The organism is Brasilonema sp. UFV-L1 (genome assembly GCF_012912105.1).
GTDB lineage: Bacteria > Cyanobacteriota > Cyanobacteriia > Cyanobacteriales > Nostocaceae > Brasilonema.
Window position 1 is genome coordinate 1 of record NZ_QMEA01000063.1, and the last position, 57,671, is coordinate 57,671.

The following is a 57,671-nucleotide window of genomic DNA, read 5'->3' on the forward strand; positions in this document are numbered from 1 at the left end:
GTATCCCTGACCAACCTACAAACACAAACCGGTCTCGCTTTAACCAGTCGTCGAGAACGTCAAACCACCCTCTTCTCGCGGGCGCGCGTCCAACTGCGATGGTCATTACAACAGATCTCCAAATTTTTATTATTACGGGTTTCCACTCACCATTTTAAAACCGACATTTGACTGCCTGCTTAAATGAGAGAGTGAACTGAGTTGTCAATTGTAGTTTACAATTTTTTACCAACTCTAATCAAATTCTATACAAAGTTCTCAGATTTTTCCAGTGTATTTTTTCTTTTCTTAACCGAATTTTAATTTTTTCTCGTCACCCACCTCCCCAGACTCCCCTCCACCACAAGCTAACGTTAGAATGAGTCGTGCAGTTCAATCTCATTCATGAAATGTTTACTATCGATTTAACCGTAAAGAACACAGCTTTCCCCATATCCATAGAACGTAAGACATCTGAGGATGCTGAGGCAGTTTATCAACTGATTGTGGCGGCGATGGAAACTGGCAGCCCTAACATTGTGGAACTCAAAAGCGAGGGGAAGACAGAAAAAAAAGTTGCTGTCCGCGCTAGTGAGATATCTGGAGTTCAACTGACTCAGAAAGAGGGCGCAGCGGCTGCGGGTGGTAGACCACCTGGTTTCTTCGCTGTAGCAGCTGAGTAATCAGCTGGTAAGATACACATGGCGGAACTGGGCATAGAAGTTAAAGATTTAAACTTTAGCTGGTCATCCGGAGAGAATGTGATTAAGTCTTGCTCTCTGGACATACCCAAGGGTGAATTTTGGATGCTCTTGGGTACAAATGGCAGTGGCAAATCCACCTTACTCAGACTTTTAGCAGGGCTATTAACCCCTCAGTCTGGGGACATTCAACTTTTACACCCTGTGGGCTTTGTCTTTCAAAATCCTGATCATCAACTCGTCATGCCAACAGTAGGTGCTGATGTGGCTTTTGGGCTGGTGGAAGAAAAACTTCCACCTGTTGCTGTGAAATCTCGCGTTCAGGAGGCGCTGGAGGCAGTCAATTTACTATCACTGCAAAAACGCCCGATTTATGCTTTGAGTGGTGGACAAAAACAACGGGTGGCGATCGCCGGCGCTTTAGCCCGTCGCTGTGAAGTCTTACTATTAGATGAACCTACTGCCTTACTTGATGCAGATAGCCAATTGGAACTAGTTGCTAGTGTCCGCCGCCTAGTCAAAAATCGTGGTATGACAGCTTTGTGGGTTACTCATCGCTTAGAGGAGTTAAATTACTGTGACGGCGCTTTGCTATTAGAAAAGGGTTCTTTATTAGATCAGGGTGAACCGCAGCGCCTCAAACAACGGCTGATGGAATTGCACGAAAAAACTCCTGAAACATAACAATCCAAGGGTGTAGGGGAAATTTTGCGAACGACAGGGGAGTTTTAAACTCCACTTAGGGTGCCATTCGGGCATATTTTCAACAATCAGTTATCAGTGAACAACTGATCACTGTTCACTGTGTACTGTTCCACTGTTTACCTGATTCGGAGAGAAGGCTCCCGCCATACTGTACTCAGTTGGCGGCAGTTGCGGACGACGGTCAAAACCGAGACGCACCTCAACCAATTTTCTGTGTAACAGAAACAGGGCGGGGTGCAGTCAAGGTTTTGACAATCTCTGTCTTCGCGGGAACAAGCAAGTTATTATCGCTGTCTTACCATACATAGATCGTGGTAAGATTGTCTGATGATAGTATACGAAGCCAAGTTGGAAGGAACAGATGACCAGTATCGCAAGCTCGATGAAGCTTTGCGGACTGGTTTGTTTGTTCGTAACGCTTGTCTTCGCTACTGGATGGACGGTCATGCCAAAACCAGAAATGACCTCTCGGCTTATTGCAAAGTTCTCTCTGACAATCCCGATTTCCCTTGGGTTAGGAAACTGAACTCGATGGCTCGTCAGGCTATGTCGGAAAGAACTTGGGCTGCGATATCTCGCTTTTTTGATAACTGTAAAGCGAAAAAACCAGGCAAAAAAGGCTACCCAAGATTTAAGCGTTTTCAGACCAACGTATCTGTGGAATATAAAACGACGGGATGGAAGGTCTCTGAAGATAGACGCTTTATCACTTTCACCGATGGCTTTGAAGCTGGTCAGTTTAAGTTGTGGGGAACCCGTGACCTGCACTTTTATCAAATTTCGCAGATCAAGCGAGTCAGAGTTGTGCGTCGTGCAGATGGATATTATGCTCAATTTTGTATTGACCATGACCGCAGAGAAAAACGGGAGCCTACTTTTAAGACTGTTGGCGTAGATGTTGGACTAAACCATTTCTACACCGACTCTGAAGGGCTAACAGTTGCGAACCCGCGTCATCTCCGTAAAAGTGAGAAGTCGTTGAAACGGTTGCAACGTCGTTTGTCTAAGACTCAAAAAGGTTCTAAAAATAGAGCTAGGTTTAGAAACAAACTGGCTCGTAAACACCTCAAGGTAAGTCGCCAGCGTAAAGACTTTGCTGTCAAGACGGCAAGGTGCGTAGTGATGTCTAACGACCTCGTGGCGTATGTTAGCGAAGCGGCGCGTCAGCGCGGACTTGAAGGTGCGGAATATGGTGAGGAACAGACATCTCGCCAAATCCATCTCTGATGCAGCGTGGACTCAGTTCCGTACATGGGTTGAGTACTTTGGTAAGGTATTTGGTGTAGTCACGGTTGCCGTTGCACCTCACTATACGAGCCAAAATTGCTCCAACTGCGGGAAGTTTGTCAAGAAGTCTTTGAGTACTAGGACGCATACTTGTCACCATTGCGGACATATCCAAGATAGAGACTGGAACGCTGCACGAAACATACTAGAAAAAGCATTAAGTACGGTGGGTCACATCGGAACTAACGCCTCTGGAGAGACTGACCAATACTTGGGTGATGCAAATCCTCCAAGCAAGTCAACTCGTGGAAAGAGGAAATCCAAAGAGCAATCCTTGGAATCCCCCGCTATACTCGGTACTCCGAGTTAGCGGTGGGAGGATGTCAATGATTTCATCAATTTCTCGCTACGCCCTTATATGTACTTTTCTTTTTGTAACATAGTGTTACAACCAATGCTTCATTTACTATAAATCATATGAATGAATTTTGTTAACTCTAGAAAATTGTGATTCAAAACCATGCCCCCTTCCTTACCCCGAGCCGTCTTGCTTGTGGACGGCTACAATATCATAGGCGCTTGGTCCTGCTTAAAAAGAACCCGTGATACTGCTGGATTAGAGGCAGCACGTTGCGAGTTGATTGAAGCTTTAACGAGCTACACTGCGTTTCAAGGTTATGAGACTCAAATTGTATTTGACGCTCAATATCAAAACACCTGTAGCAACAGAGAAATTATCACAGAGCTTCTATCGGTTCATTATACAGAGTTCGGGCAGACCGCAGACACTTACATTGAAAAAGTTTGTGCGTCTTTACGCTCCTCACTAGCCCAATCTCTTATTTCTCGCATGATTGTTGCCACATCAGACAGGGCACAGCAGTTGATGGTACTGGGGTATGGGGCTGAATGGATGTCAGCACAGCAACTGTGTTACGAGGTACAAGCCAGTGTTTGTCGGGTGCGGCAAAAGTATAAACAACGAAAACAGTCTAACACAAGGTTTTTAGCGAATTCTATCGACGCCAAGGCACGTCAGCGTTTAGCCCAATTGCGGATGGGATTATAGTATTAAGTTTTGAGCGTCTTGAGGCAGCCCTGCGTCGCTGAGCCATTAGCACTGCAATTATTCGTAAAATTCTTTTTCTCCTACTTTTTCTCTCCCAGCTTCTGTGCGCGGGCGAGTGTTTAAGACTCATCGTCGAGTGTTTAAGACTCATCGTCGAGTGTTTAAGACTCGCGTGAGAGTGTTTAAGACTCATCGTCGAGTGTTTAAGACTCGCGTGAGAGTGTTTAAGACTCATCGTCGAGTGTTTAAGACTCGCGTGAGAGTCCCAAGACTTGCAAATACTACTGTTTCGCGTCTCCCCAAAAATTTTTCCAAAAATTTTTCCAAAAGTACTTGCCAAATCCTTACTCTTAAGACTACTATAAGTAATCGCAGCGTTCCTCAGTAGCTCAGTGGTAGAGCGGTCGGCTGTTAACCGATTGGTCGCAGGTTCGAATCCTGCCTGGGGAGTTAAATAAAGGATAAAAAACAAACTATCCAAAAAACAACACAAATCTCACTGTAGACAATTTTGTGTTGGACTTTTGCCATTCCTAACGAGTTCAAACAAGTTAAGTTGTTTTTCAATTCTGTTAAGATAGGTTAAGTAAGAGGAGTCGGAACTCTGGTTGAGAGCTAAGATTCACGGATAGATATTTTATGATAAACAATAAATCCATCCTACCTGTACCGCCCTATACAGCGTTAATTTTCGATTGTGACGGTACCTTGGCAGATACCATACTTCTTCATTTTCAAACATGGGCGTCAGCTATGCGTCCTTTTGGGTTCGAGTTGACAAAAGAATGGTTCTATGAGCAAACTGGTTTATCTGCAACGGAACTCATCAAGACGATCAACGATACATTCAGCTATAAACTTGACCCAATATTAGTTACTAACAGTAAGGAAAAACTGTACAGAGAATTAATACATACAGTTAAAGAAATCCAAGCAGTAACGGATATTGTGCGAACACACCACAGAAAAATTCCAATGGCAGTTGCTTCAGGTAGCAACCGTTCTATAGTTGAAGCAACACTGAATGTCATTGGTTTGCTTACTTTCTTCGAGACAGTCGTAACCATAGATGATGTGGGACGAGGAAAACCATCTCCTGATATTTTTCTACTGGCTGCTGAGCGTTTGAAAGTTTCACCAGAAGATTGTATTATTTACGAGGATAGTAATGGGGGGTTAGAAGCTGCTCGTCGTGCCCGAATGCGTGCAATTGACATACGTGTTCTTTGGAATTCTTCTACTCTTGCCAGTTCGTAGCCCAATGCTTAGCGCGTTCAACAGCCTTTTGCCAAGTCGCGAAGTTTTCCAAAGCTTGATTTCTTCCAACACCGGGGACAAACACGCGGTCAATCTGTCGTTGCTGCACTAGCACCTCATCATTATCCCAAAATCCAGCAACAAGACCTGCCGCAAACGCGACACCTTGCGCTGTCATTTCGCGGATTGTAGGACGTTCAACTGGTATCCCTAACACATCTGCTTGGAATTGCATGAGAAAGTTGTTCTCACAAGCACCACCGTCCACGCTGAGTCGTTCTATAGAAATAGTATTGGATGCTTGAATTGCCTGCACAACTTCCTGAACCTGGTAAGCTAATGCCTCCAGTACAGCACGTATCAAATGCTCGCGTTGTACCATTGCGGTAATACCAAAAAATGCTCCTCTAGCACTCATATCCCAATGAGGCGCACCCAGCCCACTAAATGCAGGTACAAAGTAAACTCCAGCATTATCTGTGACTCGATTTGCTAGGACTTCAGTTTCAGCAGCAGTTGTGATGATTTCAAGGCGATCGCGCAACCATTTAATACAAGCTCCACTAGTGAATATACTACCTTCTAAGGCATAGCTCACATCTAAAGTTCCGCTTGCGTTTGCTTGAGTCCATGCTAAAGTACTCAAAAGTTGATGCTGGGAGCGCACGATTTGAGAACCAGTGTGAGCAACTAAAAAGCTTCCAGTGCCATAGGTACATTTCATCAATCCGGGAGAATGACAGCCATGTCCAAACAAAGCTGCTTGTTGGTCTCCTAAAATGGCAGTGATGGGAATTTCAACACCTAACAAGCTAGCATTGGTGACTCCAAATATTCCCAAGCTAGGCTGAATTTGGGGCAGGATATGAGCAGGTATCTTAAACAGACTCAGCAGTGTCTCATCCCACTCACAACTTCCCAGATTCATCAGCATTGTGCGGCTGGCGTTGCTGTGATCAGTGGCGTACACTTTTCCACCCGTTAAGTTCCACAGTACCCAGGTATCAATTGTCCCAGCTAAGATATTTTTGATATCAACGCCTGCAAGATGTTCTAAGAGCCATGACAGCTTTGTCGCTGAAAAATAAGCATCAACAATCAGTCCTGTGCGATCATAGATTTGATGAGCATATCCTTGCTCTTGTAATTGATGGCATAGAGGAGCAGTGCGTCGGTCTTGCCAGACAATCGCTTTATGGAGAGGTTGTCCTGTTATTTTATCCCAAATTAAGCAAGTTTCTCGCTGCACCGTCAGCCCAATAGCGACAATTTCATGAGGAGCAATCTGGGCATTTTGAATTGCAGTTTGCAAACTGCTGCAGGTTGCTTGCCAAATTTCCACAGGGTCATGTTCCAACCATCCAGGCTGAGGATAGTACTGTGTCAATTCTTGATATGCCTGACCAACAATCTTACCATCTGCGTTAAACACAAAGGCACGGTTACCTGTTGTACCCAAATCCAATGCTAGGATGTAGCCCGATTTTTGCATATAATCTTAAGATAATATTCCTGTGATAATAACTTAAACTCACGAGTGATACCGATTCTCTATAAACTTGCACTAAATAATTAAATCTCTCTTGTTGCTCTTTTCTTGGCGTTCTTGGCGTTCTTGGCTGTACCCTGCGGGAAGCCGCTGCGCGTCTACGTTTTAAAAATAAAGTGCATCTTCATGGAGAATTGGTATAACAACAAAGCTCCAGGGCGTAATGCACAAGGAGCTTCTGTATCAGTCTTGAAGGATGATTTTGCTTATCTTTCCCGACTGTTCCTATATTTAGGTTTATTTACCTTTCACCTTATGGTGTTTTTGTGGGTGTAGGTGTAGGTGAACCTAAAGGTGTAGGCGAGTTTGTGGGTTTTGGTGCCCCTGTGGTGGGAGATTTTTTAGTTGTTCCTCTGGTGCCAGATTTTGGTGTGTTTGTGGGGGCAGGTTTTGTGGTAGCAGGTTTAGCTGTACCTGTTGGTGTGGGAGTAGCTGTACCCGTTGGTTTGGGTGTTTGTGCTTCAACTATTGATGGAAAGGTGGCAACAGGTGTGGCGATCGCCACACCAAAAACAAGGGAGATTGCTATGGACTTAACAAGCTTACTCATCTTTACTAATCACTCCTCTTAACACTCTTGGTAAGTACTTATTACCAATTTTATCTCCCATGTCGTCATAAGAAACTAGTGTTACGATACCTTTTCAAGGTAACGTAAGGTAATCTCATAAATCCTTTTCTACTGATAACTAACTGAATAAGTAAGTCGCTCAAAATCAATACTGGCCGTTAAGACAGCAAAAATAAAGAAATTTCAAAATCTTAATTTTTCTGAAGATGCTTGTGTTTATTCATGCTTTTCTACTTATTACTATTTCCTTTTCATTATTTAATAAGTAGCTGTTTCAAACATGGTGTATATTTCCAAAAACTTAACAGTAGAAAAACAAGTCAGATTTGCCCTAACTATGCTAGTGATACGGGTAAAGTCTGTCCTCCGGACTTACGCCACAGGCATAAGGGTTAACAAGAATCCCACGGCTTTAAATGAAAACGTTAGGGCAAGAAGCCGTGCCGTAGGCAGCTAACGCCGTGTTTTCACGCGCCGTGGGAGTGTCAAAAGGGTACCTTTTTGCAATTAAGGACCACCAACACTAATACCAGAATAGCCATAAGATCTCGAATAGTTATAAGATCTAGAATAGTCTGAATAGTATGGTCTTGTGCTCATATTACTTACCCCCAAAAACTGGAGAGTTTCTGCTCCAGCGACTCCATCTGGACGAAAGCCAAGACTTGCCTGGAAGTTTCTAACTGCTCTCTCAGTTGAGGAATCATAATATCCAGTGACAGGAAGATTACCCAACGCTCTCTGAAGTTCTGCCACAGCTTCACCTCTGGAGCCTCTTCTCAAAGTAATACTACGCCTATAGCTGTCATTAGGATACGCATTAGGATACGGACGGTAAACTGTACTGCTAAAACTATCATTACGATACAGAGGATAATCTGTGGATGGTCTTCTGATGGTAATGCTTCCCAATCCAAGATAACTCAGAGTCTCTGCTCCAGCGACTCCATCTGGACGCAAGCCATTGTTTGCTTGGAAGTCCCTAACTGCTCTTTGAGTGACTGAACCATAGTATCCTGTGACTGAGACATTGCCCAAAGCTCTTTGAAGTTCTGCCACAGCCTCACCTCGGGAGCCTCTTTTAAGAGTAATATTACCACCAATGCCATAGTCAGGAGTATATTCTCTGGGAATGCGGCGAGAAGCATATTCCCTGTTGGCGTTCTTATTGATCCAATTCGCAGAAACGTAATTACCTGTAGACAACCGAGCAAATCCTTTCCTATATCCTACGACTCGTGGCAAGCGTGAGCCATTGGAGTTACATTTTACAGAGCGATGACAAGTACTAGGACCTGTGCGAACATTAAGACAGCTGCCGTTAGTCGTAACAACGTACCTACCCGGACCATTGTATGTTGCTTCAGCAACTCCTGCTTGAGTGAGAATTGCCAACAAGGTACTGATGCTCGTGAAAGTTAACCATGCAGATTTGAAATATTTTTGCCAACTGAATGTGAGTTTAAACTCAGGAAGATGGTATTCAGTATCTGCAGTGACCTTTGCATATGCACTATCCATAAGAGAATAAGCAAGATATTCCATAACATTCTCCTTTGTACTAAAAGTCGTTTGATTCTAATATTTGACTAGTATAAAAGTTTTCTGGCGTTGCTGAATCAGCGTATGAATTGTCATTCTGAGCGTAACGAAGTGAAGCGTTAGCGCAGCGTGTCCGCAGGACATAGAATCTCTGCAGATGCTTCATTTCGCTTCGCTACATTCAGCATGACAAAACTAGATTCATACTTCAAATCAGCAACGCCAGTTTTCTTTTAAAGATTGAGCTTTTTAATCTCTCCGTAAGCGCGATAGAAACCGCCATGCGATGATTCTCGAATTTCTTGCACCAAATACCGCACTCCTTTTTCCCGAATATTTTTAGGAAACTGCACCATCCAATCAGGATGATAACCCGGAGAAACTACCCGTACCCGCAGCTTGCTACCGTCCTGGAAGCACTCTACTATCACTCCCTGGCTGGTATCAGAGGTCGTTTCTAATTCTAAGCTGGAAACAGGAGTTCCACTGATTTGAGGTGCTTTGATATTTACAGTTTGAGGCAATTCACCTAAGTGGGCTGCCTTAATTGCTGCCTCACTGGCGTCAATACAAGCTAGTGCTCCTTGAGTGGTTACAATATAAAGGCGTTCACCAAACAACTGCATAGATAAGGCAGAACCATACCCTGTGCTCAGTTTCCAAAGCCTATCTCCTGTTTGGGTGAAGCAATAAATCGATGAGGAACTATCTCCCGCAAAGACATACTTGCCTTTTTCTGCTGTGGCACAGGAATACACAAAGTCATCACAACGATACACAGCTAACGCCTCACCTTGTTTGCTAAAGCAATGGACTTTTTTAGCACTAGTACCAGCATAAACTTTATCAGCCTCTTGCCAGCCAAACAATACCGTTCCATCAGTAGGTTGATGCCAGACTTGTTTGCCAAACTCTAAATCATACATCGTTACCCCAGCACCATGACCGTGGTAAAATCCTGCTACATCAGCACGAATCATCCACCCTGATCTACCTTGACTTAATCGCGTCCATTGAGATTCGCCTTCTGGGTCAATCTTAACAACAGCCCCTTGTGCATCGGAAACCCCCAAAATACCGTCATAGATGTCTAACCAGAAAATATCAATGTTCTCATCAATTTCATAAGCTAATCTAGGTAATTTCCCACTCAAATCGTAAACGTTGCCGTCATCACAACCGACATAAATCCAGACATCATCAGCCACAATACACTTGACACCATCAGGTAGTTGAAACTGATTCAATACCTCACCTTGATGATTCAACTTAAAGACCTGTCCGTTTTGATTACCTACCCAACAGTGGTTTATATCTATAAAAATACCAAAAGCAGCCGAACCAGAGTCAAATTTCCATAAAATAGGAGAACGCTGAGCGGTAGAAGGTGAACTGGTTACCTGACGACGCGTGAGAGGTCGTTTTTTTCGCACCCCCATGACTGCTTGTTCATATCCCTTGCGTAACTTTTCGTTAATTTTCTTATCAGCTTCTGCTTTTGCTTTTTCAGGTGTAGGATAGCTCTTAGTCTGAGTTTGTCCTGGATCGCCAATACGACCATAACGGATTTTTACTTCCACACCATCAACGATGACTTCATAAAACTTATGAGAACCGCCTTCTACCTCGGAAAGTTCCAGATAAGTTGTTTGGGCAGCCATTATTAAACTCCTTTCATATTAACCTTATTTTTATCAGTGTTTATGTAGTTCTCCTTTAGACTTTCACCGATATGAATAAAAAATTGCTATGAAAAAAATAATAGCGATCAGCCTCTGGCTTAACGATTTGCGTATCGCAAACCAGCTTCAAAAGAGAATCGCCGATGATTGAAGTGCAGAAGTCCCTGAATTTTATTCATGAGGGTGAAGCCCGTAGTTAACAACAATTGCTACAACGGGTAGACTCCCATTGTAGCAACTGACTTTAGGTTTTCCAAATTCAAGCAACTGCCGCGTGGAAACGGAGTTATGAAAGACCACTGATAAATGCTAAACGTTTGAGGATAATGAAGACCTGTGGGACTCGTTAAATCAGGCTCAATTTTTGGTTCAATTTAACGGCTTGTTGGTCTTTTGCACTGTTGCAAGCAGAGATTTGTTTTAAGTTACGCCAATATAGCCAACAATCCTACGACTTCAAGCCGTGAGTGTGTCAACTGTTAATATACTCCCAAAGCAGAGAGTGTTTGTGGTCCAGCAACTCCATCCACAAGTAAACCATTATTTGCTTGATAGTTGCGGACTGCATTTGCTGTCACTGAACCGTAGTATGCAGTCGGTGTGATTCCCAGAGTTCTTTGCAGTTTAGCAACAGCAGAACCTTGAGAGCCTACACTCAAAGTGTAAGGACCACCAACACCAGGACCAGGATTGTACCCTTTACCAGGTTTGTTGCTAATCCAATTTGCACCAACGTAATAACCATTGGATAGCTTAGCAAATCCATTGCTGTATCCTACGACTCGTGGAAGTCGTGAGCCATTACGGTAAGATGCAACAGAAGCATAAGATGAGCCAGGACCTTTGCGGACTAAGAGGTCACTGCCTTTTGTCTGAACATAATAGTTGTTTCCGGGACCGTAGTAAGCGGCTGTTGCTGTTTGAGCTGGAGCTAAAATCGCTAACAACGCACCGATGCTCGCGAAAATTAACCACGCAGATTTGAAATTTCTGTTCCAGTTGAATTTCACTTGAAATTCTGGCACTTGAAATTCTGGCACTTGAAATTCTGGAACGCTGAATTCTGTATCTTTCGTCGCCTCTGCGTAGGCGCTATCCATGAGAGAATAAGCAAGATATTCCACAGTCAGCTCCTTAATACTGAAAAATTCACAAATGCAGGTTTGACTTCGCTTTCTGGTGAATTTTGTCTAATGTAACCTAGACTACGCTTTATCGTAAAGGATTTTTACCTAGAACATAATTAAGAAAACATAATTTTTATAAAAAATATCCGGAAGAATGCGTTCACTGCTTGTTACATAAGCTCTGCCAATTGTTCTTGAAAATACGATGCGATTATGTGGAGCGCACAACGCCAAGCGTCGCACCAATCGCAATTTATAAGTAGGTCAAGATTGAAAAACGTAAAATACAATTTTGGCGATTACTACCCTGCGGGAAGCCCCCTCCGGGGTCTACGCTTCACTCCGTTTCACTCGTAATGACATTTTACGCTTAATTAGGTTGACCTACTTAGTATTTGCAACAGTAAAGCAGCCAACTTATTTTGTAAACTGCTTTGAAGTGGAAAAAGTATCCGAGCGTACTTGTTGACCATTTCGCCAAACTTCTACCTTGTCAGAACTAACAACATAGGAAAAACTACCATTGTCTGCTTGATACTGAGAACTGCCAACACTCCTAGCAGGAAGGCGTACAGGATGGCTTGGGTCTTGCTTTAATTGCCCAATATAAAACAACTGACCATTCTCCTGACAGACTTTCACAAAAATATTTGCTGTTTCGCCTTCAATCACTGTAGTACCATTGCATTTAGTATCAGCCATCACAGACCCAACAGCCACTGGAATTGGTTGCACAGGTGAGACTTGGTTGATTTCGTGATTTGCTTGAGAAGCGACAGTTGTAGGACTTGTCATGTTTTGTTGTGGGATTTTTCCTGCAATCAAAGATGGTAATGTCGTCATGGGGTCAACAGCAAAACGCTGATTTCTACGCACTTCAAAGTGTAGGTGAGGTGCTGTACTATTACCTGTCGATCCCATTTCTGCAATGACTTGTCCTTGGCTCACCTGTTGACTTTGTTTTACTAAAAGGCGGCTATTGTGACCGTAAACTGTAATACTTTCATCAGGATGCTTAAGAACTACAGCATTTCCTAATCCCCATTCGTTCCAACCTGCTTTAACTACTGTACCAGATGCGGCAGCAACAATAGGAGTTCCAGATGCTCCTGCGATGTCAATTCCTTCATGTTGATATTTGCGAAAACCCTGAGAAACTATTCCCTGAGTGGGCCAAACTAAGTTAGAAAGAAGAGATTTTTGTGGAGTGTTAGAACTTTTTGCTGTCTGAGTTAAAACCTGTGTATTTGTATTTAGGACAGTAAGGAAAGACGTTAATCCGATCAAGTTATACGTACAGATTTGAGCGATGGTAACTTTTTTCATCAGTTAGAGCTTGTAAAAAATGGTTCAGGATGTCTTGAGTTATTTGCTGTTACAGTCTTAAGTCAACTACATCAGGAGTGTCAGCATAGAAAAACCCTCATTCCGGCTGACGATACCCTTCTCGTAGTTAGGAGAGGGGTTAAGGGGAGGATGAATATTGTGATGGTGTCAAAATTAGCCGGACAGTTTGTAACTATGGGGAAATATGACCGACGCGGTGAGGAGACAAAGCGCAAGGTGATGGAGAAATTGGATATTGCTTACACCAAGCATCATGAATGATATTGTTATTTATACAAGTTCCAAGTATTTTGAATTTCCAAAGCCATTTCTTGCCGCAAGTCCCAAGGTAGTAGAACTTCCACTTTGGAACCCAAAGCTCGTAACCATCTAACAACGTAGTAGTCTGTAACTCGGTAATAGACTTGGTAGTAGGCGTCGGTATGTGGACGGGATTGGAGAATTTCTAAAATAGCCTGTCGTTGTTCTGGGTTAGGTGTGTATTGTTTGATTAATGTTGCTGCTGTTTCGCAATTAATAGCGGTAAATTTATCGTGAATACTGATTCCTTTTATGTAAGAGTAATGAAAATCTTGTTCAAACCGCAATACCATTAGTGCTTTATCTTTATAAAAATCACAACCCCAAGCTTCTTGTAATTTAGCATTAACTGTTTTTTGAGTTGGAAGTCGATTATATTCATATTTTTCTCTTAATAATTGCGGTACGCGAGTGTCTTTCCAATTTAATCTTTCTAGACGTTGACAAATAATCCTGTCTAAGCGATATTTATACCAGTTAATATCACCTTTTGGAGTACTGCCATAGGCACACAAGTATTTAGCGCGTTCCATAAAGTAAATGCAAACTGGATAAACAACACATTCCTTAATCTGATTTTGATGGGCGCTGTGATAAGTTAACAACAGAGGTGGAATTTGTCCTGAGTCCCAAAGAGACTGCAATTCACTTTGGATTTCATCCACTGCATCTTGTGTAGGACTGGATTCTGGCACGACATAATCAACGTATAAAAAAACGCGATGAATATCTTCATCAACTTCATCTTCTGAAATTTCTTGAGCCAGCAAAGGTAAACTAGGGTCAAGAAAACTAAACATACCTAAAGTTCCAGTTAAATAAGCTTGTTTTTTAATACTTAAAGTTGTTTCATAACCAAGATTTTCTGATTGACTGGAAATTGGCAATCTTTCTACTCGGCGGTAATATTTGCTTCTACCAGTGACATTATTTACTCGTTGCAAGCAGTTTCGCTTAACTAATAAATCTAAATCGCTTTGAAGTGATTTGCGAACTTGAGCAAATAACCGTTCTTCCAGGAGATTTTCTAGGTCAGAATTCGATAAAGGTATTTGTTTTTGCAGAGAATTACGCCATTCATCTATAGGCACTTCCAATTCTAATAACCATTGTCCGGTTGTTTTAATACAAGCACAGTTGGGGTCTTGATGGTTGAGGATGTCTGCTTGCTTTTCATCCTTGTGAGTCTCAGTAAAGAAAGCTTGACGCCAATCAGTGTACGTAAAGTGGTCGCCAAGAGCAGTGTGTCCTATATCACTGTAGAGCCAAGATAACAATGCCCACAGCCGTATAGCGCGAGTAAGATTATGAGTTTGGTTTAGAAAGCCATTGGCTAGCTGTTGTAAAAGTTTGGGATGCGGGGGATTGGTGAATAGTGTATTCACGGTTGGTTAAGGTGTCTAAGTTGTGCTTTCCAAGGTAGCAGGTATTGGAAGGGGGTATTTCCGATACTGTGTAATACTGGGTATGGCAATTTTGAAAACTGATACACTTACCGTATGAGTACATCAGAGTTTGATAAGTACAAGGTAGACCATCTGTTTTTGCTGATTGGTGAAAATCCTCTGCCCAACTACATTGCAGCAAAGCTGTTGCTGAATGAGGGTGGAACTGTTTACTTGGTACACACAGCAGGTACAGTAGAACAGGCTAAACGGCTGCAAAATATTCTCTCAAGCGAACGAAATGGTTTGAAAGCAGAACTGCGATCGCTCAATGATTATGAGTCTGATGCTTATTACATCCAAAAAGAAATTGGAGAAAAGTTAAAAAGCATAAAAAGCGGAAAAATAGGGCTAAATTATACAGGCGGTACAAAAGCGATGTCCACGCACGCCTATCGAATATTGTTTTACGAAGAGGTTACAGATAGAACGTACAAACAGCGTGCAGATATTATTTTTAGCTATCTCGATCCTCGTAGATTAGAGATGTGTATTGATAGGGAAGATAACGAGCGCGTTCGTTTAAAAATAAAACCAGACACACTGCAAGTCAAACTGGTAAAAATATTCCAGCTACATGGGTTGGAGTTAAAGCAAAATCCTACAGAACAAGCACAACAAGCACAATTACCACAATTGGCAACAGAACTTGCCAATGTCTTTAAGGAAGAGACTAAATCAAAGCAGTGGTTTGATTGGTTCTACAACGTTTTTCGCGAGCAAACTTATAAGCAAAAATCAAACGGTGGGGGAGATTGGAAGAGTAAGACATCTCTGATGGAAGTATCAATATCTCTGGAGAAATTACCGCAAGAAATTGTTGCAGCGTTCAAACAAGAAAACTTTGTTACACCTGACGCTCAACTTTCGTTACAAGAAGTCCAAAAAACAGGAGTTTTCAAAGAAGTTAAAAGTTTTTGTAAATGGCTAGATGGTATATGGTTAGAACATTATGTTTTAGAACAAGTAAAAAAGATTGCTCATAGTCAATTGATAACAGACTACGGACTTAATTTTGAAATTCCTCTCACAGGTACTAGAGACGGATTTGAATTTGATGTTGCGTTCACACGTGGCTATCAACTTTTTGCTATTTCTTGTACAACAACCGATAAGAGAGGAACATGTAAGCTCAAGCTTTTTGAAGCATATCTTAGAGCAAAACAAATGGGAGGAGATGAAGCTAGAGTGGCTTTAATTTGTTGTTCTGGTGAGCCAGATACTCTCAAAGCAGAAATGACGGAGACGCTGGCAAAGAATAAAATTGCTGTTTTTGGACGCGAAGACTTAGTCAATTTATCCAAAAAAATTACTGAGTGGATTGTTCAAAATGACAGGGAGGCAAAATGACACAATATACTGTAACTGTAGTTGATACAACAGGTAAACAAAATTATATCTTCAGCAGCAACCGTCTACGCGAAAACATTGGAGCCTCATTTTTATTATCTCAAGCTACAAAAGAATGGGTTGAAGAAACATTAGAAGAATTAGGGGTTCCGAAAAAAAGCCAAGAAGAAGCAATAGAAATCAGTGAACTCAACGCTGAATTAATATACGCGGCTGGTGGGAATGCACTTATTGTATTTAAATCACGCGAAACTGCTGTCAGTTTTACTCGGATCTTAAGTTGGCGAGTTTTGAAAGAAGCGCTAGGAGTTAACCTCTTAGTTGCTCATGCAGAATTTGATTGGGAGAGCAACAATTTATATTCGCAAATTGAGAAGTTGAAAAAAAATGACATAGAACGTCAAAAATATGAGCGGATTCTTTCTGCTCCCCTACTAGGATTAGGTGTAACTGCTAGTTGTAACTCAACTCAGCTTCCTGCTGTAGATAGAAGCGATAAGTACATAAAGTATGACGAGGATGAACAAACAGACAGCTATTTGATTTCTACGGAAACCAAGCAAAAATTACAAGCAGTTAAGGAAGCTAATAAAAAGCTGCAAAAGTTTTTTGCAGAGGAAGTTGACCAAAATATTTATCAGTTTCCCTATCGAACTGACCATTTAGGTCGCTCTAAAGGTGAATCTAGCTATGCTGCTATTGTTCATGCTGATGGTAATGGTATGGGAGACAGATTTAAGAAATATGGAGAAGGAAGAGAAAATCGAGATTACATTAATGCCATGCGAAAGTTTTCTAAAAGTGTTGACCAAGCTGGTATCAAAGCACTAAAGGCTGTTGTAGGTATTTTAACTAAATCAATTCATCAAGAAGGAAAAGTTGTAGGTCAAGTCGGAGAATTTAATTTAAATGCTAAATATTATCTTCCTTTCCGTCCTTTAGTGTATGGCGGTGATGATATTACCTTTGTTTGTGAAGGAAGATTAGGACTAGAATTAGCAGCTTTATTTCTTAGAGCATTTGAGAAACAACTTGTAGCTGATGGTCAACCTTTAACGGCTTGTGCAGGTGTTTGCATAGTTAAAACTCATTATCCTTTTGCACGAGCGTATCAAATTAGTGAAGAATTATGCAAAGAAGCAAAGAAATTTGTTAATAAAAAGCGAAAAAAATATGGAGTCGATTATTTTTCTGCTATCGATTGGCATTTAGCAGCAAGTGGTTTACTTGGTTCAGTGTCTGAAATTCGCAAACGTGAATATCAAATTCCGACTAATGAGAAACCTTGGAATTTAGTAATGCGTCCTCTACGTTTACAAAAGCATAGTAGCGAGTGGCGCACTTGGGATGGTTTTACTCAAGTTGTTGAAGAGTTTAAGGAAGGAAAAGATTGGAAAGAACGCCACAACAAAGTCATGGCTTTACGGGAAGTTTTACGCAAAGCTTCTATTGAAGCTACTCAAGAATTTTTACGTGCCTATAAATTGCCACAGCTACCCTCTTTTCCAGAGTCTAGCGGTCAAAGCGAACAACTAGCTAGAGATGGTTGGCTAAACGGAGAATGTGGTTACTTTGATGCTATTGAAGCTATGGATTTTTACATTGGATTGGGGGATTAAGTGACTATCTATCAACTGAAAATTAAATTACTCAGTGATACGACTTTCGGCAGAGGGGATGGTGTAGCTGGTTTAATTGACCAGGAAGTTGAGCATGATTCCTGTGGATTTCCTTACTTGCGCGGACGCACGCTTAAGGGTTTGTTGAGCGAAGAATGTGACAACTTAATTGCAGTTTTACAAAATGATAGTCGCGTATATTGGGAAAATCTCGCTTGTACTCTCTTCGGTACACCTGGCAGTATTCTGGGAACAACAGCAGCAATGCACGTAGGGGATGCTTGCTTACCAGATGATTTACGGGAAGCTGTTGCTTGGCAAGTTCAAGATAAAACATTGACAAAGGAAGAAGTTCTAGAATCTCTAACTACTATCCGTCGTCAAACTGCGATTGATTCCCAAACTGGTACGGCGGACGAAGGAAGTTTACGTTCTTTCAGAGTAGTTATACGCCAACTTGAATTCAAAGCTGATTTACTGTTTGAAACTCAACCTAGTGATGAAATGCTGTCAATTTTAGCAGTAGGAATACTAGCACTTCGACGTGTAGGAAGTGGACGCAATCGAGGTCGGGGACATGTGCGATGTACGCTGCATAATAATGCGGGAGAAGAAATGACACAACAGTATGTAAATCTGTTTGGTAAAATTCCGGAGAAAGCTGCATGAAGATAATTACTTTTTCATTGCATACTCAACAACCGCTGCTTGCTACTTCGTTTCAAGGCGATCCAAATAGTGATGTATCTTATAGTTTTATTCCCGGTAGCATGATTCGGGGTGCAATAATTAGTCGCTACATGAAGCAGCATCAATTATCAGAGCTTGATTTGAGCAATGATGCAGTCAAACACCTATTTTTTGATGCTAAAAGCACGCGCTACCTAAATGCATATTTGCTTAGTCAACAGGGGAAGCGCACTCTTCCAGTACCTCGTTCCTGGTTTAAGGATAAGGATGCAGAACTAAGAGATGATTCACCTGAAATAACGGTTTACGATTTTAGTGTGAATAGAGCAGATGAATTAAAAAATCCCAAGTTTGTTGGTGAAGGTTTTTGGACAACAGAACGTGGCTGTGTCAGATTCTACAAAGAAAAACGACGGATTAACATTCACAATCAACGCGATCGCAAACAAGGACGCTCTACTCAAATCAAACGCGACCCTCAAACAAAGCAACTCAAAGGTGAAGGGGAAATTTTCCGCTACGAAGCCATTGATGCTGGACAAACGTTTCAAGCCGTAATTTTGTGCAGTAGCCAAGACAATGCAAAATTACTGAAAGATTTGCTTCAAATATTCCCAGAACTGTGGCTAGGTGGTTCCCAGAGTGCTGGTTATGGACATACAAAAATTTCTGATATAAATTGTCACGATACTTGGAATGAAGTAAGTATTCCAATTGAAGACCGTATTGATAACGACAATTTCACAATTACGCTGCTAAGTGACATGATTTTACGTGATGAGTGGGGACAATACGCCGTAATTCCTCCGTCAGCACAACACCAGATATCAGCATCTCTGACAAGAGAATTAGAAAAAATTTTCGGTGTCGATGTAAAGCTTAAGCCACAAATCAGTTTTGCTAACAATACTCTAGTTGGTGGGTTTAATCGCAAATGGGGATTACCTCTACCTCAAGTCCCAGCATTTGCAGCAGGAAGCGTATTTGTTTTTGAGAATATTTCCTTAAACTCAGAGCAGATTCAACAACTGGAAACTCACGGGATTGGAGAACGAAGAGTAGAAGGTTTTGGCAGAGTTGTTGTGAATTGGTTAAAAAAAGTAAATTTTCAAGCAAAGCAACCTGACACAACTAGAAACTTCAGTCAGCCGACATTAAAACAAGAAGCATCACGTAGTTTAGCAGCACAAATGGCTGAAAGGCTTTTGCTCCAAAAACTAGAACAAGCTTTACAAAAGCAGCTTGGGTATCATGAGGTACAAGATAAAATCAGTAACAGTCAACTATCGCGCTTGCTATTAGTAGCAAGACAGGCTCTAACAACAGGTGATTGTGATTTAGTACTGTCACTTTTAGATAATTTACCAGCTAATGCCAGTGGTCAATTTGAAAGAGCAAAAATAGGTGCAGACAAAGATTCTCTGAAGAAAAAGCTTGATGAATGGCTGCGTAACCCTATATCTTGGATTAGCAATCCACAGGATTTAACAGTCAGGGTTGCTGAGATAGAGCGGAGTGTCACAGACGAATTTGCGAGAAAAAACAAGCTGGCTGAAAAATACACCCTGCGTCTAATTATGGCAGTTGCTAAAAAGGCAATGAAGGAGGAAAACTGATGAGTTGTGAACGCCTCAAAAATCGCAATCAACGCCATATTATCCAACGCATTATAGTAAAAGGTACTTTGGTTTTAGATACTCCAACTTGTTTGGGAAGTGGTGATGCTGATAGCGATACTGATTTAGTTTTGTTGCGAGACAGTAGAGAAGATAAAGCTTTACTGATGGGTTCATCTATCGCCGGAGCGCTACGAAATTATTTACGAGAGCATGAAAATGGTTATGGTGGTACAGAAGAATCTTTATTATTCGGCGGTCGGCGTACCGATGAAGAGGGTGAGCAAAGTCCTTTAATAGTAAATGATGCACTCAGCAGAGAAAATATTAAAGCAGAACGGCGAGATGGTGTCAAAATTAATAGCGTTACTAGAACAGCCGAGGATAAAGCAAAATATGACTTAGAGTTACTAGAAGCCGGAACAAAGTTTGACCTTTATTTTGAATTGTTGATTGACGCAGAAAAGAATAAGGAGCAATTAATTAGAGAATTAATAATTGCTCTCCAAGGATTAGAACGTGGTGAAATTTCCATCGGGATGAAAAAGCGCCGGGGTTTTGGTCGCGCTCATGTGGAAAAATGGCAAGTATGGCAATTTGATTTGCAAAAATATGATGAACTATCTGCATGCTTAAAGTTTGAGCATTGGTCTACCGGGTTATTAATTGATTATCCTACTTGTGACAGCATTGAAAATGCTTTTGGTGTATCGCTTGATGTAGGAGAAGATAAGCGCGATCGCCTAACCATCAACGCCACATTCACCCTCGCAAGTCCCCTGTTAATTCGTTCTGGTCAAGCATCCACTGATAAAGCTCCTGATGTTGTTCATCTTAAATCTCATCGACCGAGGACAAAAGCTTCTAATAGCGAATCAACTGAACCAAGCGAACGCAATTTAGTTTCTGTACTTTCTGGAACAAGTTTAGCAGGAGTGTTGCGCCATCGTGCTGAAAGAATTATTAAGACTCTCGAAAAAAACACAAGCATCATTGATGAAATATTTGGTTCAGATTTCACCAAGGACAAAAGTCAAAAACCAAAAGCTAGTCGTTTAGTAGTCGAGGAAAGCATCATCACAGAAACAACAGATTTAGTACAAAATCGCATTGCAATAGACCGCTTTACAGGTGGAACATATCACGGCGCGTTATTCAGCGAACAACCGATTTTTGGTAGTCAGAAAACAGAACTGAAAGTAAAACTGGAGTTGCGTCAGCCAAAAGATTTTGAAATAGGATTAATTCTGTTGTTAATTAAAGACTTATGGACAGGAGATTTACCTGTAGGTGGAACAAGCAGTATAGGACGGGGAAGATTGCAGGGAAAGGAAGTAACCATCACTCTTCAGCATTCACAGGAAAACAAAATATGGACAATTTCTCAATCTTCAAAAGATGAGCCTTTGGTTATAAATGATGCTAAGTCTTTAGAAAAATTTGTCGCTGCTTTACATGAGGAAGTAACTGCTTGAAGAAACCATTATGTGAGCCTTTAGAAATTCCAGCCAATTTCGACCTCCGGAAATGGTTAGAACAACAGGCAGAAAAATATAAATTAAAATACCTGTTAGCGCACGCCGAAGATGGGGTCATTTGGGGAGAATTCCGAGATACTCAGTTAGTAACTACAGATAGCGCATTTTCTAAGTTACCTCAGTTACGTTCTTGCACTCTACAACAATGCCGTATTTTTGGTGAAAATGCAGAAGTTATGCTTTGGCGAACTGATGAAGATTTTCATGCTCGTATTATTAAGGATGACCAAGACACAGAATTTATTACCGAACACCAAATACTTTGGGGAACGCAAGCAGAAAAAGTATCTAATGGCTTTACTTTAGTATCAGATGGTCAACAGGGTTTGCGCTACGCTGTGCCTTTAATTGATATTGAATTTGACAAGAATCAAAAATTATATCGTCCCTTGCGTTTAACTGTTCGTCACTATATTGATTATCAAGACGAAACGGGTTTAGCTCGTATTTATCTCAGTCGTCTTGCGTCACTGAAATCTGAATCAAGGAAAGTAATCGATGAAAAAGCATATTCGTAAAGTTGCAGAAAATCGAAAAGCGATCGCTCCATACAATTTTGTAGAACTACCTGATCAAGTAGTCACTGCACAATTAGAAAATAATGGCAAGCTATACAATAATGACCGTTACTATGTTGATAGACATACTGGCAGAATTGAATGCACTTTAACAACCTCCTCTCCTCTCTATATTCGTCGTGGATTCACACCAGAGGAATTTCAAGAACAGAGAGAAGCAAAAGATTGTCCAGATTTTTTTTACATTGATCCAGTCACTAAAAAACCCGTCATTCCCGGTAGTAGCTTACGAGGAATGCTGCGAACTTTAATTGAAATTATTAGTTATAGTAAGATTTCACAAGTATCTGATTATAAGCGGTTATTCTTTCGTGCTGTTGCAACTTCACCCGAAGAGGATTCTCTAGCAGAAGCATACAAACAATATATTCCAAGTAAAATTAACGCTGGTTATCTAAAACATGATGGAAATAGTTGGTTTATTCATCCAGCACGTAATATCGATATCAAAAGTCAATCACGTGATAGAAAAGCATCGTCAACATCATTTGCTTGGGTTAAAGAAGAGAATTTATCATCTGCTGATTTTCCGCAATTCAAGAAATTTGATGATCCAGGCTATTTACCCCAAGAGATTCCAGTCAGTTTTCAAAATATTAAAAAGCCTAAGGGAAACTATATAGCTGAAGATGTTACTGTTCCAGAAAAATACCCACTAAACCAAGGAAAATTAGTGGCTAGCGGAAACATGAAGCAAAATGATGACCCTGAGAGCGAAAGTATACGTACTTATCACTGTGTTGTATTTGCTCCTAGTTCTAATCCTAAGAAATACAAAATTGACCCAGATGCAATTGATAATTATCTTAATGCTTTAACAGAATTTCAAAAACAAACTCCTTTTGATGAAAAGTTCGGGATGTTGAAAGAAGACCGTCCTGTATTTTACTGTCAACCCGAACAAGGAGATATAGTTACATTATTTGGTCATAGTCCTTACTTTAGAATTCCTTACTCTCCTAACGGTGATGGTAAAGCTGCTACTGTTGTAGATTTTATTCCAGAACATTTACGAGATGATTCAGTAATTGATATTGCTGATGCTCTTTTTGGCTTTGTTAAACGTGATAAACAACCTGAAGAAATACAACAAAGTTGTGCTGGTCGAATTTTTGTTAGTGATGCAACTTGTGTGAGTTCTTCAGATGATATATTTATGACTCAAGGTGTTATCATCCCCAAAATTCTTGCAAGTCCCAAGCCAACTACATATCAGCACTACTTAGTTCAACCACAAGAAACTAATGCTGATAAGAAAAATCTAAAACACTACGCCAGTAAACCAAGTGAAGAAACTGTGATTCGAGGACATAAACTTTACTGGCATAAAGGAAGTTATCCTGATATTCAACATCCAAACCCTAATGAAGCTTCAGATACTCAAACTACTCAAATTAAACCAATCAAATCGGGTGTTCATTTTCAGTTTACCATCCACTTTGAAAACTTGAGCAATGTAGAACTAGGTGCATTAATGTGGATTTTTGATATTGCTCAAAATAATCGCTATCGCCTCTCATTAGGAATGGGTAAACCTTTAGGTATGGGAGCAGTAAAAATAGAAAATAATTTATATCTGAACAAGCGTAAAATACGATATACAAAATTATTCAACAATAACTACTGGGAAACAGCAGAAAGCTTAGATGATAACCCAGATTATCAGCAATTCTTTGAAAATTATATGCTTGAAAAGCTTAGACAAACTGGGGAGTTTAAAGATATCCCCAGAATTAAAATGCTTTTAGCAATGTTGAGTTGGGAGAGTCCAGCATTATTACAAACACGATACATGGAAATTAAGCGAGAGAAAAATTCATTAGATGGTGAACCCAATGAATATAAAACTCGGCGTGTGTTACCGACTCCTTTACAAGTGATGGGAATTGAATTAGAGGAAGACACTACTCCATCTCCATCAATTTCTAGAAAGAAAAATCATGCGTCTCCTATATTAAAAGAAAATCAGCGGGTAACATTTGTCAATGGTCAGGAAGTTGAAGCAAAAGTCATTAATCTTGAAAAGCAACAGGTACAGCAAGGGAATAAAACAAAATTGAAAACTATTATTACCTATCAAATTCAAGGCTCTGACTGTAAGTCAAAAGAGGAAGTCAATAAACAAGAAGTCTCCATTTCTGTAGGAGATATAGTCACAGTCAAAATTGAAAAAGCTCAAGGTACTAGTGTTAGGAAGGTGAAAAGAATTGAAAAATCTTGACCAATACTTACATTTTCTCACCACCTTCCCCTCCACGCTCTTTCCAAGATTTAGTTGCGATACCTCCTCAAGACTTACTACTAGCTACTGGTTCATCAACTTGCGCCTCCTCCTGCTGTGGCGCTTGCTCTTCTTCCTCAGGAGGTAACCCATAAATCGACCGATACAGGTTCACGTATTGCTTGGCAGATTTATACCAACTAAAGTCTTGACTCATTCCACGTTGCTGTAACCGTTGCCAGTAATCTTTGTAACGGAAACCTTCCCATGCCCGTATCATACAGGTAAATAAATCCAGTGGTTCATAACGATCAAAACAATAACCTGTACCTGCATGGTTTGTTGGATCATGATGGAATACAGTATCAACTAATCCTCCAGTACGACGCACAATTGGTACTGAACCGTAACGCAAAGACATCATTTGGCTGATACCGCAAGGTTCAAAACGGCTTGGCATGAGGAAAGCATCGGTACCAGCATAGATGCGACGAGCTAAGGCATCATTATATAGTAGGTAAGTTGCCATGCGTCCGGGGTAGCGCGATGCGAGTTGCCACATTTGAGTTTCGTAGTAGCGATCGCCTGTCCCCAACAAAACAAACTGTGCATCTGTATACGCCAGAAAGCGATCCAGAATATTCAATATCAAATCGATGCCTTTTTGTTCCACCAACCGCGTTACGATACCAATCAAAAAGGCATTGCTGTTCACCTCTAACCCCACTTCTTCTTGCAAAGCAATTTTGTTTGCCTTGCGCTTATCTAAAGTATCAGCGCTAAAGTTTTGGGCAATGTATTTATCTGTCGCTGGGTCGTAAACTTCTGTATCAATACCATTGATAATACCTGACAACTTGCCGCTAATGAAGGACAATAATCCTTCTAAAGTTTCACCATAAGCAGCTGTCTTGATTTGCTCTGCATAAGTTGGGGAGACAGTATTCACTTTATCTGCAAACTGTACCGCAGCTGCCATTGTGTTGTGTCCTTGCATATACCAAGGACACCAAGTAATTTTTTCTAAATACCAGCGCCACGGACCTTGATATGCCAGGTTGTGTATAGTAAAAAGAGTGGTGATATCAGGAGACTGATGCATCCATACAGGAATCATTCCTGTATGCCAATCATGACAGTGAACTATTTCTGGCTTCCAATAATTCCAGCAAAACTCTGCTGCTCCATTGGCGAACAATGTAAATCGCCAGCCTTCATCTTCTCCAGAGTAAATTCGCCGAGGTGAAAAGGCTGGATGTCCAAATAAATACAAGGGAACATCAGTACCAGGCAGAACACTTTCGTAAACTGCAAAATCTTGGAACATGGCGAATCCACGCCAAATTGGCTCTTGGGGAATTTCCATTTTGTCGGGTAGAGTACCGTAGTAAGGCAAGAAGATCCGCACATCATGTCCCATTGTCCTCAAGATTTTGGGGAGTGCTCCGACAACATCACCTATTCCACCAACTTTCGCAATCGGAGCTGCTTCTGCTGCTACAAATAAAATCCGCATGATAATCTGTGTTCCCTCGATTCTGCCTAGGTTATAGTTCCATTACTCGTAGGGTAATGCCCCACACAGAGAGTGTTGGTGCGCAGTGCCCACCCTACAATCTAACCACATATACTGGTCGTGGGAAAGCTCAACCAGTGATTCAGTTATCAGTACACAGTGAATCACTGATAACTGATAACTGATAACTGTTTCAAGAACCTCGTTGAATCTGAGCAAAGATTTCATCCAAAATCTCTTGTGCTCCTTGTTGACGCAAGAGCTGCGCTAGTTCTTGTCCTAGTTGTTCGGCATTTTGAGCTACACCTGTGACTGTATCTTTAACGAGCTTTTGACCATCTACGCTTGCAACTATACCCGTTAAAGTTAAATTCTCTCCAACGATTTCTGTATTTACACCAATAGGAACTTGACAACCGCCTTCTAGTTCGCGTAAAAAAGCTCGCTCTGCAAGACAGCGATCGCGTGTTTCGGGATGTTCAATCGCTTTGAGGAGTGAGAGCAATTCGCTATCGTCCTCTCGACATTCTATTCCCAAAGCTCCTTGCCCAACTGCATGGAGAGAAATTTCTTTTGGTAGACTTTGATGGATGCGATCGCCCATTCCTAACCGTTCTAAACCAGCAACTGCCAAAATCAGCGCGTCGTATTCACCTGCATCCAGTTTTGACATACGCGTGTTCAAATTTCCTCGCACATCTTTAAATTGCAGGTGAGGAAAATGGTGCCGCAGTTGTGCTAAGCGTCGTAGCGAAGATGTACCGATGACAGCACCTTCTGGTAGTGTATCAATTTGCTTATCTTTATGTTTTTCATGTACAACCAGAGCATCTGCTGGGTTTTCTCGTTCTGTAATTGCTGCTAATACTAACCCTTGTGGTAAGCGAGTCGGTAAATCTTTGAGAGAGTGAACGGCAAAATCAATCTCCTGATTGAGCATTCCGACTTCGAGTTCTTTGGTAAATAATCCTTTATCGCCAATTTTCGCTAAAGCAACATCCAGGATTTTATCACCGTGGGTGGACATAGTATGAACGTCAAAAGAGATACCAGGAAAACTTTTCTGGAGTTGTTCTTGTACCCAGTAAGTTTGAATCAGAGCCAGTTGGCTTTTGCGAGAACCAATGCGAATTGTGCGTGGGGAAGTGGAAACAACAGATGTCATAAATAAATATGTCAAGCCAGGAGATAAATTGACTTTATCTAGACTACCGCAGTCCAACACTTATCAGCCTTATGCCCGATTTGAGTTCACGATTATTCTCAGTTCTGTTTACGTATCTTCATGAAATTCTGTGAACTTCCAGTCGTTCAAATTTCCAATCAAAGTTTGACTTTTGAGTTCTAATACTGTAGAAATTATATCTACTAAAATACCATAATCAAAATATACTCCACACAGGTATAAACTGCGTTTTAACTGTCATACTAGAGCGCGTAGCGTGCGCCGCGCATACGAAGCCTTTTTGTCGGTCATCGACATTTGCACTAGACCTCTCCAAAAATGATTTTTAGTGCAAGCGCCGTAAAGGTTTCATAGCCATTTTTGGAGAGGTCTACTGGTTAAACTGAGGAAAGGCAGAACGTGTAAGGAAGATACCTTAGAGAAGAGTGTTGCTGAATGAAATTTTCTGGGCGCAAAGAAGCGCTTGTGTTTATCGCTGGATAATCATCTAAATAAACCAATGAAAAATAGAATCATAATATTCTCAGTCAAAAAGTAGTTATGGCAAGCGGCGATTTATTTGATTCTCCAACAAAATCCTTGGCGATGCCAAAGGTGAATGTGCTGACTATGTTTCGGCTTGGCTTATTTCAAATGGGGCTGAGTATGATGTCTATCCTGACTCTGGGAGTTCTTAACAGAGTCATGATTCAGGAAATAGCGATTCCGGCGACGCTGGTGGGAGCAGTGCTAGCAATACAGTTATTTGTTTCTCCTTCTCGCGTTTGGTTTGGTCAAATGTCTGATGCTAAGCCCATATGGGGTTATCATCGCACAGTTTATGTCTGGGTGGGAGCAGCAATATTTGCTGTCGCCTCATTTTTAGCCGTGCAGGTATTGTGGCAACTGGACACTGTAGTTAATAATGTTGGTGGGTGGGCATGGACAACCCAAACAATCGGCTTGATTGCACTTCTGGCTTTTATTTTTGCTCTGTATGGTCTAGCAATTTGTGCTAGCGGTACTGCTTTTGCTGCTTTGCTGGTTGATATATCGGAAGAAAACAACCGTTCCAAAGTCGTCGGTGTTGTTTGGTCGATGCTGATGGTGGGGATTATTGTCGGGGCAATTATTAGTTCTAGTTTACTCAAGCAATCAACTCCCGAAACATTACAAGCATCAGTTAACAGATTGTTTCTCATCGTTCCGACAATTGTCTTTGGATTGGCAATAGTAGCAACCTTTGGTGTGGAGAAAAAGTATTCTCAGTATTCTACTCGTTCCACAGTGACTAATCGGGAAGACAGCATTACTCTTGGCACGGCTTGGCAAATATTAACAGCTAGTCCGCAAACAAGTATATTTTTCACATTTTTAGTCGTGATGTCACTGGGCTTGTTTATGCAAGACCCTATTCTAGAGCCATATGCAGGTCAGGTCTTTCGGATGCCCCTAGCAGAAAGTACTAGGTTGAATGTGTTTTATGGTACTGGTATATTGATTGCCTACAGCATAGCCGGCTTCTTGATTGTACCTCGTTTGGGTAAGCAAAGAACTGCACGTCTTGGCTGTCTGTTAGTCGCATTCTGTGCAGCACTGCTTGGAATATCAGGATTTTCTGCGAATCCAGCGTTGCTCAAACTAGCTTTGCTATTATTTGGTTTAGCAACTGGTATCCTAACAACTGCTGCAGTTACCTTGATGCTAGATCTAACAGCGGCTGAAACCGCAGGGACATTTATTGGTGCTTGGGGGCTGGCGCAATCTATCGCCAGAGGTAGTGCTGTGGCTATTGGTGGTGCAGTTTTAGATGTGAGTCGTAAGCTACTACCCAACTTGGTGTTAGCTTATGGAGTCGTCTTTGCTCTAGAAACAGCATTGCTGTTGCTGGCAATTTGGTTTCTAAACCGGATAAATGTGAGAGAATTTCAGACAAATGCCAAGCAGGCGATCGCCTCTATTTTAGAAAGCGAACTTGATTAATTTTGTTTCGCGCAAAGACGGCAAAAAATCTTTGCGACGAATGCGTCTTTGCGTGAAAATAAAAGTATGACTGAATTTTGGACATCAATTCTCGATTTTGCCCAAACCACCACTACCAGAGTGGGAAAACAGTTAATGCAAGACTTTGGGCAAGTACAAGCTTCACAAAAAGCAGATGGTAGTTTAGTAACGCAATCAGATAAATGGGCAGATCGGGAAATACGAGATGCTATAGCATCTACTTTTCCTGGTTACGGTATCTTGAGCGAAGAGGATGATAAAGTTTTCGGTGGTACGCAATGGTGCTGGGTTATCGATCCTTTAGATGGTACAACTAACTTTACTCGTGGAATTCCTATTTGGTCGATTTCCCTGGGTTTACTGTATCAAGGCACGCCTGTTTTTGGTTACGTTTGTGTACCGCCATTGGGACAAACTTTTCATGGTTACTGGGGAGAGAACTCTAAGTTAGAAGTCCCTACTGGGGCTTTTCGCAATCATCATCCTATTCATACAAGTCTAGATTCTCCTAGTGGAAATCACTTTTTCAACCTCTGTTCGCGCAGTACCTCCGTCATAGAGAAAGATTTTCCGTGTAAAATTCGGATGTTGGGAGTTGCGAGTTATAACTTCTTGACAGTCGCTGCTGGCGCTACACTGGGTGGTATTGAAGCAACGCCAAAAATTTGGGACATAGCAGGCGCTTGGGTGATTGTTCAAGCTGCTGGGGGAAGCTGGCGATCGCTAAAATCAGAGCCATTTCCTTTAATATCAGGAGAAGATTATACGACTCGTTCTTTCCCGACTTTAGTTGTGAGTCGAACAGAATTGATTCCAGTTTTTGCTCCCTTTGTCGAGAAGTTGAAGATTTGAACGCCACCATCAGAAGTTAGAAGTCAGGAGTCACAACTCACAAGTCAGGAGTTACGAGTCACAACTCACAAGGAGTTAGAAGTCACAACTCACAAGGAGTTAGAAGTCACAACTCACAAGTCAGAAATCACAACTCACAAGTCAGAAGTTAGAAGTCAGAAGTTAGAAGTCACAAGTCAGGAGGAGTCAGGAGTTAGAAGTCACAAGTCAGGAGTCAGAAATCAGGAGTCACAACTCAGGAGTTAGAAGTCACAACTCACAACTGACAACTCAGAAGTCACAACTCAGGAGTTAGAAGTCACAACTGACAACTGACAACTCACAACTCAGGAGTCAGGAGTTAAGAGTAAAAAGGGCTGTATGGCTTTTAGATCTCAGCACTGTACTTCACGCACAAAACTTTGTACTGTAAATAATCATCGTCAACCAAAGCGCACTTGTAAGTGCAAAACTTCCAGGTAGGAATGTCCTTGTTGCTGAGATATGCAACGCGGGCAATTAGGATTTCCACAAGGATAGCAATTAGATGGAAACACAAAAAGTTTTTTTCCTAATCGTAGTGCTTTATAGTACAGCGAAATTGCGTCTTCCAAGGAATAAAACATAATTGGAATCCATCTTTTATCGCTGTAAAAGCAAACAACGACTCGGCGGGCCATGTACTGTGAGAGCGGAAGTGTATTTTGCATTGGTGAAACCACACAAATCAACCTCCAAAAAATGAGTCAAGATGTCTATATTCTTTTTCGCTTAACTTAGCGATGGTAAACCACTATCATGAGTTATAAATCTTAACAATTCTTAAGACAGCAAAAATCTGTATTTTGTCGTAACAAGAAAATCATATGGTTATGGCTTGACTCAAAAAAAGACATGCAGCTACGCTTTAGGGCAAAGCTCTTCCGGTAGAGTGGGAAAACAATTCCTATTCCTTGTTTATTTGTCCTAGTGTAGGAAGTTTTCGACGATTTACAGCAGTTTTCACGTATTGAAATCAATTTAGACCACATTTTGCGGCGTTCTTCTTTGCGACGAGTGCGTCTATGCGCAAGACAAAAGCTGTCAATTAAAAATACAAAACTTCACATTCATAATCTTCTGGAGTCGGCTCTATTTGCCATACCAACCCTTCCCCAGCATCACCAAAAGCCACTTCAACATAAAGCTTACTGACAGGAGTTGTGGCTTGCGCTTGATTACCTTCAAACGACTGTAAATCTTCAGTCAAGAGTCGCAACTTAAACCCACTGGGTATCAACTCGCCTCTTTGACTGCGCAGTTCAAAACGCCACGCTCTATCTTCTATTTTACCTTTTGGTTGCACCCGCAGTTCATATGGTTGTCCTGCGATGGTTAATCTGCGCACTAAAGTTGGTAACGCAGCTGCTGCTGTTTGCTGTGATCCCCGCGCACCTGCCAAACCAGATTGTAACTCGATACTTCCCCAACCAAATGTTTGTGCAAAATCTGACACACCAGTTTGCATCCATTGCAAAATCGACCACTGTTGTTGCTGTCCCTGACGTTGTTCGTACAAACGTTGTCTCCAACCACCGTGTTCTAAGAGCGCTCCCCAAGTTTGAAATGGAACTGCCATGCGTGGTAATATGACTCTAGGATTTCCTAAACGCAAAAGCAAGTTTTGTGCTTGTGCGAGTGGCAAAGCAGGTAAGGAAGCAGTTTCAGTTCGAGTGACTTCCTCTGGACACATCTGACGTGCCATCCATAGAATGCTAAGATTAGAAATTAAGTGCTCTGCATCTAAACAATAAGCGCGATCGCCTGCATCGTAAGTTCCCATATTCTTAAGTTGGGCGTGGGTTGTATACCCCCAAACCCGAATGCAGCCTTCGTCCAGATTCACTTGCACTGCTAGATAATAATCAGCACTCCAGCTTGGAATATCCACCCATTCTTGAGGAACACGCAGTTCACTCAAGTCAATATCCTCAGTGGGGATTAACACCATTCGTGATGTTCCGAAGGAAATACCTGTACCATTGACGACTTCCCAAATGCTTGAGTGAGCTGCTACATTTGGGGAAACTGTCGCATTCTGAGCGTATTCTTCCCGAAGCCAAGGTAAAAAAGTGTTCAAGCTCAAGCGGTTGAGATAAGCTACCCAACGACGACTAGAGGTTGAAAAAGCTTGGCTTTGCTCCCAAATCTTCGCTTGTTCAGCTTCAGGAATTTCTAACCACAGATGTGTAGAGTTTATTAAAGTATGTGCGCCGGTGTCAAATGTCATAGTTATTGTCTTTGTTTGCTCCACTTTAGGAATTTCTAGCCACAATGTAGACTTTGTTGAAGTATTTGTACTTATATCAAATGTCATAGTTATTTCTCCTACTCAGAGGAGGAACGGCTATAGTGAGCTTGTAACCATTCCTCTAAAATGGTGTTTATATAGTTAAGTACCTGCGAGTTTAGAGAAATATGCAGCGACTCTTTCGTCCAAGTCGCAAACTTGAGCAGTAATGAATCTTTAGACTTGGTAAGCCGACGAGAAACCGTGTACTGTTTCACTCCTAATTGTTTTGCAATCTGCTGTTGAGTTAAACCCTGACTATAATAGAGTTGTATGATATTTTGTGCTTCGCTATCCAGTTCGTTCAAAGCCGAAAGCAACACATCATTGATTTGAGATTGCTTTGAGTGTCGCTCAACTAGTTCTTCTTGAGCAAGAATTTCCGTGAGTAACGATTCCTGCTTGAGTTGTGGTAAAAAGTCCTGAAATTCCCCAGAATCATCATCCCCTTTTGGCGCATTCAGGGAAGTCGTGTTTGGGTAAAGATAGTTTCGGGCAGCTTTTGCACAAGCAAGCAGCCATTGTTCTATTGTTTGGGCACTACACTCTGGGCCTAATTTTGACAGTTGAGTGTTGCGTTGAAAATTGTAAAGTTGGGCGATCGCCTGCCATGTTGCGTCATCTGGCCTTGTCAGTTTGCGAGTCCCATTGGCTTGCTGTGGAGCATGGAGAGACTGATAACATTTCCATGCTAATACATAACATGCGATCGCGTCCTCACTCAGTCCGACATTTTGTAAAGACTCTACCAACCGTTTTTGACTCAGCCTCCGCAGCAATCGCCAATTGCTACAAATATCAACTTCATTCTGTTGGCGCAGCATTTCCTTGAGTTCGCTGCTAAAAATTGCACTGGCGTAGTTCTTGAGGAGAAAACCCATATCAGGTTTAAACCCCTTCAAAACTTTATCTATACTAGTTGTGACCATTTGGAAGCAGTCGGATAAAGTATACTGTCCAGAAGAAAAATTAACAACTGTTTTGTTAGCCGTCCAATAGCATACTTCTTGTAAATAAGCTAACAAATGTGATCGTGCCAGACCTTCTGTGTGATTTTGCCATATTTTATACCAATAAGTCACCCAAAAATTTTCCGAATTTTCTGGTTCTGAAAGACGCGCCTGAGAGTTAAGCATATTTCGGCGTAGTTTAGCATCGGTAGCCCAACCAATGGCTTTATCTGCGTCGAATTGCAAGAAAGTTGTAAATAGTTCAGTAATACCTTGGCGGGAACGCATAAACTTAACAACTCATAAATGGTCAACTAAACAATTGATAAATGATCATCACATAAATGTATAGTTAGATGACAAATACACTTATGCAGTCAATGAGGGTACTGTAGCATTCCTATTTAACAGTTACCAGTTATCAGTTTGAAGAAGAATTCAGCAATTCTGAATTCAGTATTCACCAAGGAAGAAATAAAGAATTGAGTTTTTCGACTCCTGACGACTGACGTCACGACTCCTGACTCCTGACGACTGACTCCTGACGACTGACTCCTGACGACTGACTCCTTCACTGTGTACTGTTTTAAGTTATGAAATCAAAGAATTGAATAACTTATTTTAGACTCTTGTCAAACTAGCGCGGGTTTCTTGAGAATGACTACACAAGCCTTACCTTTGTTTTCGCCTAAGTTACCCGGTTTTTTTAGTCTTGTTGAGAATGCTGCAAGATGCTAGAGAAATTCTTATCCCCCTCATTTCCCTCCTTTTATTCACGAATCACCTAGTACCGCTGCTTTAAAATTCGTTCATTAAAAATTCAAAAAGCTTATACTGTAAGCTTTTCGTTGATTTGGAATGGTTGGTTTATTCACGCGCCCTGTGTACTAGTATTGCTAGACAACATTTAGAGCTTACCGGGGTTCCGACTGGAGAAATGGGCGAAACCCTCTTTGGTTGATCTGAAAGCCCCTCGATTGATCGTGGGGTTATTAGGGTTTCGCCCATTTCTTTGTCCCAATGCGTTACCTGCCAACTTTATTTTAGATGTCTATCAGAAGTATTAATAATGACTTTGATGTTTTCGCTGTGCTTGTTATGAATTTTTGTAAAATTTTCCGTAATTTACTAAAAAAAACGTGATTCATAAATATGGATAAATACGTTAGATTCTGGCAGGAAAAAACCGTATCTCATGAGTATACCAAGTGCAAAATGAAACAAAACTCACCAAATCAGCTGAGCAAGAACGGGGACTGTAAACCAGTGAGGCGAATACATTGTATATTATGACTCAGCCAGGACTGAATTCTTTGTTGATAAACTTTCATCTGAGTACTTAACACAAGAAATTTGTTAGATTAAGCAAAGGACAAACAATCTCCTTGACATCACTGATTCAGGTTCGTACGAGTTTGGTGAAACGGGCTGATCATAAATTTTTCATGAAACTTAGATTAAACTTATTTTTAGGATTAAGTCATAAATATGTCACCGCTCGGAATTGGTTCTAGTGACTCAACTCATACACTCACAACAGGAGAAGCCAAGCTTTGGATTTTGTTGGTAGGTGTTAATGAATACCAAGATGAAAACTTGCCTTCTTTACGCTATCCAGCTTTAGATTGCCAAGGGTTAGGAAAAGCACTTAGCAGCGCCACCAAAGGATTTCCTAATAAAGAGGTGATTGTCCATCATGATTTTGCACCACAACCTCCTACTTTGGAAACGATTCGTAGGAGCCTGCAACAAATTGTTTCACAATCTCAATCTCAAGACTCGATCCTGTTATATTTTTCAGGGCATGGAATGTTAGAGCCGAATACTCAGCAGTCTGTTCTGTGTTTAGCAGATACCCACAAAAATGACTTGCTGGCTACAGGCTTAGGTATGCAAGATCTCGTGCGAATACTAGGGGCTAGTCCCGCCAACCAACAGTTAGTTTGTTTAGACACTTGTCATAGTGGGGACATGAGATTGTTAGGAAATAGAGGTAGCGCCAGAGATGGAGACATTTCTGAGAGTTCACTCAATTCCACAACACAAATGATGGATGTGTTGAGACAACGTGCTGCTCAAAGTAAGGGATTTTGCGCTTTACTCTCTTGCGATCAAGGACAAAAGTCTTGGGAGTTTCCAGAATTAGGACATGGATTATTCACTTACTATTTAATGCAGGGACTTTTAGGTGAAGCCGCTGATTCACATGGACTGATTGAAGCAGATAGACTTTATAAATATGTTTACCGCCAAACGCTACAGTATATTAATAATTTAAATCAGCAACTGCGTCTGATTAATCAGCAAAAGCTTGAACGTGGAGATAGTAAACTTCATCCAGAGTATCCTCTACAAACACCGAAACGAATTGTAGAAGGAGTCGGAGAATTAATTGTTGGATTCCAATCTGTAAAAGCTGAATCTCAAAAAGCAAGACGTGCGGTTGTCATTGATGGACTCTCAAACAAGAAAGCCACCACTGACTTAAGTCGATTGTTTGCTGGTGCTGGTGGTTTTGAAGTAGATTACTTTCCTCAAAAAGGCAAAAATTGGTCAGAAATACGTGGAACAATCCAAGGATTGACTCGTTGGCGTGGTGAATCAGAAATCAAATCTTCCTCACAATGTGGGATAGCCAGAAATCCACCGACATCATTATTCTACTTGCGCGGGCAGATCGAAGAAATCGAAGATGGAGAAGCCTGGTTAATTTTAGGTGATGGAGTGCGCCTGAGTCGTTCTTGGTTGAGACAAGAGTTACGCCGCGCTCAAAAAAGTCAACAAATCATTATTTTAGATTTCATTGTCTCAGATTCTTCTATTTCAACTTCTGTGGAGAATTGGATAGAAGATTTGCAATGTGAGATAGAGCATGGACAATGTATAATTGCTGCTGCAACGCCTCCTCAGAAGCCAGAATTATTTTCTCAAACGCTTTTAGAAACCCTTGTGACAGCAAATCCGCAAGTCGGGTTACCAGTTGCGAAATGGATGACTCAGTTAAAAACACTTTTACAATCCAAAGGCATCAACGTTCATGTCTGGTTGTCAGGCACACAAGCAGTTATTGATATCTTACCTGGTAATATAGCCACAATTTTCCAAGATTTGCCAGGGGTAGAAATCTTTGAAGTTCAGCGAAACAAACAACAGCAGAAAGAACAGAAGGAAAATTTACTCCCCATATCCCCAAGTTCTACACCTGTTTCGACTCTTGGTGTTCATGAATCTTCCGCAACCAAACAATCCAAACTCAAATTTTCCCTCAGTTCAGAACAATATACAAATCTAGAACAGTTGCTCAAGCAATCTATAGGACCAATTGCATCTTTAATATTACAACAAGCTGTCGCACAAGCAGCGAATTGCCAAGAATTAGTGAGACTTTTAGCGAATTACTTATTACCACAGCAACAAAAACAATTTGAAAAACAGGCGATCGCTCTATTAGAAGCATCCACCGTTTCATCTCAAAACCAGTCTGCTCAATCGCCAAACAAGGAAAATCAAACAATCGATGCTAATTTTATCAGTAAATGCGAGCGCGAGTTAGCTTATTCAATTGGTCCGATTGCTAATTTTCTTATTAAACAGGTTTTGCAATCTCAGCCACAAATTTCTTTATCAGAATTTGTCAATAAGTTAGCACAGAGGATTCCTGAACCAAAACAAGCTTCAGAGTTTAAGCGGCGCATGCTTGGTTAATAGGATTTATTGTCAAAATAAAAATTTTTAAAAATTTTTTTGATGGTTACTTCAGTCTCAATACGGTTGCTGTTAACGTAATTGTTGTTCACACAAACCCGGTTTCTGCAAGAAACCGAGTTTGTGTTAAGCGTGCTTATCCGAACCGTATTGACTATTGACTTACAGCAGATTTCAACTTCGTGAGGTACAGAAATACCCCACCCGCGCACCTCAAGCACCCTCCCCTTGGTAAGGGGAGGGTTGGGGAGGGGTGTACCTCATGTACTTGCAAAACGCTGTAAGTCTATGTGTCAAATCCAGTATCTACTTCTTCTGATGATGTGTATCATCATTATTTAACATCTTAAGAGCCATTTCCAAACTATACTTCATCCTGTTGAAAGCTTCTGCTAAATCTCCGATTTCATCTTTAGATTGTTTATCAAAATTGGCATTCATATCGCCAACACTCACTTGTTCCGCCACGTTAGCAATTTTTCTCACACGTACAAGCACAGTTTTTTTCAACAACTGATTGATGACGATAATGATGATTGTCAAAATCATCCCTACAACTCCCATCATCAGAATCAATGAGCGACTAGCATTGTTCAAAATAGCCGAAGCCGGAACATAAACCATTTGAGCTGCAACAATTTGATTTAGCTTCCACCCAAAACCATTGTCTTTTCCGTAGGTTGTTAATTGACTTTTTGGAGCTTCTTGGGGAGTATTATGACAGCGCAAACAACTCTGTTGTTCAATGACAAAAGGTCGAGCAGTATAAAACAGTTTTTCTCCGGACATTGTTCGGAAACCATCCAGCCGTTTTAAAGCCTTATCTTTCTCGAATTGTTTAACAATATCAGCTTCAAAAGCATCAGGTTTATCTCGTAAATTGGTTGGATTCGGAGCAGCGTCTTTGTAGACAAAATTCGCATATTCTTTGTTTTTACGGAAAAGTTCAAACACCTCTCTAGTGGAATATGTTGGTATAGCTTCTGGGATGAACTGCTCTTGAGTGTCTAATTTTGGTAACAATAAGGGTTGTACGCGGTCATTGGTATAAGTTCTCATCGAATTGACCAATTGCATGAGAATCTCAGCTTTAGAACTTATCTCACCCTCTGCTTTTTTTTCAAGTACATTTGATAAAGCAATACCACTAATGAGCATACCGCTGATCAAAACCATTATTAATATTAGATTAACTTTAGTTCCTATTTTCATGGTTTTTCTCTTTGCTTAAATTTTGTCTATTAGACATCTGTTGGAAAACAATGTAGAGACAGTGCTGTACGGTCAAGACAAGGGTTTCACATAACGCATAATTAATTTCTGAAGATGTCTATTATGTATGAATTATAACAGGAAGAGTGACACGAAGCTTTCCCATAAGATATTATTGTTGGATAATAACAAGGTGTCCATCAACAAAATTGTTACTAAAAACTATTGATGTCATCTCAAATTTCCCGACGTTTATTTCTTTTACAAATATTGCTCCTGTTCACGGCTTGTGCAGGAGAGGAAATCTCAAATCGACAACTTGAAATCGTGATTGGTGTCATTAGCTATGGAGATGCAAAACAAGTCATAGAACGATTTGTTAGGTTCCGTAAATTTTTAGGTGAAAAAATTGGGGCATTTATTCAATTAGAACCGGCTTTTAATGAGAAGATAGCGATTGAGCGTATTCAGCGTCGTGCTTGGTCATTAGTCTTTGCTCCTCCAGGTTTGGCAACAATTGCAAGTGCTCAGCATCAATATTTACCACTGTTCCCTCTCCAAGTAGAGGGCAATTCACGAGCAATATTTATTGTACGCAAAAACAGTCCTTTGAAACAATTGAAAGATTTACAGGGTAAAATAGTAGCCCTAGGTCAACCAGGTTCTGTCACTGGATATTATTTTCCACTGCGCAATCTTCTTGGTTTAACATTGGCAGAAATCATATTTGCTCCTACACCAAGAACAGTACTTGAATTAGTGGTACAAGGAAAAGCTGCTGCTGGCGCTATTTCGTTGGAAGAATTTAATTTTTATCGGATAAAATTAGGTGCAGCAGAGTTTCGCATCTTATTCGCTGACTCTCAAAATATTCCACCAGGTGCTGTTTTGATTGGACCAGATATTGATACCAATCGTCAAGAGTTGATTCGTAATTATATGAAAGACGCTCCTCTTAATTTGGTTCAAGACGTTGGATATATACCAAATGCAGAACCACCCAAATATCAAGATATAATTCCCGTGATTAAGCAGGTAACATCAATTGCTGAGCGTCTTAATTCCAAACCTGTTCGTTTGTTTTGATTTCGTCAAAGCAACAAGGAAAAACACTATATCTGCTTTTTTATACTAATCAATCTGAAATATGAACGCAAAAGCATCTTGCCGACCAAGAGTAATTTGAAGACCTGATTTTAATTTATACCAAATTCCTGGTATCATTGGGTACTTATTGATGTAAGTGCCGTTAGAACTGTTCAAATCTTGGATATAGTATTCGCTTCCATCGTAACAAATCTGAGCGTGAACCCGTGAGACAACTCCAGAATCGGGAAAATCTGAAAGATCAACTTCAGGGATAAGACGGTTACTGGACTTGCCAATATTAATAACCTGAAAATGTTCCGGTAACTCAATCACCCTATTCGTTTGGACATGGAAGAGTTGTGCAACAGGTTGTTGTAAAATTGTTGGCAATGTAGGCTCTGGAGCCAAAGTTGGTTCTTCGCTATTAATTGAAATCTGATGAGGTGGAACTTGTATCTGTATGGTTTTGGCAGTGAAATCGAAGATTTTACTTGTTACGAAATAATTAAAGATTGCGAATCCAATAAGGGAAAAAACGGCGCTAGTATAAAAGACTGCTTGTAGTCCCCAGAACCTAATAGCAAGACTTCCTAATAAAGGACCAAGTGTTTGTCCCCATGATTGAAGTGTTGAATTCACCGCCATAAATCCGGCGCGAGATTCTTGTGCAGAAAGCCCTGCTAAGAGTGCTTGAGAACATGGAAGCGCCATACCTTGGGCTGCACCCAGTAGAAAAATTGGGATAAATAGCAACCAAATGTTAGGAACAAGAGGAACAATTAATAGCCCAACAGCAAACAGAAGAAAAGAGAGTTTGATGAGCTTGATTTCTGAGAGATTTCGCAGCAACCGTCCTAATTGGGAAGCAACAACTGCTAAAGACAGCGACATACAAGTCAGGAGAATACCATTTATAGCTTCCGATGTACCAAATTTATTTGCTGCTAAAAAAGGTAGAAAGGTTAAGCAAGTTCCAGTTTGCAGCATAAACACAGACATCACCGCAAACAATAGCCCAAGTACCTGACGATTGTTAATACTGTTCCAGGTTGTTTGTAGATAAGATTTGAGTTGAAAATTCTCTGTGTTCTGCGGTCGTCTTGGCAATCTTAATATTGTTAGTACCAAAAATGCCACGATAATGGCAAGTAGTGATAATAAAAACGGATATCTCCAACTAAATACCCCTAAAAACCCACCAATTAACGGAAAAAGTGCTGAACTAATACCAATTAAGCTAGCATTAAATGCCATCACAGCACCCAGCTTTCTCCCATGATAAAGATCGCCGATAATGGTAAGTTGTAGAGATTCTAGGCTCGCAGTACCAACCCCTTGCAAAAATCGCCATCCCAAAAGGCTGCTAAAACTAGAAGCCAAGCCGCTTAAAGTTCCACCTAAGGCAAATATTAAAAGCGAAGGAACCAGGATTTGTTTTCTGCCAAGAACGTCAGCTAAAACTCCAAATACGGGAGTAATAAAAGCTCCAGGTAATTGAAAAAGTGTCGCTACCCATGCCGCTTGTTCCTCTGAAACTTGGAAAAATTTTTGTATCGTTGGTAGCGTCGGGTTAAAAATAGTTCCCCCAAGAATTGCCATTAACGTCACAAAATTGATGACGTAAAAATTCTTATCCTTGAAGATATTTGCCCCATTGTTTGATTGATTTTGCATTCTTGGATTACTCATTTTTCTGACTCTTGAAAAAATTCATAACTTTTTTTAGTTTTTCTTTTTGAGTTTCGATAATAATTGAAATGATGGTTTGGGATTATTATCATTTATTTGACTGTTGCCATACACTCAATTTCCACTCGTGCATTTAAAGCTAAACTATTTACTCCTAATGCGCTTCTGGCAGGCAGTCGAGATGCCGAAAAATAGCTGAGATAAACCTCGTTCATCGCGTTCCACTCTTTCATATCTGCAAGCATCACCTGACATTTTATAATTTGGTCAATTGATGACCCATGCCTCTCAAGAATACGTTTCATATTCTCCATAGTTTGTTTTGTCTCAGCTTTAATTCCACCACTGACAAGCTGTTTCTTTCCAGGTATGTTTCCGATCACTCCTGAAAGGTAAAGCATATTACCAACACGTACTGCTTCCGAAAAAGGAAGATTCATAGATGTTGTTTCAGGAGAGGTTAGATATTCGACATAATCAGAATCTGGGGAAGATGGCATTTTTCGATGATTTTGGCTAAGTCTTGATTCTCTAGCTTCAATACTATAACTAAAAGCAGTACCCAAGAAAATGATAGTCATTAATGAAAATAAAAAATTCATTAAATTCTTCCTAAAAAGTGTCAAGTGTCAAAAAAAACAATAGACTTTTCTGGAAATAAGACGTTACTCCTTATTTTGCTTGAGTTAAAATCGAATTTTCTGAAAAAGATTATCATGATTTTGGTATGGCATCGTCATGGCTTAAGATTCTTCTAGCGAAGTGGAACTACTTTGAGTTTTCCTTAAGCCAAACAGAACAATCAAACAACTCAAGAGGATAAAGCTACTTATGCCTTTGATAGCTATTTCGGTACTAGTTTCTAGCCAAGGAATACCTTCGGGCAATCCCATCGCAGTAATCAGAAACATCCTGCTTAAGCCAAACACTGCAGCCAAAAACTCCGCAATCAAACCAACATAAGCACTAACCAGAAGCATCCAAACATTTGCTCTAGCAACCCAAAGTGGTAACTTGAGTTGTGGATAAGACAAACCAATAACTGCTAAGAAGATTCCTTGTGTAATTCCGAGCAAATGAGTAGCAAGCCCTGTACGTGGATTCGCATACAAGGGTAAGAATAGACCAGCAACAAATCCTAATAGACAGATAAAAATACCATGCCAGAGAAGTGTGTGTTTAAACTCTTGACTTTGAATGCTATCCATGTTAGACCATCTTTAGTTGTTTTTGTAACTAAATAAAAACAAAACAACACGGGTTGAGGAGTCAACCCACGTTGTTATCAGATTTAAGTTATGCAGGAAAACCGCTTAATTTTTGACCAGTTTGGAATCTAACGATCCCATCCACTTGGGGTTACGCTAAAGCCGCGCCCAATTGTCTTCCTGTTTGCGGTCCAACGATTCCATCGACCGTTAGGTTATTGTCTTTTTGAAATTTCTTGACAGCATTTTCAGTCGCCTCACCAAATACGCCGTCAACTGCAACTTCGTATCCCAGTTGGGATAACTCACCTTGCAAGCGCTCGACATCTGCACCAGTAGAACCAGATTGTAGGATTGAGGGTTGACTCATTGAAGTTTGCTCCTTTTGATGTGATATTTGTTAATACAGATGAAAGTTTGATAAATATGCAAGCGATCAAGCGTGGGTTACGCTAAAGCAGCGCCCAATTGTCTTCCTGTTTGCGGTCCAACGATTCCATCAACTGTTAGGTTATTGTCTTTTTGAAATTTCTTGACAGCATTTTCAGTCGCCTCACCAAATACGCCGTCAACTGCAACTTCGTATCCCAGTTGGGATAACTCACCTTGCAAGCGCTCGACATCTGCACCAGTAGAACCAGATTGTAGGATTGAGGGTTGACTCATTGAAGTTTGCTCCTTTTGATGTGATATTTGTTAATACAGATGAAAGTTTGATAAATATGCAAGCGATCAAGCGTGGGTTACGCTAAAGCAGCGCCCAATTGTCTTCCTGTTTGTGGTCCAACGATTCCATCGACAGTTAAGTTATTGTCTTTTTGGAATTTTTTCACGGCATTTTCAGTCGCCTCACCAAATACGCCGTCCACTGCAACTTCGTATCCCAGTTGGGATAACTCGCCTTGCAAGCGTTCGACATCTGCACCAGTAGAACCGGATTTTAGGATTGGGGGTTGACTCATTGTTGTCTCTCCTTTTGATGTGATATTTCTTAATAGAGGTGAAAGTTTGAAAAATATGCAAACGAACCGTTTAACTTTGTTAAGTTAAGGTTGTTGAGGAATATCCCACTCCACTTCGAGGCTTGCATAACCACGGTCTAGCAATGTAGGAATATGGGTTAGTTGTTGGTTGGGGCAAAGTCGTAAATTAGGTAAGCGCAAAGACAATGTCTCTAGAGCAATCCGTCCTTCCCGACGAGCTAAACTCGAACCTGTACAGTGATGGAATCCATGACTAAATGCAAGATGGTTAACAGGTGTCTGTTGGAAACGTTCAATATTGAAGTCATCAGCATGAGTGTACTGACTTTCATCGCGGTTGGCGGAACCATAGAGTACAAGAACACGAGTACCCTTAGGTAGGGTGACACCTGAAAGAGAAACGTCTTGAGTGGTAACGCGAATCATTGATTGGGCAGGAGTATCATACCTAAGTACTTCTTCCAGCGCAACAGGAATGAGTGATGGATCGTCACACAGACTTTGCCATATCTTAGGGTTTTCCAGCAAAAGTTTTAACGATTTCCCAATCAGACTGGCAGTCGTTTTATGTCCTGCTATGATCATCTCACATAAAAGCAACGTTAACTCTGGTGTGTTAAGGTCACTAGTTTGTAGCTCACTAATCAAGTCGTTACCTGGTGCAATCCGTCGTTTTTCAATCAGATCTGCAAGGAAGTGCTGTAAAGCAACATAGCGCTGAGCACATTCGATCTGGCGTTCTTTTGTTAACGGTGTTGAGAACAAAGCTGACGTGCTATTACCACACTCCTTGATTTCTGCCATTTTCTCTAGGGGGACAGTGTACATAGTGAGAATGACCTCAAGCGGTAGCGGATGAGCAAATTGCGATACAATGTCCGCATGACCATCATTGATAAAACTGTCTATCAACCTGTTGGCGATCGCACGAATGGAATCTTCTACAACGACAAGCCGCTCTGATGCAAACACTTTAAGAAAAGGATCGCGAAAGCGTTTGTGTTGCTCGCCATCGCTATTAATCAAAGAAATAAAGGGAAAGCCTTGACGCAACACTTCAATCACTTCTGGAGGATAGTCTCCAACAGTCTGGAGGCTATTTGCTGAAGAAAATCGTATTGGATCTTTGAGTACACTCAAAACGTCATTATATCGGGTCAGAACGTAAGCATTCACCAATGGGCTGTAAAATATTGGCTCTTCACTTCTAGCACGCTTATAAAATGGATAAGGGTCATCAAGTTGTGGGTTAACAAAAGGTTGGTACTCTTCTGAGATATGGGGGCAAGTTTTCTTTTCAGAGGGTATTGAATGCTGTTCAGTCATTGTTTTCATTCCTCATAACTTATGAGAGTTTTTTACTCAGTAAAGTTTTTCAGCTAATGTATAGGTTGGATTTCCTGTACCTTGTTGTACTAGTTGTACTAATCGTGATTTACTCCTGACAATCAATGGTGAATGGATTGCCTTCTGGATCAGCACCTTCAGCAATTTTGAGACTAGGCGAGGGAGAACGAACAGCACCCAGTTTCACGCCACGTTCTGTGAGTGTTTTGTAAGCAGTCTCAAAATCATTAACGTGAAATGCCAGCTTGGGTCTATCTTTACCATGTTGTGGCTCTAAATTACCGTGTAGCACCAGAGTACATTCACCCGTCGCGAACTCCACCCATTGTTTATCGCTGCGTCCTTCTATACTCTTGAAGGATTTAACCTCAAGCCCCAACTGGTCGCGGTAGAAGTTTGTTTGTGTGTCTATGTCTCTTACATAAAGAATGGCTTTTGTCAAACCTTGTATGATACTCATGTGTGTAATTGATTGAAATTTTGTTTGCATTAAATTAAGTTTTATGAATCTTTCTCGTTCCCAGTGAACGCTGGGAATGAGAAAAAGCATCAAATTATCATGCATTTGCCACAGGCGGTCTGAAGCTAACGTGCAAATTTTTAGGACCATGAAATATAATGTTGTTTGCCCATTTAATTTTTTGATCTGCCAAACGAAGCTCAGGCAAACGATTGAGTAGAACATTCATGGCGATTTGACCCTCGGCACGGGCTAGCGACGAACCAAGGCAGTAATGGATACCGCCGCCATAGGCACTGTGTTTGTTTTCTTGACGCTGTATATCCAAAACATCAGGGTTCTTGAATTGGCTGGGATCTCGGTTGGCTGAGCCAAGCATCACCCCCACGCTATCCCCGCGCTTAATCAACTTGCCACCGACCTCAACGTCTTCATAAGCCCAGCGTGTTACCATCTGGATTGGCGTGTCGTAGCGGACGAACTCCTCTACTGCCGCAGGGATAAGTTCTGGGTGGGAGCGTAACTTTTTGAGTGCTTCTGGATGCTGGAGTAACGCCAGTGTCCCCTTGGCAATTAGGTTAATTGTGGTTTCGTGTCCTGCGGTCAACAGGTGGGTACAAGTGGCGACGATCTCAAAGTTGCTCAGTTTGTCGCCCTCATCAGCAGCTTTGACTAAAGCCGAGATCAGATCCTCGCGCGGATTAGCACGTCGTTCTGTGATTAAAGGAGTGAAATAATCGACGAATGCTTGGGCAGCCTCGTTTGCACGTTCGTAGACTTGTGGTGGTGGTTTCAAACGGGAGGCGCTGGCTTGTTGCATGGCTAGTGCCCATTGACGGAATAATGGCAAATCTTCGGGATCAGCACCTAGCATAATAGCAACCACCTTAGTTGGCAGAGGGAAAGCAAACTCCTCAACCAAGTCCAACTCACCACGGTTCTGGACTTGATCCAACAGATTGTCTGCGATTTCGTAGATGGCTGGACGGATGTTTTCGACAATTTTTGGGGTAAATGCCTTGCTAGCCAGCGATTTTAGCCGTGTGTGATTGGGTGGTTCCCGAAAGACTATCCAGTTACTGACCAAAGACAGGAAGGCGTTATATGCTGTTGGCACTGGCGTGGTTTCAACGTCTTCTCGTTCGTTCAAGGTCTCGCGACCAAATCTCCTGTCTTCAAGAACTTTCATCACATCTTCATGACGGAAGATGTACCAGGCACCCGGCAATTGGGGATTCGCCGATACCCCCCAATGAACGGGGTCTTCTTCTCTGTAGCGACGGTAGACTGTGTAGGGGTCTTGGATAACTTCTTTTATAAACGGGTTTAATCTTTCAATCGTTGAACTAGTCATTTTTTATCTCCAAGAAAAAGTTTTTAATGAAACGTTAGTAGGGGTAGCGTCCCTTTACTAATTTTCCAATGGCACCAGTTGCAGTGGATTGCGCAGTTGGGACAACATCTGTGTCATTTGGTCGCGTCCAGAGTTGAAAACTTGTGCTACTGATGGTCTTGACTCCAAACGTCTGACGTAATTTGTCAAGTTGGGAAAGTGTTTGTAGTTGTAAACCATACGCAGGTAAGCGAGAGTGGGAGCAGCAGCACAATCAGCGATCGTAAACTCTTCACCTCCTAGCCAGGTACGACTTGCCAGTTTTTCATCAAGCATGGCGATCGCCGTTTCCAATAACCGTTTTGCTTTGATAACTTCTTTTTTGCCCCGTTCCTCAACCGGACGCTGGGTATCAGCAAACAGGGCTTCCCGTCCACTGTTGATGTATACATCAATCATCCGTTCCAGCATCCGCACCTCTATAGCTTGTTCTGAATCAACAGGAATCAGGCGGGATGTATTTGGAAAATGTTGGTCAAGGTATTCAATGATGATATTAGCCTCAAATATCACATTTCCTTTGTCCGTTACTAGGGTAGGTATCTTGGCAAAAAGGTTAATTTGCATATACTCTTCACGGGATTTGGGGTCAAAGAGATTTACTGGAATCGCTGTAAAATCAACTCCCTTCTCGTACAGGGCGATGAGGACTCGTTGGGAATAAGATGATGCAGGAGCGTAATATAGTTTCATGACTCAGTTCTCAGTTATCGGTTGATAGTTATCCATACCGGAGAACAAATGAATTTATGCATCTGGTTCTGTTTTGTATTCGCAACAGCGAAAAGCAAACAGGCATAGGGATTAACTGATAACTGAAAACTGTGAGACGAATTCTAATTAAAAACTCCTCGAACTCGGTCAATCAGCGCCTCTGAGTCTTCAGGTAGGCTGTCACCTCTCCAAGCAACATGTCCATCAGGACGTACCAAAACATAAGCACGCTCATAAAGCTTGCCAATTTCCGGGTTATCGATGGACTTGGTTATCAAGGGTACTCCTTTGTCCTGACAAACCTTTGTTAATGTTTCGACTTTCTGTGTTGAGTCAAAGCACATCAACACAAAAGAGCGACCGAACAAATCCAAAGTAGATAACCCTTGTTCTAACCACGCATGGGGTGCGCGACAACCAGGATAACTACTCTGTTTCCACTCGAAGGCGTCATCGCTGGGAGGTGTACCATCAGGAATTATACCAGGGGACTCATAGCGAAACCCGAAGTGAACACCAGGCGCTTCAAACTCGCGCTTCACACCACTGCGTTCCATACCAATAGCCATCTCTTGGCGGATTTGTTCACCTTCTGGGCTGTCGGTCATAATGACTGGAGGAATAGCACGTTTCTGGGTGCGTTGCAAGTTGGCGTTCGCTTCCTGGAGGTTTCGCACTGCAATGGGACGCCTTTCAATTTCATAACTGTTGAGCAAATCCGGACCAGCCCAGCCTTTGAGGGTAGCAGCTAATTTCCAGCCCAAGTCAGCAGCATCACCGATACCAGTGTTCATACCAAAACCGCCAGAAGGGGAGAGTGTATGGGCACTGTCACCAACGAAGAAGATATTTCCAACTCGAAAATGGTCTGCAACTCGGTGAGTGAGACGCCACGGAACGTTAGAAACAATTTCAAAAGGGGTATCTATTGATATAGCGGCGCGGATAGCTTCTTCAGCATCACGCACACTCCCGTCTTCTTTTGGCTTCAAAATCAGACGATAAAGTGAGTCCCCGTCTACTGCACGGAGTGGTTCTTGAAGAATTGGGTTGACTAAATAATAAACCATTGCATGGTTTTTTCCCATCACAGTCGCCAACTCTGGTGCTTTGAACACCACACTCTGAAACACCTGGGTGTCGTGAAAAGTGGGAGCATCAACACCACAAGCTTTACGTACTGCACTGCGGGCACCATCACAAGCTACCATGTATCGAGCATGAATGAGTTGTGTTGTTGCTTTTTGCAAGTTTGTCACTTTGGCGATCGCACCTTCAGGAGTTTGCTCAAAACTCTCTAAGCAATGCTGCAGGCGAATGACTCCGTGTGGATATTCTCCCAGGTAATTCTGGAACACAGGAGCAAACCAGTTTTGTGGGCAGACTTGCTCTGTTTCTGGTGAGTAGTCAGGTAGCGATCGCTCAGCATAAGAAGGAAAATGAACTCGGTATATTTCGTGTCCACCGACAGAGGTCACCCAGGCAATATCTAGAGTGTGGTCACTCGGCCAACCTGCATCACGTATCTGTTGAGCGATTCCCCAACGGCGGCAATATTCCATTGATCGTGGTCCGACTGTACTGACTTTGGGGTCAGTCACAACTCCGTCGGTCTGTTCTATAAGGATGCAATCTATACCTTGGTAGCGTAGTTCTACTGCCATTGCTAAGCCAACAGGTCCGCCACCTACTATGAGTACATCTGTTTCTAGATTGTTTTCTAAAGTCATTTGTTTTCAGCCCAAAGTTATTTGTTTGAACTCATCACTCAGTTGTCAGTTTGAAGAAGAATTCAGCAATTCTGCAATTCTTGATTCAGAAGAAAGAAATCAGGACTTACGCAAAATAATGAAAAAATAAACCGCATTAGCGTTTGCGCAGCGCCCCCTTAGGGGCTAGCGTGTCCGAAGGACATAGGACGCAAAGAGCACGAAGTTAAGAGAGTTTAAAAGGGTTTTTGCGTAAGTCCTAGAAATGAAGAATTTAGTTTTTCGACTCCTGACTCGGTGACTCCTTTACTGTGTACTGTTTTAATGCAATAAAGACTGGGGATGACGAGCCAGGTCTTCAAAGAATCTGGCATAAAACTCGAATATCTCGTAGACACTGCTGGGGATAACTTCGCACTCACGCGCCCGATGTCCTAATCGCTCAAATCGACGGGCGATCGCACTCATTGCGATTTCTGGCATGGGAATATAACTAGGAGATTCTATCTCAAAGGATGGTCCGGCTGTTTTACCGCTTTTGCCTGAGGGCATACTCATCAGCAACTCTCCTAAAGGACGCATCATTCCTGTCATCACGTCAATACCAGCATTCATCAGCTTTGAACGCCGCAGACTACCAGTGGGCATCAATCCAAAGTGCTGTACCATAAGTTGTATCATCAGGAAATAACTCTCGTTGAATATTTCCATGACTGCCCTGGTTTGGGGAACAGTGACAACGTTAGTGTTATAATCTCGATAATGTAAGGAAGGATTACGCAAAGCAGGATAGGAAGGGTTCCACGGTATTTTGCATCCTGTTTCAGCATTGGTCATCTGCTCAGAGGAAAGCGCGTCTGCTAGACGACGAAATTGTTGATAGTGAGAACGTTCAAATTTCGGTGATTTGGCATGACATCCCTCTCCCTGTTCGACAATAAGATCGATGGCAAAAAGTGCGCTGTTGAGGTCGTCTACCTGAAACTGGTAATCTGGGTGAACCTTGTTAAAGTCATCGCGTAAAAATAAACGATGTTCGCCACCGACATTACCCTTTTTGACCATGAATAAATCTGGAATATTCTTCAGCCCTTCGCGAATCTGATGGTACAGTTCGCTCAAAGAACCATAACCGTGCAGGTGGTGAACTGTAGGATCGCCTCCTGCTGGTTCATTGCTGAGGTTTTCTTCTAAAAAGTCGGGCATCTCCAAGCGCATAAAACGCTGTAGAGAGGTGGCGTTCAATGGTTCAAGAGCAAAGTCTACATCAATGGGAAAGCGTCCATTGAGTTCCCGGAAGTTGGGGACTGCTGGATAAAAAGGTTCCCCGATCGCCATCAATATATTGTTAACCATCAAAAAGTGAATCATTTCCTCGCGGGAAATTTCCAGCACCACACCGCGCATCCCGTAACTTTTGACTTCTTTCCCGTCACCACAAGCTAAATGTAACTGTTCAGGAGTCCATAAACCCCGACGTACATATTCCTGACCAGTGACATAGTTGGGAATAGAGTATCCTGCATAGATGTATTGCAACATGACAGCAACTTCCAACTCCGCCGCTTGTTTTAGCGCACTTACTAACTCCTCTCGCGTCTGGAGTGTGCGTTGGGTACGCTTTGGTTCTGGAGTTGCACTTGGGACGTAGCCGACTCGCTGCTGATTTTGCAGAAACTTCAGCAAAAGCATCGACTTGGCTTGAGACATATCGCGCGTTGGAGGCATATAGTAAGTCTTATATTTGTTGCGAGGGTCAGACATCTGCCACATCAAACGCGCATAGGTTTCTACCTTGCATTGGTCAGCGAGACTGAAGACATCTACTTTCATAAACGAGAAACTTAACTCGTAGAAAGCTAGAACGTGTTCGTAGATTAAGTTAAAATCTACAGCTTGATCAGGAATGTCTTCTAGGTGCCAGTCATCACTCATGACTCGAACAGCAAAGAAGCCAGCACCACCCCAAAATCCGAGTTTATCATCATTGTCATAAGCAATTTCCGCTTCGTCTAAGTCATTAGAATCACAGGCATTGCATATTTGCGGGATGATATTATTTTCTTTGCGCTCTTGGCGACTTGGCGGTTCGTACTTCATCCCCTTTTTGTGCAACGCCGAATCACAAACTAAATCTTCAGAGTGAGCAGATAGCAAAACTCGTGTCGTTCCTGATTTGGCACCGCGCACAGTTACCCAAGCGCGCCCCTTGTAGTCAGTGGAAATTGCACATGTGGGGGTAAATTCTCCCTGAAACTCCCGCTTTCCTGGCTTGAAGTGGACAATTTCCATTTCACTGCTGCGAGGAAAGTGGAAAGTCTTATCTACGTTGGCGCGATCGCTTTCAAACTCGTAGCGTAGTTGAGGAAAGGCTTTTGGGTTGTAGAACTGACGCAGATAGACAGACTCAACTGGTGCAGGACGCCCCCGGACGAAAGACCGTACTTCTAACTCGACTGCATGGTCTTCACCACGCTTCCAGTTTGGATGTTCTAGAAATAAACAAGCGTCATCTATCTGAAGGTTGATTTCTTCTTCTTGAACGAGAATTTGCGGTTGTCCGTTAGGTGCTGTCCCAAGGATGCATAAACCTTGCTGTTCTATTTCCTCAGACAAGTTTTCAAGCGGTTCTGCTAAAGGAACATCTACAATTCCACTGGTGAGTTGATGCGCTTGGTGTTGGTATTTTTCCTTTGGTATCCGCGCTATCAACCTTTTGCTGTCAACGGTACGCACTTCCAAATCACCCAAGTCAAGTTTGGGACCAATAGCGTGAGTTGGTCCTGGTCCCGGTTTGGGGGCGCGTCCTACACAGGGTACTGCTGTGACCATGTTTAAACTCACGCCTTGAGGGGTGACTTGCAAGGTGAGGTTAGACATTGGTCGAGATTCTATTTCCGATTCCGCCGCACGTCGAGGAGTGAGCAAGCGTCCGTGAGGATAAGTGCTGAGTTCATCTTGACACCATAATCCGATAGTTCCGTGCAGTTCCCAGAAAGTTGGTGAGTCAGGCTGAACTGGTGCAGACATATTACTGATGCCCAATTGCACAACTAACCCCAACACATCATCACGATTCATTGCTTCTCGTAACATTGATACTGTTGGTGACTGGGCGACTTCTTCACCCCAAAGGAAATCTTGAGTATCTTTGGGGACAGTAAATTGATAAACGGCTGCTCGTTTAAATTCACTATTGAGACAGTGTTGAGGTAATTCGCGGATATGGTTGAAGTTTTGCCAACGGGCTAACTGCAGACCTGAAATTGGTCCAGAAACCATATTTGGGGTTTCGTGAGAACCACCAAGGCGTCCGAAGGTTAATTGACCCAACATAATTGTGTTAGTCCAATTGGAAGCTGGATCGCATTCAAAGAAGCGGGCGCGATTGAAGCTTGTTTTGACGTAATCATTGTAGTGACCCCATAAATCAACACTGCGTCCGACAACTGGATCGTGTTGGTCAATCTGTCCAAACTCGCGTTGTGTGCTGACAATTTGTGCTTCAATCGAGAAGTGACCGTTTCCGCCAAAGTCCCACCCCATTGCCATGCTGAAGGGACCATTTTCATCTAATTCTCCTTGAGCATTGAACCGAGGTCCTAAGTTATACAGGTATTCGTGGTACTCGGACGCTCTACGCTGCTGGTCAAATGGCTTACCGTTCATGTAGACTGTGTTGCTACTGACATCTACCAGACCGTTTTTATGTCCTGTAGGGGCGTGGATGCGTGCGAAACCTTGAAAGTGCAGCCGGGGAAAATTTAAGATACTCATCTTAAAAAACCATTTTTATGACTTTGGACAAAAAGGGAAGGTAGGAAAGAAAATAAGGACTTTGCTGAATATTTGTGTTTATCTGACAAATCGGGAAAGTGGGCAAGTTATGGGAGTTAAAACACGAGATGATTAATTTTCCCGATAAATACTGATTTGTATTGAAATGGAACAAAATATGAGACTGTACTGAAGTTTAACCGTATCTAGAAATATTTCAGCCCTTCTTTATGTTAGAAAAATACCTCATTGACAGCAAGCTTGTTATCTATATGTTTTACATATACATTGATTTTTTGTTAACTTTAATACATCAAGGAGCTTGCGGTCATATTTTGTTTGAAGCATTGTGAATACGTGTTAAGTTTACTCCCAGATACATTGTCTTTGTCTCAAAGACTACTATCTTGTTTTCTTTTGTTTTTCTTCATAAATAGCGTTCCTTGAACAAGTCAGGGTTGATAGTCATAAGGTCACAACAAATATATAGAGTTGAGTCAGTCGAACTTATGCAGTTACAGATTTGAACAGAGGCATAATAAGTGCAGCACAGGAGCAAATCAGAGGGCGAAAACCCTTTTACTTCTGACGGGCGTGACTTCTGAATTCTACTGTATGTTCTCAACCTTCCAAATCTATTGAACGGGCGAGTTGAGATGATTAAGCCATTTGACAACCCTGTAATGGTTGGTTATCTTCTAGAGGGCGTTGCTGATTTGAAGTATGAATCTAGTTTTGTCATGCTGAATGTAGCGAAGCGAAATGAAGCATCTGCAGAGATTCTATGTCCTGCGGACACGCTGCGCTAACGCTTCACTTCGTTACGCTGTCCTGCGGACACGCTGCGCTAACAGAATGACAATTCATACGCTGATTCAGCAACGCCTTCTAGAGTCTTACCATTTGTCAAACTCCTCATCAAGTACTTTTTTTTTGCTTTCAATGTTGGTTTGTGAGAAACAATATCGTACACAGCGAAAAGTGCAGACTCGATAGAACCCTGAAGCCAAGCAGGGTATTTAGAACAATGTTCGCCAGCAAAGAAGAGAGTGTTTTGTGGTCTAGCAGCTTCTAAGTAATTGACAGTATGATTCGATTCATCAGACGTATCATCGCTCCAATGAACAGTGCATCCACCAGCACTCCACTCGTAATTACCCCAGGCAATTGAAGCCATATTTAAAACCATACTAGGAGTTTTCAGCTCTGGGTGAATTTTGCTGACTCTATTCTTGACATAAGCATGACGCTCTTGCTCAGACATCATCCCCAAGCGTTGTGCATCATCGCCGATAGTATAACTAGCAAGAATCGTACTACCACTTTCAGGGTTGAATTTCACAGAAGGATAGTATATTTGGCGAACGCCATCACCACTGAAAGATGCACCACCCTTGATACCTTGTTTTTCCCAAAAAGCTTGTTCTGTGTGAAATGCGACCTTGGTTGCTGGACAATATATAGTGTTGTCGATAGATTCTAATTTTCTGTCATCAAATCCGCTTAACTTCATCTTCCGCAAGACTGAGAAAGGAATAGTGCATAACACATAGTCACAACTGCGGGTATGCAACTGTCCATTTTCCAAGTAATCCAATTCTACGTGGTCTTGACATACGCGTATTGCCACTATTTTTTGGTTGCACTGAATCGGAGAGTTGATTGATGCTACCAGACGTTGGATGAGTTGATCCATTCCACCTTTGAGTTGTAATAAATCGTGACTAGTTTCAACTAAGATGTCACTGAAGAACATATCCAAAGCTTTGCTGCAACGAGCGCGAAAACTTGGGTTATCTTTGAGAAATTCTTGTAAGTCGATAGTTTCGCCGTCTTCGCTAAAATAAGGTTCTAAATCCAGTCTTTCTAATTCATCCATTAAATGTGATTTCAAGTCTTGTTCCAAACTTTCACGCAAGTTACCAGGAGAAATAGTATCGACGATGGTTTTCAGCCATCCAGCAAAGAGTTGGGTTTTCTCGCTGTAATCATTGTCGGTAAAAATTCCTTGATAACGCTCTTGAACGAGGCGGGGTGCGTCTTTCATCCGGAAAGTTTTGTCTTGGATGTTTATGAAGGCGTTTTGTTCTTCAAAGACTGTGACAAATTTGCAGAGTTTGTCATCCAACCCCATTTGGGATACATAGTGCAGTGTATGCTGATGTTCACTGGGGATACGCATTGCTCCCAGTTCTGCGTAGGGTGCGTCAGGTTCGTTTCCAAAATGGTGAGTCCAAATTCGACCACCGATACGTGGGCTAGCTTCCATAATATCTACTTGATGACCCAGACGTTCTAACTCATAGGCTGCAACCAAACCAGCAATCCCCGCGCCGAGAATGGTGATGCGCCTACTTTCGGGGAAGTTTGCTAGTTTGCACATATCGAGCATTGCTGTGGTGTCCATTTTTCAATTCCTCCAGTCAATGAGTTGGTTGTTTGTTTCGGGTGTTTCAACCGCTTCAAAAATTTCATACGGCGGAGGAATTTTTTTTATGCACTTGATGCTCAAGCTATGTGAAAAAAATAATCAGACTACAGTTAGATGACAAGCATAGATAAGTGATGCGTCAGTAGACAGCCAAACCCTTGCGCGAAAGTCCGGAGGACAGGCGATCGCAAAGGCGATCGCACAAGACTTGCGATTTAAACAATGCAAGTCTTGTGTCTGCTTCAATTGCTACATCTATGGTTAACGACATTGATTTCTCCTGAATTAACGCAAAAACGCTAGCTGTTAAATTCTTCTTGTTTTAGAATCTGATGCATAAACGGATAAGAGTATCAAAGACTTGATTTCTTTCTTAAATGCAATTTAAGTTGATTATTGACATTAGACGATATGAAAAAGTCGTAAAAAGTACGAAGTTTTCAAATAAGATTTCTAGGAACTTATCGAAAGATTTTTCTAAAAGTCTTAAAAAGTCATATGTCTGTCTTTTAATTATGTACAACTATATATAGCAGTCCTAAATCATATGCCCGTAGGGCACGCTACGCGCTCCGTGAAAAACAATATTCCCGATTTCTCAAAGAAGTCGGGAATATGAACCTTGGTATTTTCAAAAAATCAAACAAGCAAAATCAATTGCAAGTTTCTGTCCTAATCCTTGTGATGTCGGTGTGATTAATGACTACTTCAATGCATACTCAGGGTTATATTCAACGAACTCAATCTCATTTCCATCTGGATCATTGACATAAATTCTGTGCTTGGTTTCTGAGGCTGTCATTGTGTAATATTCAATCTTCTCAGTATCAAGCAGTTTTTTCAAAGCTTCACCATCTTTAATCACAAAGCCGACATGATTTATGCCAATGCTTTCATAGGGCGTATGTACACGCTCTTGATCCGTTTGATCATTGAGGGCAAGATAAAATTGATTATCTCCGAAATGCATCCAGTGTCTACCCTCAAATACGCCCTCAGCGCGTACATACCAATCAGGAAATAGGATTTGATAAAACTTCTTGGTTGCATCAATATCTTTGCAAGAAACGTTGATATGTTCAAAGCGAATAAAGTTCATATTTTTCTCCTTTGCGCCGAACCCTGTGTCATGAATCAATGAACAGTTATCAAATCGATAATTGATAACTGATAACTGATCATTGATTAGTAGTTAAATCGGCAAAGCACCGAAAACTGCAGCAAATCCTGCATCTAAGTGAGTAACCTCACTGACAACAAGGCTTTGCATACCTGGTGGGTTCTTAATTTCATCTATCTGTTTAAATCATAGTCGATATGAGTATGAGTTTGCCAGACTTTAGCAAAAAAAAATCGCTGACATTTTATCTGCCTGCGATTATCTGGTGAGTATTGAATCACTGGCTGTCACATTTGGGACAGTGTTGTGGTGGTCACAAATTTGGAGTAAAGATTGACAATTAAAGCTTTTTATGTAATCACAACGGATACGAAGAAGAAGAAACTTTCTCATCAAATCCGCATACGACCTTGTTGTCAGCCGGGTTGTAAGGCATTAACTCAGCAACTTGCGCTTTGTTAAGTCTGTTAACGCAGATGCGTCTTGTCGTTTGATCAACCTCAGATTCATCGTAAGGTAGTAATACCTGCTTGTTAGTCATTCCGTCATTAAGCTCGACAACCAAGTACTGAAAATGTCCAGCTTCATCAACCAAAATATCCACTACTTGCCCCGCCTTTTCCTCTTGAGCTGTATAGACTTCAAAGTGCATGAGGTCATGCTCCTTAAATGAACGACGGGAACTTGCTTCAAAATCTTCAATTCTTAAAAGTGTCATAATTTTCTCCAGTTTTTTATCTGGTTTTCTGCTTTATAAGTGCTCTCTTCTCACGACAACTCTATTTTTCTGAGTCATTAAGCTAAATCTAGGTAATAAAACTCTCTGCAATTTTAAAAACTCTTTACCAATTCATCCTTGGGGAAAATTGTTAGCTCCTTTGGCTCACACCATTTAATCTGAACAGTAATTCCTTGTGCTCCTTCGTTAACTAGATCCTCAATGTAGCCATCTTGGTCAACAATAGCTTGCTCAACATTATCGAAAGGTCCAAAGTAGTAGGTACAGCAGGGCTTATTGGAGATAATTTCTACCCAACAGTCCATTTTCATGAGCTCCTTTTCAATAGTTGGTGTGAAAATCATGGCAGTTCTGTGTAATTATCTTAATGGCACTACTTACGCGTTCCCGATTTGGTACTTACTTCAAAAGTGACCACAAAGTTTATTTTCTGAAGATTTGATTTATTTTTTAGATTATAAAAAGTAGTTGTCAAATTCAGTCGGTTACTTACCCAATTTTTATAGGTAGATATCCGCTTTTAGTTGTGAGGCTGAACTCAACCTTTGCTCTGGGAGGATGAATGGGGTAGTTGGCTCACAGTAAACTTATGGTCAATAAAAAAGCACTACCTCAACAGATGGATAGCAACTTAGAAAATATTTTACAAGCTCAACTCAACCAATCACTTCACTTCACTGGCTGTATGGGTGTCAATGTTGCTATCAATGATGAGAAACATGGAACCTTCTTAGGAAGCAGTGGTTTCTCGGATCTTGATGCCAAAGAACCTCTTGGTGTCAATCGCTCATTTTACATTTACAGCATTACCAAAACCTTTGTTTCTGTTTGCTTATTGCGTTTAGCTCAGGATAAACTGTTAAATTTAGATGATCCACTGACGAAATGGTTACCTCAAATGCCATTTGAGGATACTATCACCTTGCGTCGGTTGCTAAATCATACAAGTGGAGTACCGAGTTACACGAACCTTGAAGATTATTTGCCTGCTGTCTGTGAAAATCCTTCCGTTCCTTGGACACATGAGAAAGTTGCTGAATTAACCTGTACAGGAAAACTCGATTTTGAACCACCAGAAGGATGGAGTTATTCAAACACAGGTTATATGTTGCTGTATGAAGTGATTGAAGCAGTTAGTGGTAAAAAATTTGCCCAAGCGTTAGAAGACAACGTGTTTTCAGTATTGA

47 protein-coding genes, 1 tRNA gene and 1 pseudogene (1 of these 49 running past the window's edge) are annotated in these 57,671 nt (G+C 41.5%); 21 read left to right on the top strand and 28 right to left on the bottom strand.

The window, feature by feature from the left end; translation table 11 throughout:
* Positions 1 to 389: 389 nt before the first annotated feature.
* The 6 genes and pseudogenes from DP117_RS18435 (at position 390) to DP117_RS18460 (ending at position 4,938) form a co-directional block, all read left to right on the top strand.
* Complete coding sequence (locus tag DP117_RS18435; RefSeq protein WP_169219806.1) at positions 390 to 662, top strand: hypothetical protein; 273 nt, start codon at positions 390 to 392, stop codon at positions 660 to 662.
* Between the two features lie 18 nt (positions 663 to 680).
* Entirely contained in the window at positions 681 to 1,364 is a 684-nt protein-coding gene (locus tag DP117_RS18440; RefSeq protein WP_169219739.1) for an ABC transporter ATP-binding protein, read from the top strand.
* A gap of 348 nt (positions 1,365 to 1,712) precedes the next feature.
* Positions 1,713 to 2,982: pseudogene (locus DP117_RS18445) on the top strand (transposase).
* A gap of 150 nt (positions 2,983 to 3,132) precedes the next feature.
* Positions 3,133 to 3,681 (top strand): NYN domain-containing protein, encoded by a 549-nt coding sequence (locus DP117_RS18450; RefSeq protein ID WP_169219740.1) that lies wholly within the window; start codon positions 3,133 to 3,135, stop codon positions 3,679 to 3,681.
* Between the two features lie 378 nt (positions 3,682 to 4,059).
* A tRNA-Asn gene (locus DP117_RS18455) sits at positions 4,060 to 4,131 on the top strand.
* A gap of 189 nt (positions 4,132 to 4,320) precedes the next feature.
* Entirely contained in the window at positions 4,321 to 4,938 is a 618-nt protein-coding gene (locus tag DP117_RS18460) for an HAD family phosphatase (protein WP_169219741.1), read from the top strand.
* On the opposite strand, the gene glpK is transcribed toward DP117_RS18460, so the two are convergent.
* Positions 4,919 to 6,430, bottom strand: coding sequence for a glycerol kinase GlpK (glpK, locus tag DP117_RS18465; protein WP_169219742.1), 1,512 nt, complete (start codon positions 6,428 to 6,430; stop codon positions 4,919 to 4,921). The genes DP117_RS18460 and glpK overlap by 20 nt on opposite strands.
* A 323-nt stretch (positions 6,431 to 6,753) precedes the next feature.
* Between glpK and DP117_RS18470 the strand changes: the two genes are divergently transcribed.
* Positions 6,754 to 7,059 carry a hypothetical protein gene (locus DP117_RS18470; protein WP_169219738.1) on the top strand — a complete coding sequence of 102 codons (306 nt, stop codon included), beginning with the start codon at positions 6,754 to 6,756 and terminating at the stop codon, positions 7,057 to 7,059.
* Positions 7,060 to 7,565: 506 nt separating this feature from the next.
* Here the strand turns inward: DP117_RS18470 and DP117_RS18480 are convergent.
* The 4 genes from DP117_RS18480 to DP117_RS18495 all read right to left on the bottom strand — a co-directional run bounded on the left by DP117_RS18480 (position 7,566) and on the right by DP117_RS18495 (position 12,735).
* Positions 7,566 to 8,603: a peptidoglycan-binding protein gene (locus DP117_RS18480; RefSeq protein ID WP_169219743.1), complete on the bottom strand. Its 1,038-nt coding sequence runs from the start codon at positions 8,601 to 8,603 to the stop codon at positions 7,566 to 7,568.
* Between the two features lie 230 nt (positions 8,604 to 8,833).
* On the bottom strand, positions 8,834 to 10,261 hold the full coding sequence (locus DP117_RS18485) for a WGR domain-containing protein (RefSeq protein ID WP_169219744.1): 1,428 nt from the start codon (positions 10,259 to 10,261) through the stop codon (positions 8,834 to 8,836).
* A 500-nt stretch (positions 10,262 to 10,761) separates the two neighbouring features.
* Positions 10,762 to 11,406 (bottom strand): peptidoglycan-binding domain-containing protein, encoded by a 645-nt coding sequence (locus tag DP117_RS18490; RefSeq protein WP_169219745.1) that lies wholly within the window; start codon positions 11,404 to 11,406, stop codon positions 10,762 to 10,764.
* A gap of 420 nt (positions 11,407 to 11,826) precedes the next feature.
* Positions 11,827 to 12,735 carry a M23 family metallopeptidase gene (locus tag DP117_RS18495; protein WP_169219746.1) on the bottom strand — a complete coding sequence of 303 codons (909 nt, stop codon included), beginning with the start codon at positions 12,733 to 12,735 and terminating at the stop codon, positions 11,827 to 11,829.
* Positions 12,736 to 12,894: 159 nt separating this feature from the next.
* On the opposite strand from DP117_RS18495, the gene DP117_RS37010 reads away from it, so the two are divergent.
* Positions 12,895 to 13,017, top strand: a complete 123-nt coding sequence (locus tag DP117_RS37010; RefSeq protein ID WP_282440302.1) for a hypothetical protein — start codon at positions 12,895 to 12,897, stop codon at positions 13,015 to 13,017.
* A gap of 5 nt (positions 13,018 to 13,022) precedes the next feature.
* Here the strand turns inward: DP117_RS37010 and DP117_RS37265 are convergent, their stop codons facing one another.
* The gene (locus DP117_RS37265) at positions 13,023 to 14,441 is read right to left on the bottom strand and encodes a TIGR03985 family CRISPR-associated protein (RefSeq protein ID WP_169219747.1); all 1,419 of its coding nucleotides are present in this window, start codon (positions 14,439 to 14,441) and stop codon (positions 13,023 to 13,025) included.
* Positions 14,442 to 14,555: 114 nt separating this feature from the next.
* Between DP117_RS37265 and DP117_RS18505 the strand changes: the two genes are divergently transcribed.
* The 7 genes from DP117_RS18505 to DP117_RS18535 are packed head-to-tail and all read left to right on the top strand — an operon-like array spanning position 14,556 to position 24,113.
* Positions 14,556 to 15,851, top strand: coding sequence for a DUF1887 family CARF protein (locus DP117_RS18505; RefSeq protein WP_169219748.1), 1,296 nt, complete (start codon positions 14,556 to 14,558; stop codon positions 15,849 to 15,851).
* The gene (locus tag DP117_RS18510; protein ID WP_169219749.1) at positions 15,848 to 17,470 is read left to right on the top strand and encodes a hypothetical protein; all 1,623 of its coding nucleotides are present in this window, start codon (positions 15,848 to 15,850) and stop codon (positions 17,468 to 17,470) included. Before DP117_RS18505 ends, DP117_RS18510 begins: the two co-directional genes overlap by 4 nt.
* A complete protein-coding gene (locus DP117_RS18515) occupies positions 17,471 to 18,139 on the top strand; it encodes an RAMP superfamily CRISPR-associated protein (protein WP_169219750.1) in 669 nt (222 codons plus the stop codon).
* A complete protein-coding gene (locus tag DP117_RS18520; protein ID WP_169219751.1) occupies positions 18,136 to 19,776 on the top strand; it encodes an RAMP superfamily CRISPR-associated protein in 1,641 nt (546 codons plus the stop codon). The genes DP117_RS18515 and DP117_RS18520 overlap by 4 nt, the downstream gene beginning before the upstream one ends.
* Entirely contained in the window at positions 19,776 to 21,251 is a 1,476-nt protein-coding gene (locus DP117_RS18525; protein WP_169219752.1) for an RAMP superfamily CRISPR-associated protein, read from the top strand. The genes DP117_RS18520 and DP117_RS18525 overlap by 1 nt, the downstream gene beginning before the upstream one ends.
* Complete coding sequence (csx19, locus tag DP117_RS18530; RefSeq protein WP_169219753.1) at positions 21,248 to 21,832, top strand: CRISPR-associated protein Csx19; 585 nt, start codon at positions 21,248 to 21,250, stop codon at positions 21,830 to 21,832. Before DP117_RS18525 ends, csx19 begins: the two co-directional genes overlap by 4 nt.
* Positions 21,813 to 24,113, top strand: a complete 2,301-nt coding sequence (locus tag DP117_RS18535) for a TIGR03986 family CRISPR-associated RAMP protein (RefSeq protein WP_169219754.1) — start codon at positions 21,813 to 21,815, stop codon at positions 24,111 to 24,113. The genes csx19 and DP117_RS18535 overlap by 20 nt, the downstream gene beginning before the upstream one ends.
* A gap of 67 nt (positions 24,114 to 24,180) precedes the next feature.
* On the opposite strand, the gene glgA is transcribed toward DP117_RS18535, so the two are convergent.
* Both glgA and hemC read right to left on the bottom strand, forming a co-directional pair.
* Entirely contained in the window at positions 24,181 to 25,629 is a 1,449-nt protein-coding gene (gene glgA / locus DP117_RS18540) for a glycogen synthase GlgA (RefSeq protein WP_169219755.1), read from the bottom strand.
* A gap of 193 nt (positions 25,630 to 25,822) precedes the next feature.
* Positions 25,823 to 26,794: a hydroxymethylbilane synthase gene (gene hemC, locus DP117_RS18545; RefSeq protein ID WP_169219756.1), complete on the bottom strand. Its 972-nt coding sequence runs from the start codon at positions 26,792 to 26,794 to the stop codon at positions 25,823 to 25,825.
* Between the two features lie 561 nt (positions 26,795 to 27,355).
* On the opposite strand from hemC, the gene DP117_RS18550 reads away from it, so the two are divergent.
* Positions 27,356 to 28,777, top strand: coding sequence for a BCD family MFS transporter (locus DP117_RS18550; protein WP_169219757.1), 1,422 nt, complete (start codon positions 27,356 to 27,358; stop codon positions 28,775 to 28,777).
* 66 nt (positions 28,778 to 28,843) lie between these two features.
* Positions 28,844 to 29,650 (top strand): inositol monophosphatase family protein, encoded by an 807-nt coding sequence (locus DP117_RS18555; RefSeq protein WP_169219758.1) that lies wholly within the window; start codon positions 28,844 to 28,846, stop codon positions 29,648 to 29,650.
* 1,066 nt (positions 29,651 to 30,716) lie between these two features.
* Here the strand turns inward: DP117_RS18555 and DP117_RS18560 are convergent.
* On the bottom strand, positions 30,717 to 31,898 hold the full coding sequence (locus tag DP117_RS18560) for a DUF1822 family protein (protein WP_169219807.1): 1,182 nt from the start codon (positions 31,896 to 31,898) through the stop codon (positions 30,717 to 30,719).
* Positions 31,899 to 31,996: 98 nt separating this feature from the next.
* Entirely contained in the window at positions 31,997 to 33,196 is a 1,200-nt protein-coding gene (locus DP117_RS18565) for a sigma-70 family RNA polymerase sigma factor (protein WP_169219759.1), read from the bottom strand.
* A 1,200-nt stretch (positions 33,197 to 34,396) separates the two neighbouring features.
* On the opposite strand from DP117_RS18565, the gene DP117_RS18570 reads away from it, so the two are divergent.
* Positions 34,397 to 36,613: a caspase family protein gene (locus DP117_RS18570; RefSeq protein WP_169219760.1), complete on the top strand. Its 2,217-nt coding sequence runs from the start codon at positions 34,397 to 34,399 to the stop codon at positions 36,611 to 36,613.
* 306 nt (positions 36,614 to 36,919) lie between these two features.
* On the opposite strand, the gene DP117_RS18575 is transcribed toward DP117_RS18570, so the two are convergent.
* Positions 36,920 to 37,825: a DUF3365 domain-containing protein gene (locus DP117_RS18575; RefSeq protein ID WP_169219761.1), complete on the bottom strand. Its 906-nt coding sequence runs from the start codon at positions 37,823 to 37,825 to the stop codon at positions 36,920 to 36,922.
* 228 nt (positions 37,826 to 38,053) lie between these two features.
* Between DP117_RS18575 and DP117_RS18580 the strand changes: the two genes are divergently transcribed.
* Positions 38,054 to 38,911: a PhnD/SsuA/transferrin family substrate-binding protein gene (locus DP117_RS18580; RefSeq protein ID WP_169219762.1), complete on the top strand. Its 858-nt coding sequence runs from the start codon at positions 38,054 to 38,056 to the stop codon at positions 38,909 to 38,911.
* Positions 38,912 to 38,956: 45 nt separating this feature from the next.
* Here DP117_RS18580 and DP117_RS18585 read toward each other — a convergent pair whose 3' ends face one another.
* The 12 genes from DP117_RS18585 to DP117_RS18640 all read right to left on the bottom strand — a co-directional run bounded on the left by DP117_RS18585 (position 38,957) and on the right by DP117_RS18640 (position 52,194).
* Positions 38,957 to 40,603, bottom strand: coding sequence for an MFS transporter (locus DP117_RS18585; protein ID WP_248277711.1), 1,647 nt, complete (start codon positions 40,601 to 40,603; stop codon positions 38,957 to 38,959).
* Between the two features lie 92 nt (positions 40,604 to 40,695).
* Positions 40,696 to 41,205, bottom strand: coding sequence for a RidA family protein (locus DP117_RS18590; protein WP_248277712.1), 510 nt, complete (start codon positions 41,203 to 41,205; stop codon positions 40,696 to 40,698).
* A gap of 141 nt (positions 41,206 to 41,346) precedes the next feature.
* On the bottom strand, positions 41,347 to 41,811 hold the full coding sequence (locus DP117_RS18595; RefSeq protein ID WP_169219763.1) for a hydrogenase: 465 nt from the start codon (positions 41,809 to 41,811) through the stop codon (positions 41,347 to 41,349).
* A gap of 151 nt (positions 41,812 to 41,962) precedes the next feature.
* Positions 41,963 to 42,181 (bottom strand): peptidoglycan-binding domain-containing protein, encoded by a 219-nt coding sequence (locus DP117_RS18600; protein ID WP_169219764.1) that lies wholly within the window; start codon positions 42,179 to 42,181, stop codon positions 41,963 to 41,965.
* 77 nt (positions 42,182 to 42,258) lie between these two features.
* The gene (locus DP117_RS18605; protein ID WP_169219764.1) at positions 42,259 to 42,477 is read right to left on the bottom strand and encodes a peptidoglycan-binding domain-containing protein; all 219 of its coding nucleotides are present in this window, start codon (positions 42,475 to 42,477) and stop codon (positions 42,259 to 42,261) included.
* A 77-nt stretch (positions 42,478 to 42,554) separates the two neighbouring features.
* Positions 42,555 to 42,773, bottom strand: a complete 219-nt coding sequence (locus DP117_RS18610) for a peptidoglycan-binding domain-containing protein (RefSeq protein WP_169219765.1) — start codon at positions 42,771 to 42,773, stop codon at positions 42,555 to 42,557.
* A gap of 84 nt (positions 42,774 to 42,857) precedes the next feature.
* The gene (locus tag DP117_RS18615) at positions 42,858 to 44,120 is read right to left on the bottom strand and encodes a cytochrome P450 (RefSeq protein WP_169219766.1); all 1,263 of its coding nucleotides are present in this window, start codon (positions 44,118 to 44,120) and stop codon (positions 42,858 to 42,860) included.
* 109 nt (positions 44,121 to 44,229) lie between these two features.
* On the bottom strand, positions 44,230 to 44,601 hold the full coding sequence (locus DP117_RS18620; protein ID WP_169219767.1) for a VOC family protein: 372 nt from the start codon (positions 44,599 to 44,601) through the stop codon (positions 44,230 to 44,232).
* Between the two features lie 97 nt (positions 44,602 to 44,698).
* Positions 44,699 to 45,955, bottom strand: a complete 1,257-nt coding sequence (locus DP117_RS18625) for a cytochrome P450 (protein WP_169219768.1) — start codon at positions 45,953 to 45,955, stop codon at positions 44,699 to 44,701.
* A gap of 57 nt (positions 45,956 to 46,012) precedes the next feature.
* Positions 46,013 to 46,687, bottom strand: a complete 675-nt coding sequence (locus tag DP117_RS18630) for a glutathione S-transferase family protein (RefSeq protein WP_169219769.1) — start codon at positions 46,685 to 46,687, stop codon at positions 46,013 to 46,015.
* Positions 46,688 to 46,830: 143 nt separating this feature from the next.
* The gene (locus DP117_RS18635) at positions 46,831 to 48,438 is read right to left on the bottom strand and encodes an FAD-dependent monooxygenase (protein WP_169219770.1); all 1,608 of its coding nucleotides are present in this window, start codon (positions 48,436 to 48,438) and stop codon (positions 46,831 to 46,833) included.
* Positions 48,439 to 48,738: 300 nt separating this feature from the next.
* On the bottom strand, positions 48,739 to 52,194 hold the full coding sequence (locus DP117_RS18640) for a ferritin-like protein (RefSeq protein ID WP_169219771.1): 3,456 nt from the start codon (positions 52,192 to 52,194) through the stop codon (positions 48,739 to 48,741).
* A gap of 656 nt (positions 52,195 to 52,850) precedes the next feature.
* Between DP117_RS18640 and DP117_RS18645 the strand changes: the two genes are divergently transcribed.
* Complete coding sequence (locus tag DP117_RS18645; protein WP_169219772.1) at positions 52,851 to 53,003, top strand: hypothetical protein; 153 nt, start codon at positions 52,851 to 52,853, stop codon at positions 53,001 to 53,003.
* Positions 53,004 to 53,041: 38 nt separating this feature from the next.
* Here the strand turns inward: DP117_RS18645 and DP117_RS18650 are convergent, their stop codons facing one another.
* The 5 genes from DP117_RS18650 to DP117_RS18665 all read right to left on the bottom strand — a co-directional run bounded on the left by DP117_RS18650 (position 53,042) and on the right by DP117_RS18665 (position 56,795).
* Complete coding sequence (locus DP117_RS18650; protein WP_211176187.1) at positions 53,042 to 54,601, bottom strand: NAD(P)/FAD-dependent oxidoreductase; 1,560 nt, start codon at positions 54,599 to 54,601, stop codon at positions 53,042 to 53,044.
* A gap of 163 nt (positions 54,602 to 54,764) precedes the next feature.
* Entirely contained in the window at positions 54,765 to 54,896 is a 132-nt protein-coding gene (locus tag DP117_RS37015; protein ID WP_282440303.1) for a hypothetical protein, read from the bottom strand.
* A gap of 432 nt (positions 54,897 to 55,328) precedes the next feature.
* Positions 55,329 to 55,724: a VOC family protein gene (locus DP117_RS18655; RefSeq protein ID WP_169219773.1), complete on the bottom strand. Its 396-nt coding sequence runs from the start codon at positions 55,722 to 55,724 to the stop codon at positions 55,329 to 55,331.
* Between the two features lie 379 nt (positions 55,725 to 56,103).
* Positions 56,104 to 56,463 (bottom strand): PRC-barrel domain-containing protein, encoded by a 360-nt coding sequence (locus tag DP117_RS18660; RefSeq protein ID WP_169219774.1) that lies wholly within the window; start codon positions 56,461 to 56,463, stop codon positions 56,104 to 56,106.
* 113 nt (positions 56,464 to 56,576) lie between these two features.
* On the bottom strand, positions 56,577 to 56,795 hold the full coding sequence (locus DP117_RS18665; protein WP_248277713.1) for a DUF1816 domain-containing protein: 219 nt from the start codon (positions 56,793 to 56,795) through the stop codon (positions 56,577 to 56,579).
* Positions 56,796 to 57,073: 278 nt separating this feature from the next.
* Here DP117_RS18665 and DP117_RS18670 point away from each other — a divergent pair, with 278 nt between their 5' ends.
* Positions 57,074 to 57,671, top strand: the 5' portion of a protein-coding gene (locus tag DP117_RS18670) for a serine hydrolase domain-containing protein (protein WP_248277714.1). 488 nt of this gene lie beyond the right edge of the window; the window shows 598 of its 1,086 coding nt (coding positions 1–598); the start codon lies at positions 57,074 to 57,076; its stop codon lies beyond the right edge, outside the window.

Excerpts from the sequence above, each read along its gene's own strand:
- DP117_RS18510 (WP_169219749.1), top strand. The coding sequence starts at position 15,848 with ATGACACAATATACTGTAACTGTAGTTGATACAACAGGTAAACAAAAT.
- DP117_RS18590 (WP_248277712.1), bottom strand. The coding sequence starts at position 41,205 with ATGAATTTTTTATTTTCATTAATGACTATCATTTTCTTGGGTACTGCT.
- glpK (WP_169219742.1), bottom strand. The coding sequence starts at position 6,430 with ATGCAAAAATCGGGCTACATCCTAGCATTGGATTTGGGTACAACAGGT.
- DP117_RS18585 (WP_248277711.1), bottom strand. The coding sequence starts at position 40,603 with ATGAGTAATCCAAGAATGCAAAATCAATCAAACAATGGGGCAAATATC.
- DP117_RS18605 (WP_169219764.1), bottom strand. The coding sequence starts at position 42,477 with ATGAGTCAACCCTCAATCCTACAATCTGGTTCTACTGGTGCAGATGTC.
- DP117_RS18625 (WP_169219768.1), bottom strand. The coding sequence starts at position 45,955 with ATGACTAGTTCAACGATTGAAAGATTAAACCCGTTTATAAAAGAAGTT.
- DP117_RS18435 (WP_169219806.1), top strand. The coding sequence starts at position 390 with ATGTTTACTATCGATTTAACCGTAAAGAACACAGCTTTCCCCATATCC.
- DP117_RS18520 (WP_169219751.1), top strand. The coding sequence starts at position 18,136 with ATGAAGATAATTACTTTTTCATTGCATACTCAACAACCGCTGCTTGCT.
- DP117_RS18650 (WP_211176187.1), bottom strand. The coding sequence starts at position 54,601 with ATGGACACCACAGCAATGCTCGATATGTGCAAACTAGCAAACTTCCCC.
- DP117_RS18560 (WP_169219807.1), bottom strand. The coding sequence starts at position 31,898 with ATGACATTTGACACCGGCGCACATACTTTAATAAACTCTACACATCTG.
- DP117_RS18580 (WP_169219762.1), top strand. The coding sequence starts at position 38,054 with ATGTCATCTCAAATTTCCCGACGTTTATTTCTTTTACAAATATTGCTC.
- DP117_RS18620 (WP_169219767.1), bottom strand. The coding sequence starts at position 44,601 with ATGAGTATCATACAAGGTTTGACAAAAGCCATTCTTTATGTAAGAGAC.
- DP117_RS18550 (WP_169219757.1), top strand. The coding sequence starts at position 27,356 with ATGGCAAGCGGCGATTTATTTGATTCTCCAACAAAATCCTTGGCGATG.
- DP117_RS18630 (WP_169219769.1), bottom strand. The coding sequence starts at position 46,687 with ATGAAACTATATTACGCTCCTGCATCATCTTATTCCCAACGAGTCCTC.
- DP117_RS18460 (WP_169219741.1), top strand. The coding sequence starts at position 4,321 with ATGATAAACAATAAATCCATCCTACCTGTACCGCCCTATACAGCGTTA.
- DP117_RS37015 (WP_282440303.1), bottom strand. The coding sequence starts at position 54,896 with ATGTCGTTAACCATAGATGTAGCAATTGAAGCAGACACAAGACTTGCA.
- DP117_RS18645 (WP_169219772.1), top strand. The coding sequence starts at position 52,851 with ATGATTAAGCCATTTGACAACCCTGTAATGGTTGGTTATCTTCTAGAG.
- DP117_RS18595 (WP_169219763.1), bottom strand. The coding sequence starts at position 41,811 with ATGGATAGCATTCAAAGTCAAGAGTTTAAACACACACTTCTCTGGCAT.
- hemC (WP_169219756.1), bottom strand. The coding sequence starts at position 26,794 with ATGACATCTGTTGTTTCCACTTCCCCACGCACAATTCGCATTGGTTCT.
- DP117_RS18655 (WP_169219773.1), bottom strand. The coding sequence starts at position 55,724 with ATGAACTTTATTCGCTTTGAACATATCAACGTTTCTTGCAAAGATATT.
- DP117_RS18635 (WP_169219770.1), bottom strand. The coding sequence starts at position 48,438 with ATGACTTTAGAAAACAATCTAGAAACAGATGTACTCATAGTAGGTGGC.
- DP117_RS18660 (WP_169219774.1), bottom strand. The coding sequence starts at position 56,463 with ATGACACTTTTAAGAATTGAAGATTTTGAAGCAAGTTCCCGTCGTTCA.
- DP117_RS18505 (WP_169219748.1), top strand. The coding sequence starts at position 14,556 with ATGAGTACATCAGAGTTTGATAAGTACAAGGTAGACCATCTGTTTTTG.
- DP117_RS18450 (WP_169219740.1), top strand. The coding sequence starts at position 3,133 with ATGCCCCCTTCCTTACCCCGAGCCGTCTTGCTTGTGGACGGCTACAAT.
- DP117_RS18525 (WP_169219752.1), top strand. The coding sequence starts at position 19,776 with ATGAGTTGTGAACGCCTCAAAAATCGCAATCAACGCCATATTATCCAA.
- DP117_RS18610 (WP_169219765.1), bottom strand. The coding sequence starts at position 42,773 with ATGAGTCAACCCCCAATCCTAAAATCCGGTTCTACTGGTGCAGATGTC.
- glgA (WP_169219755.1), bottom strand. The coding sequence starts at position 25,629 with ATGCGGATTTTATTTGTAGCAGCAGAAGCAGCTCCGATTGCGAAAGTT.
- DP117_RS18495 (WP_169219746.1), bottom strand. The coding sequence starts at position 12,735 with ATGAAAAAAGTTACCATCGCTCAAATCTGTACGTATAACTTGATCGGA.
- DP117_RS18555 (WP_169219758.1), top strand. The coding sequence starts at position 28,844 with ATGACTGAATTTTGGACATCAATTCTCGATTTTGCCCAAACCACCACT.
- DP117_RS18570 (WP_169219760.1), top strand. The coding sequence starts at position 34,397 with ATGTCACCGCTCGGAATTGGTTCTAGTGACTCAACTCATACACTCACA.
- DP117_RS18565 (WP_169219759.1), bottom strand. The coding sequence starts at position 33,196 with ATGCGTTCCCGCCAAGGTATTACTGAACTATTTACAACTTTCTTGCAA.
- DP117_RS18640 (WP_169219771.1), bottom strand. The coding sequence starts at position 52,194 with ATGAGTATCTTAAATTTTCCCCGGCTGCACTTTCAAGGTTTCGCACGC.
- DP117_RS18665 (WP_248277713.1), bottom strand. The coding sequence starts at position 56,795 with ATGAAAATGGACTGTTGGGTAGAAATTATCTCCAATAAGCCCTGCTGT.
- DP117_RS18485 (WP_169219744.1), bottom strand. The coding sequence starts at position 10,261 with ATGGCTGCCCAAACAACTTATCTGGAACTTTCCGAGGTAGAAGGCGGT.
- DP117_RS18440 (WP_169219739.1), top strand. The coding sequence starts at position 681 with ATGGCGGAACTGGGCATAGAAGTTAAAGATTTAAACTTTAGCTGGTCA.
- DP117_RS18480 (WP_169219743.1), bottom strand. The coding sequence starts at position 8,603 with ATGGAATATCTTGCTTATTCTCTTATGGATAGTGCATATGCAAAGGTC.
- DP117_RS18535 (WP_169219754.1), top strand. The coding sequence starts at position 21,813 with ATGAAAAAGCATATTCGTAAAGTTGCAGAAAATCGAAAAGCGATCGCT.
- DP117_RS18615 (WP_169219766.1), bottom strand. The coding sequence starts at position 44,120 with ATGACTGAACAGCATTCAATACCCTCTGAAAAGAAAACTTGCCCCCAT.
- DP117_RS18575 (WP_169219761.1), bottom strand. The coding sequence starts at position 37,825 with ATGAAAATAGGAACTAAAGTTAATCTAATATTAATAATGGTTTTGATC.
- DP117_RS18600 (WP_169219764.1), bottom strand. The coding sequence starts at position 42,181 with ATGAGTCAACCCTCAATCCTACAATCTGGTTCTACTGGTGCAGATGTC.